Genomic DNA, 54,912 nt, shown 5'->3' with positions numbered 1-54,912 from the left:
CGCGGTCGAGATCGTCGCCGTCGACGACGGCAGCACGGACGGCAGCGGGGAGTTCCTGGACACGTGGGCGGCCTCGTACCCCGGGGTCGTGAAGGTCGTGCACCAGGAGGCGTCGGGCGGGCCCAGCAGGCCGCGGAACGTGGGACTCGACCACGCCACCGGCACGTACGTGTTCTTCCTGGACGGGGACGACTGCCTCGGGCCGCAGGCCCTGGAGCGGCTCGTCGCGATGGCCGAGAAGAACGGCTCCGACACCGTGCTCGCCAAGCTCGTCGGCGTCGGCCGGCTCATCCGCAAGGAGGTCCGGGAGGTCTTCGCGAAGAACGTGGACCACGCCGACCCGGCGGTCGTCTACTGGACGCTGATGCCCTTCAAGCTGTTCCGGCGCGCCATGCTGGAGGAGCACGGGCTGCGCTTCCCCGAGCACATGCGGATCAGCGAGGACCAGCACTTCGTCGCCCGTGCCTATCTGCACAGCTCGGTGATATCGATCCTGGCCGACTACGACTGCTACTACCTGGTCGGGCGCGCCGACAACGGCAACATCACCGCCGGTGGGCTCGACTACCCGACGATGGTGGCGCAGGCGGACGAGCTCGTCGGCATCGTCGAAGGGCTCACCGAGCCCGGCGACCTGCGCGACCGGATGATCACCCGGCACGCCAAGGTCGAGCTGCTGCGCCGCTTCGACCGACGCTACCTGAACGACACCGAGGCCGAGCGCAAGGCCGTCGTCGAGCTCGCCCGCCCGCACGCCGAGCGCTGGGTCACCCCCGGCGTGTTCTCCCGGCTCGACGTGGCCGAGCGACTGCGCGTGCACTGCATCAAGGAGGGACTCCTCGACGAGCTCGCGAGCGTCATCGAGTGGGACCTCGCCGGCCGGCCCGGCAAGACCGTCGTCCGTGACGGGCGGCTGTACGCCGCCGCGCCCTACCCGCCGGCCGACTCCGCCGCGTACGCCGAGCTGTGCGACGTCACCGACGCGGCCGTCGGCGTCAGCCCGCGCCGCCGGGTCGACGAGCTCAACTGGCAGGGCAGCGTGGTCGAGCTCGCCGGTTACGCCTACCTCGACCAGGTCGACACCGACGCGCTGACCACCGAGGTCGTGCTGCGGCACCGTGGCAGCAAGCGCGAGGTCGTGGTGCCGGTCACCCGCGAGACCTCCCCGCACCTCACGGTCAGCCGGGGCCGGGAGACGTACGACTACGGCCAGGCCGGCTTCCGCGTCGCCCTCGACCTCGCGGCCCTCGGCGACGGCGCTCCGCTCGAGGCCGGCACGTGGGAGATCAGCCTCCGCTGCTCGGCGCAGGGCCTGACGGCCCGGGGCGGGCTCGGCGGCGCCCTCGGCACGGGCATCCCGCGCCAGGCGGACCGCCGCACGCTCGCCCTGGTGCCCGGAGCCGGCCGCCCGTACACCGTCAGCGTCGCCCCCCAGGGCGGTCAGCTGACCGTCACCCTGAAGCCGCAGCCGGCCCCGCCCTCCACCTTCACCAGGGTCAAGCGCAAGCTCGCCCGCACGGTGCGGGTCCCCCGCCAGCGCAACGCCTGACGGGGGTCGCGGCCCTCCTCGTACCGTCCGGCACCGAGACACAGATCACTTCGGTGCCGGGGCAACCCGAGTGGCACCTGAGGAATCTGACTCTCCGGTGCCAGGGTGGTGCCCTATCACGCATGCCGTGACGGCCCCGGGTGCCCACCCGGGCCGTACGGGGAGAGACAGACAGGTGAATACAGTCACGACGCTGGAGCCGGCCGAGCCGGCTCCGGACCTCCGCCCCGCCGCCGGGCGAAGAACGCCCGCGGATCTCGCGCGGCGGACGGTGCGCCGCTGGGGCCCGGCGTCCGGCGAGGTCGCGGTGGCCCTTGCCACGGCCCTCTGCTTCACCGTCTGGGGGCTGTCCGTCGGCAACAGCCCGATCACCCGGGTGGGGCAGATCAGCGGCCTGTCGAACCTTCAGCTCCGGTTCGCCTTCCTGGTCCTGGTCGTCCTGGCCGTCGTGGGCTGGGCGACCGTCCGCGGCACCCCGCGCGTCCGCCGGCTGACCACGCGGCTCGCCGCCGCGGCCGTCGCCGGACTGACCACGGGCTTCCTCGGGGCGGGACAGGTCTTCGCGCTGCGCGGCACGCCGTGGCCGCTGAACGGCCCCTTCGGCGACAACAACCGCATCCTCGGCTGGGGCGAGGAGGTGCTGCACACCGGTGCGATGGACGGCTTCTACCCGCCTGCCGTGCCGTACCTGCTCGGTTACGCGGCGAAGCTCGGCTTCTTCGACGGCCAGCCCGCCTTCGCCTTCAAGTGGGTGTTCATCGCCTTCGTGGCGCTCACCGGACCCGCTGCCTACCTGTTCTGGCGGATGTGCCTGAAGCCGCTGCCGGCCCTCGCCGTGGGTCTGCTGCCCGCGCTGCAGCAGACGCTGCCGCACAAGCCGTACAGCCCCTTCGTCCTGGTCCTGCTGCTGCCGCTGATCGCGAAGCTGCTGATGTGGCTGCGCGCCTCGCCGCGGTTCACCGCGCGGGGCACCGTGCTGCGCGGCGCCTTCCTCGGCCTGCTCTTCGGCCTGCTCTTCCTCGTCTACTCCGGCTGGCACCTGTGGTCGCTGCCCGGAGTGCTCGTCGCCACCGTCTTCTTCTACCCCTGGCGCACCGGCCGGCTGCGCGGCCTGCTCTTCCTCGGCAGCTCGCTGCTCGGCTTCCTGCTGGTGGCGGGGGTGTACCTGCGGGTCCTGCTCGGCGCGACCAGCACCCGTGACCAGTGGTGCTCGGGCTACACGCTCACCGAGCCCGCCTACATCGGCACCACGCCGCTGACCGGTCTGGCCTGGGACCAGCCGGGCGAGTACCCGGGGGTCGGCGAGTTCTCCGGCCTGCACATGTACGCGGTGATCGTGCTGATCGGCCTCGGTTTCGCCGTGGCGCTCGGCCTGCGCAAGGCCGTGGTCGTCGCCCCGCTCGCCTGCTTCGGCAGCGCGTGGCTGATCCGCTTCTGGCTGGCCGGCCACATGGAGGCCGACCAGCAGGTGCAGCTCTTCCCCCGCACCATGATGCAGATCCAGGTGACGCTCACCGCGCTCACGGTCCTCGCCTGCGTGGTCGCCGCGCAGCGGCTCGTCCCGGTGGTCAAGCGGCTGCGGACGGGCGACCGGCCCGACGCCCGGCGCTTCACGGCCGTCGGGGTGCTGCTGGCCATGGCGCTCGCGGGCGGCATGGTCGGCTCGTTCTTCAGCAACCAGTACCTGCCGACCCACCCCGACGAGCAGCTGGCGGGGACGCTCGCCTGGCGCGCCCACCAGTTCCGCAAGCCGAACGGGGACTGCCCCAAGTTCGCCGACCAGGGGAAGTGCAAGGCGTTCCCCGCGCGCACCATAGTGGAGCAGCCGGTCGAGGTGGACCGGATGGTCTGCGAGTTCCCGTGGCGCAAGGCCCGGCGGGACGGCTCGATCGTCGTGAAGCTCCTCACCCGGCCCTGACGGACCCGGGACCCCCGCTAACGGCTCATCAGCTCCGACACCTTCACGAAGCGGTAGCCCTTCGCGCGCAGCTCCGGGACGATCCGGCGGACGGCCTGCTCGGTCACCGGGGCGGCGCTGCGGGTGCAGTGCATGACGACCAGGGAGCCGGGCTTCACCCCGGAGAGGACCTGGTCGGCGACGGCGTCGGCGTCCTTGGCGAAGGCGTCGCCGCTGACCACGTCCCACTGCACGGCGGTGACGCCGGCGGGGGCGAGGGCGCGGCGGGCCGCGTCGTCGTAGCAGCCGCCGGGGAAGCGGAAGTAGGGGACGACGTTGGTGGCCCCGGCGTCGCGGAAGGCGTCGAAGGCGCGCTGGACGTCGGCGGCCATGTCCGGCCGGGCGACGGTCGGGAGGCCGTAGCAGGGGCTCGCGAAGGCGTAGTGGCTGAACGAGTGGTTGGCGATCTCGAAGCGGGCGTCGTTGCCGATCGACCTGGCCTGGTCGGGGTACTCCTCGGCCCAGCGGCCCGTCATGAACACGGTCGCGTCGACCTTCAGCCGGCGCAGGGTCGCGATCAGCTGCGGGTTGTCGAAGTGCTCGCCGCCGGCCGCGCGCGGTCCCTGGTCGGCCGTCATGTCGGCGTCGAAGGTGAGCGCGACGACCTTCTCGGGGCTCTTCACCCGGTGGCTGTAGACCGGGGTCAGGCCGCCCGCCGCGAGCGCCGGCTTCGGTGGGACCTTCCGCGCGGGCGCCGCCTGATGGCCGGGGGCGGGCGGGGCCGCCGCCTTCGCCGTGGACGTCGCGGAGGAGGGCGTGGAGGGCGTCGTGCCGCTCTGCGGGAGCTGGTCGGCCGCGCCGCCGCCGCAGCCGACCAGTACGGCACCCAGGAGAGCGAGTGCCGACAGTTTTCGTACAGGAATGGTCACCCGGCGAAATTAGCCGATCGAACTTCGTCAGCGTTCGCGGCTCGACAGCAGCGGCGCCCGAGTCCACGCGGTGAGCTGACGCGCCATGGCCCGTGCGCGCTCAGGACTCCAGCAGTCGCGCCCGGCACTCCGCCACGTCGAAGTCGCCCTTCGGGTACTGCGGGTCCAGTTCCGCCAGGTGTTCGAGCAGCAGGGTGCTGATCGCCCAGTTGCGGTACCACTTGCGGTCGGCCGGGACCAGGTACCAGGGGGTGCGGTCGGTCGCGCAGCGCTCCAGGGCGAGTGCGTACGCCTTCTGGTAGGCGGGCCACAGGGCGCGTTCCGCGATGTCGCCCGGGTTGAACTTCCAGTGCTTCTCGGGATTGTCCAGGCGCTCCAGGAGCCGCTTGCGCTGCTCCTCGTACGAGATGTGGAGGAAGACCTTGACGACCGTGACGCCGTTGTCCGCGAGGGACTTCTCGAATCCCGCGATCTCGCCGTAGCGGTCCTCGATCTCGTCCCGCGGGACCAGCTCGCGGACGCGCGCGATCAGGACGTCCTCGTAGTGCGACCGGTCGAAGATGCCGATCTCGCCCGCCTGCGGGAGGGCGTTCGTGACGCGCCACAGGAAGGGGTGCCCGCTCTCCTCCTCGGTCGGGGCCTTGAAGGCGCGGATGCGGCAGCCCGAGGGGTTGAAGTGGCCGATCACGTGTTTGACCGTCCCGCCCTTGCCGCTGGTGTCCATGCCCTGGAGCACGAGGAGCAGCCGGCGCCGGTCGCCCGCCGTGCTCGCCGCGTACAGGCGCTCCTGCAGATCGGCGAGGAGGGGGCCCAGCTCGGCGGTGGCGGCCAGACCGGCCGCCTTGCCCTCCGGGCCGCCCGGGGTCGCCGAGGCGTCGTACGAGGCGAGGTTGACGGGTTCGCCGACCGGGAGCCTCAGCAACTCCCGCAGGGACTGGTCCGGCTGCTTCTTCTTCGGCATCTCGCGCCCTTCCCGTACGGCGGCCTCTTACCGATCCTGCGCGTCGAGCGCCGGGCGCACCACCGCGAAGGCCCGGTCGAGGAGCAGCAGCGGGTCCTCCGCCGCCTCGCTGTCCGCCCACCGCTGGAGCGCCGTGTGGAAGGCGACCAGCGCGGTCCCCGCCGCCAGCCGCGGGTACAGGTCGACGGCCGGGTCCTGGCCCTGGCGGCGGGCCAGCTCGCCCGCGAGCGTCTCGCGCCACTCGGCCTGCCGTTCCAGCAGGCGCCCGAGGAGTGCCGGGGTGCGCAGGATCAGCTGGACCACGCGCAGCGCGCGGGCCGCGTGGTCGGGCCGGTCCAGGGTGCAGGCGGCCAGCGGTACGGCGACGGCGTGCCGCAGCGACGCCGACGGCGGCTCGCCGGCCGGGCGCTCCGCGAGCGCCGCGTGGATCTCGGCGCCCATGCCGGAGAGGAACTGGACGACCACGTCCTCCTTGGAGGCGAAGTAGCGGAAGAAGGTCCGCTTCGACACCCCGGCCTCGGCCACGATCTCGTCCACCGTGACGGCGTCGAAGCCGCGCCGGGCGAGGAGCTGGAGTGCCGCCTCGGTCAGTTCGGTCGCGACGAGGAGGCGTTTGCGCTCGGCCAGCGTGAGGTTGTCGGACGTCATGCGCCGATCCTAGCCCGGCCCGCTGTCACTCGGGGAAGCTCTTGACACCAAGTGTCACGAGCGGCAGCGTGTGTCACATGACCCATGCGACAGAGCAGTGGAACGCCGACCGCATCCCCGACCTCACCGGGCGGATCTTCGTCGTCACCGGGGCCAACAGCGGCCTCGGCCTCGCCACCACCCGTGAGCTCGCCCGCCACGGCGGGCACGTCGTCCTCGCCGTCCGCGACGAGGGGAAGGGCAGCGCCGCCGCGCAGCGCATCACCGCCCAGGTCCCGGGCGCCCGGCTCGACGTCCGGCGGGTCGACCTCGCCGACCTCGACTCCGTACGGGACTTCGCCGGCGCGCTGCGCGCCGAGCACCCGCGCCTCGACGTGCTCGTCAACAACGCCGGCGTGATGGCACCGCCGCGCACCCTCAGCGCCCAGGGCCACGAGCTCCAGTTCGCCGCCAACCACCTCGGCCACTTCGCTCTCACCGGGCTGCTGCTCGACCGCCTCGCCGCCGGGCGCGACCCGAGGGTCGTCACCGTCAGCAGCCTCCAGCACCGCAAGGGGCGCATCGACTTCGACGACATCCACGGTTCCCGCCGCTACTCGCCCATGGGCCACTACAACCAGGCCAAGCTCGCCAACACCGTCTTCGGCCACGAGCTGCACCAGCGCCTCACCGCCGCCGGCAGTCCGGTGCGCAGCGTCCTCGCCCACCCCGGGTACACGGCCACCAACCTCCAGAACGACACCCCCGTCGCCCTGGTGCGGTGGGTGTTCGGGCGGATCCTCGGCCCACTGGTCGCCCAGGCCCCGGAGGTCGGCGCCCTGCCGCAGCTGTACGCGGCGACCGCGCCGCACGTCGAGGGCGGCGCGTTCCTCGGGCCGGACGGGCCCGGCGAACTGCGCGGCGCGCCCAGGCCGGTCGGCTACGCGCCGGCGGCGACCGATCCGGAGACCGGCCGCCGCCTGTGGGAGCTGTCCGAGCGGCTCACCGAGGTGCGGTACGCGCTCGGCTGATCAGCACCAGGGGCCCGTCACCGCGAACGTCGTCCCCGGCGTGTAGCAGTTCACGTACATCGTCGAGCCGTCCGGCGAGAACGTGACGCCCGCGAACTCGCCCCACTCCGGGGCGTCCGGGGTCCCGATGTTCTGCGCGCCGCGGGCCACCGGGTACACCTCGCCCTTCCGGCTCACGCCGAAGACGTGCTGCGCGCCGTCCCCGTCCTCGCAGACCATCAGACCGCCGGTCGGGGCGAGGCAGATGTTGTCCGGGGACTCGCCCGGCAGCCGCACGTCCGTGTCCGGGCCGAAGACGACGACGAGGGTGAGCCGGCGCCGGTGCGGTTCGTACTTCCACACCTGCCCGAAGTGGGTGCCCGCGGAGCCGTCCTTGGCGCGGGCGAACGACGACACGAAGTACACCGCCCCCGGACCGCCGCCGTTCCCGCCCCAGTAGCAGCCCTCCAGCTTCTGCGCGTGCGTGATGCCCTTCGGGCCGAAGTCCTGGAGCCTCACCGGGGTCCCGGCGGCCAGGGGATCCGGTACGGGCACCCACTCGACGCCCTCGAAGCGGGCACCCGTCTCCTGGACCGCCGACAGGTCCGGCACGCCCGGCACCCGCATCGCCTCCAGGGCGCCGCCCGCGCGCAGCGAACCGGTACCGCCGAGAGGCCTGTGCGGCAGGAAGCGGTAGAAGAGGCCGAAGGGTGCCTGGAAGGCGTCCTCGGTCTCGTAGACGATCCCGCTCCGCGGGTCGATCGCGACGGCCTCGTGCTGGAAGCGGCCCATCGCGGTGAGCGGCACCGCGCCCGTGCGGCGCGGATCGGCGCCGTCGACCTCGAAGACGAAGCCGTGGTCCTTCGTGTACCCGTTGGTCCCTGCCCGGTCCTCGGTCTCCTCGCAGGTCAGCCAGGTGTTCCAAGGGGTGGGCCCGCCCGCGCAGTTGACGGCGGTGCCGGCGATGGCGACCCGTTCGCCGAGCACGTCGTTCCGGCCGTCGAGTTCGAGGGCCGTGCAGCCGCCCTTGGCGGCCGGGTCGTAGGTGAGGCCCTCGACGGTCGGCACGCCGATGCGTCCGGTGACCCGGTTCTCGTGGTTCCGCACGAGATGCACCCGGCCGCGGCGGCCGGCGAAGGCGCCCATGCCGTCGTGGTTGCTCGGGACGGGTCCTTCGCCGGAGCGGAGCGGATCGCCCTGCCGGGAGAGGACCTTGTAGTGGAAGCCGGCGGGGAGGTCGAGCAGTCCGGCCGGGTCGGGGACCAGCGGACCGTACCCGGCCTGGTGGCCGAGCGCGGAGGCCGCGGCGGTGCCGCCGGCGAAGAGTTCGGAGAGGGCGCCGGTGAAGACGATGCCGGCGGCGAGGATCTGACGTCGTGTTGCGGACATGAGGCAACCCACTTCCTGTTGGCGGACAGGTGTGTGACGCGTGACCCGCATGTGTGTACCACGCACAGTGGTGGCACGTGAACCATGTGGGTCACGCGTTGCCCCAGGGGGTGCTCAGGCCAGCTCGGCCGTCAGCGTGATCGTCGTCCCCGTCAGCGCCTGGCTGACCGGGCAGTTCTTCTTGGCGTCCTCGGCGAGCGCCTGGAACTGGTCGGCGTCCAGGCCGGGCACCTCGCCGCGCACGGTCAGGTGGCTGCCCGTGATGCCCTCGCCGGGCACGAAGGTGACGTCGGCCCTGGTCTCCAGGCGGGTCGGCGGGTTGCCGGCCTTGGCCAGGATGTTGGAGAACGCCATGTTGTAGCAGGAGGAGTGCGCGGCGGCGATCAGCTCCTCGGGGCTGGTCACGCCGTTCGGCTCCTCGGTACGGGCCGGCCAGGACACCGGGTACGAGCCGATGCCGGAGGAGTCGAGCGTCACGACGCCCTTGCCCTTGAGGAGGTCGCCCTCCCAGACGTTGTGGGCGGTACGCGTAGCGGCCATGGTGTATCCCTTTCGATCGGGTATGGCCCCCAAGCTACTGCGCGACCAGTCCCTTCGCGTCCCGTGCGAGCGCGGTGAGCCGGGAGATCGCCCGGAAGTACTTCTTCCGGTACCCGCCGTTCAGCATCTCCTCGCTGAACAGCTTGTCGAAGGGCAGCCCCGAGGCGAGCACGGGTATCTCACGGTCGTAGAGGCGGTCGGCGAGCACGACGAGGCGCAGCGCGGTCGACTGGTCCGGGATCGGCTGCACGTCGGTGAGGCAGACGGCGGTCAGGTTGTCGGTCAGCGCGCCGTACCGGCTCGGGTGCACCCTGGCCAGGTGGTCGAGCAGGTGCGGGAAGTCGTCGAGCGAGGCACCCGGGGTGGCGTACGCGGTCTTCGCGACGACCTCGTCGGCGTACGGGGCCGGAGCCTCGGGCAGGCCGCGGTGACGGTAGTCCTCGCCGTCGATCCGCAGCGGCCGGAAGTGCGCCGACAGGCCCTGGATCTCGCGCAGGAAGTCGGCGGCGGCGAAGCGGCCCTCGCCGAGCTTGCCGGGCAGCGTGTTGGAGGTGGCGGCGAGGGCGACGCCGGCGTCGACCAGCTTGCCGAGCAGGGTGGAGACGAGCACCGTGTCGCCCGGGTCGTCCAGCTCGAACTCGTCGATGCACAGCAGCCGGTGCCCACTGAGCGTCTGCACGGTCTGCTGGAAGCCGAGGGCGCCCACCAGGTTCGTGAGCTCCACGAAGGTGCCGAAGGCCTTGAGCGAGGGCTCGGCAGGGGTGGCGTGCCAGAGGGAGGCGAGCAGGTGGGTCTTGCCGACGCCGTACCCGCCGTCGAGGTAGACCCCGCGCGGGCCGGTGGCGGCGGGCTTCTTCGGGGCCTTGGAGAACCAGCGGCGCTTGCCCGCGCCGGAGGCGTGGGCGCCGCCGAGACCCTCGGCGAACCCGCTGAGGACCTTGACGGCCTCGATCTGGCTGGGCTGGTTCGGGTCCGGGATGTACGTGTCGAAGCGCACGGCGTCGAAGCGGGGCGGCGGCACCATCTCCGCCACGAGGCGGTCGGCGGGGACATGCGGCTCTCGGGAGCAGAGCGAGAGCGGGGCCGCTTCGGTGGAAGCCGCTTCGGTTATGGCACGGGTCGACACAGTTCCCCACTGTAAGCGCCATGTCAGACTGCGGGGATGCGACGCCTGTTCCCTGTGACGGACATGACAGCCACCGACCATGCCGCGGGCACGGCGGACGCCTCGGACAGGGAGTGGTCCCTCGACGAGCTCGCCGACGCCTACACGTACCCGGCGGAGGCCGCCGGCACGCGCTGGCTGCGCGCCAACATGGTCTCCTCGCTCGACGGGGCCGGCCAGCACGAGGGCCGTTCCCAGCCGCTGTCCTCCGAGGCCGACATGCGGATCTTCGGCACCCTGCGGGGTCTGGCCGACGTGGTCGTGGTCGGCGCCGAGACCGTACGGAGCGAGGGCTACCGTCCGGCCCGGGCGCGGGACGCCTTCGCCGCCCGCCGGGCGGCGGCGGGGCAGGGGCCGGCGCCGGTGATCGCCGTCGTGACGGCCTCGCTGGACCTGGACTTCTCGCTTCCGCTTTTCGCCGAGCCGCTGGTGCCGACGCTGGTCCTGACGGGCGCCGCGTCCTCCCCGGAGCGTCGGGCGGAGGCCGAGCGGGCGGGTGCCGAGGTGCTGATCGTCGGCGACGGTCCCGGGGTCGAGCCGGAGCGGGCCGTGGCGGCTCTCGCGGAGCGTGGTCTGCGCCGCCAGCTGACCGAGGGCGGGCCCCGCCTGCTGGGCCAGTTCGTGGCCGCGGGGGTGCTCGACGAACTGTGCCTGACCGTCTCGCCGACCATGACCGCGGGCACCGCGCAGCGGATCGCCGGAGGCCCTGCCGTGGCGGTTCCGCAACGCTTCGCCGTGGCGTCGGTGCTGGAGCAGGACGGCTTCCTCTTCACCCGCTACCGTCGGATCTGACAATCGGCGGAATTTGTCGTTCCGCTTAGCGTCCGCTGGGCACACTTACTCTCGCAGTCCCCGTGCGGGCACGGGGAAGGATGGTTTCCGCAGAAGGGCTCCTGAGGTGTTCACAAGCGTTCTGATGATCGAGAAGCCCCTGACGGCCGTCGACGTGGACTTCGTCACCACCCTGCACGGCGACGAGGGTGTGTCCTTCATCGTTCTGATGCAGCCGCGCGGTGACCAGGCCGATGTACTGCTGCGCGCCATCGACGACGTGGCCATGGGCGAACTGAAGGAAGCGACCCGCGAGGGGGAGGAGCCCGAGGGCAAGGAGGCCAGGCCGCTCGCCGAGCAGGCCCTGGAGGTCTCCCTCCAGGCGCTGAGAAAGGCGGGCTGCGAGGCCGTGGGGCAGGTGGTCGAGGACCACCCCCTGGACAAGATGAAGTCCGTCGTGGAGGAGACGAACGCCGACGAGGTGATCGTGCTGACCGCGCCGCACTACGTGGAGGAGTTCTTCCACCGCGACTGGGCGTCCCGGGCGCGCCACAAGGTCGGGGTGCCGGTCCTGAAGCTGTTCGCGCACAGCGAGTGAGCGCGTAGGCGAGCCGGCGAGCGGGCTGCGGCAACGGCCGCCGGGGGTCCGAGGGCGTGCCGCCCGGGGCCCCCGGCGCCAGCCACTAGGCTGGAGGCTCGACATCCACACGCACCCCCGGGGAGAGAACCGCATGGCACCCGCCATCCCTGCCGCCATGGAACGGCCGCACTTCATCGGCATCGGCGGTGCCGGAATGTCGGGCATCGCGAAGATCCTCGCCCAGCGCGGCGCCAAGGTCGCGGGCAGCGACGCCAAGGAGTCCGCGACCGCCGAGTCGCTGCGCGCCCTGGGCGCCACCGTGCACATCGGCCACGCCGCCGAGCACCTGGCCGACGACGCCTCCGCCGTCGTCGTCTCCAGCGCCATCCGCGCCGACAACCCGGAGCTGGCCCGCGCCGCCGAGCTCGGCATCCCCGTCGTCCACCGCTCCGACGCGCTGGCCTCCCTCATGGACGGCCTGAGCGCGATCGCCGTCGCCGGCACGCACGGCAAGACGACGACCACGTCGATGCTGGCCGTCGCCCTCACCGAGCTCGGCCTCGACCCCTCGTACGCGATCGGCGGCGACCTCGCGGGCCCGGGCACGAACGCCCGGCACGGCGACGGCCGGGTCTTCGTCGCGGAGGCGGATGAAAGCGACCGCAGCTTCCAGAAGTACGACCCCGAGGTCGCCATCGTCCTCAACGTCGAGCTGGACCACCACGCGAACTACGCGTCGATGGACGAGATCTACGAGTCCTTCGAGGCCTTCGCCGCCAAGATCCGCCCCGGCGGCACCCTCGTCGTCGGCGAGCACGCGGGCGCCCGTGAGCTCGCCCGCCGGGTGGCGGGCCGCGAGGGTCTGACGGTGCTGACCGTCGGCGAGTCCGAGGACTCCGACGCCCGCATCCTGAAGATCGTGCCGAACGGCATGAAGAGCGAGGTCACCGTCGCCCTCGACGGCACCGAGCACACCTTCACGGTGTCCGTCCCCGGCCGCCACTACGCCCACAACGCCGCGGCCGCGCTCGTCGCCGGCTCCCGCGTGGGCATCGACCCGGCCGAGCTCGCCCAGGCGCTCACCGCCTACACCGGCGTCGGCCGCCGCCTCCAGCTCAAGGGCGAGGCCGCGGGCGTCCAGGTCATCGACTCGTACGCGCACCACCCGACCGAGATGACCGCCGACCTGGAGGCCATGCGCGGTGCCGCCGGAGCCTCCCGGCTGCTCGTCGTCTTCCAGCCGCACCTCTTCTCCCGTACCCAGGAGCTGGGCCGCGAGATGGGCGAGGCCCTCGGGCTCGCCGACGCGTCCGTGGTCCTGGACATCTACCCGGCCCGCGAGGACCCGATCCCGGGCGTCACCAGCGAGCTGATCGTCGCCGCGGCCCGTACGGCCGGGGCCGACGTCACGCCCGTCCACGACAAGGCCGCCGTCCCCGAGGTCGTCGCGGGAATGGCGAAGCCCGGCGACCTGGTTCTGACCATGGGGGCGGGCGACGTCACGGACCTGGGTCCGAAGATCCTCGCCCACCTGTCGAGCTGACGAAGAGCCGACCAGAGCTGACCAGCCGCTGAGGGAGCGAACGATGGCCTACGAGGTCGAGAAGACCGACGAGGAATGGCAGGCCGAGCTGACGCCGTCGGAGTACCAGGTGCTCCGGCTGGCCGGCACGGAGCCCGCCTTCCGCGGTGAGTACACGGACACGAAGACCAAGGGCGTCTACTCCTGCCGGGCGTGCGGCGCCGAGCTCTTCACGTCGAACGAGAAGTTCGAGTCGCACTGCGGCTGGCCGTCCTTCTTCGACCCGAAGGACAGCTCCGCCGTCGAGCTGCTCGCGGACACCTCCCACGGCATGATCCGCACCGAGGTGCGCTGCGCCCGCTGCGGCTCCCACCTCGGGCACGTCTTCGAGGGCGAGGGCTACCCGACCCCGACCGACCAGCGGTACTGCATCAACTCGATCTCGCTGCGGCTGGAGCCGGACGAGAGCTGAGCGGTACGGACCATGGACACCCACCTGAGCCGATCGGCGCCACGCGCGCCGGTCGGCTCAGCTGTTCTCGGCCACCGCTCCGGTGGCTCCGCACGCCGGACAGACCCCCCGGTACGTGACCTCCACGCCCGTCACCGTGAAGCCGTAGCGTTCCGCCTCCGGAAGTCCGTCCAGCGGATCGCCCACCGGGTGGACGTCGCGGACCGTGCCGCAGCCCGCGCAGACCAGGTGCTGGTGGGCCTGGTGGGCGTTCGGGTCGTAGCGCTTGGCGCGGCCCACGCTGGACACCTCGATCACCTCGCCGAGCGAGACGAGCTCGCCCAGCGTGTTGTACACCGTGGCGCGCGAGATCTCCGGCAGTCTCGCCGTGGCAAGGACGAGCACCTCGTCCGCGGTCAGGTGGATGTGCTCGCCGTCGAGGACCTCGGCGACCACGCGTCGCTGGGCGGTCATCCGCCAGCCACGTCGGCGAAGCCGTTCCAGCAGATTGCTCATGGTCACCAGCCTTGCTGTGCGAGTAATCCGTATGAGTCCGGCTGTCGTATTGACTTGGACTGGGTCCACCATAGGATCGACTCCAGTAGTAGCCAAGAGGGTGTGCGCCGGTCACACCGACGCCGTCACCCCGACGCCTCAGCAGTTCCCGAGCTCCGCGATCCGAATGGTTCGGAAGGAAAGACCGATGTCTGAGCAGAAGCACGATCCACTTGTCACCGAGAACGAGGCGGCGGCGGAAGGCACCGGCGGCTGCCCGGTCGCGCACGGCCGTGCCGCGCACCCCACCCAGGGCGGCGGCAACCGCCAGTGGTGGCCGGAGCGGCTCAACCTGAAGATCCTCGCCAAGAACCCCGCCGTGGCGAACCCCCTCGGTGAGGAGTTCGACTACGCGGAGGCCTTCAAGGCCCTCGACCTCGCCGCCGTGAAGCAGGACATCGCCGAGGTGCTCACCACCTCGCAGGACTGGTGGCCCGCCGACTTCGGCAACTACGGCCCGCTCATGATCCGGATGGCCTGGCACAGCGCCGGCACCTACCGCATCAGCGACGGCCGCGGCGGCGCCGGCGGCGGTCAGCAGCGCTTCGCCCCGCTGAACAGCTGGCCGGACAACGCGAGCCTCGACAAGGCCCGCCGCCTGCTCTGGCCGGTCAAGAAGAAGTACGGCAAGGCCATCTCCTGGGCCGACCTGATGATCCTCACCGGAAACGTGGCCCTCGAGACGATGGGCTTCGAGACCTTCGGCTTCGGCGGCGGCCGCGTCGACGAGTGGGAGCCGGACGAGGACGTCTACTGGGGCCCCGAGACCGAGTGGCTCGCCGACGAGCGCTACTCCGGCGACCGCGAGCTGGAGAACCCGCTCGCCGCCGTCCAGATGGGCCTCATCTACGTCAACCCCGAGGGTCCCAACGGCAACCCGGACCCGATCGCCGCCGCCCGCGACATCCGCGAGACCTTCGGGCGCATGGCGATGAACGACGAGGAGACCGTCGCGCTCATCGCCGGTGGCCACACCTTCGGCAAGACGCACGGCGCCGGCCCGGCCGACCACGTGGGCGACGACCCGGAGGCCGCGCCGATCGAGCAGCTCGGCCTCGGCTGGAAGAGCTCCTACGGCACGGGCGTGGGCAAGGACGCGATCACGTCCGGCCTGGAGGTCACCTGGACCGAGACGCCCACCCAGTGGGGCAACGGCTTCTTCAAGAACCTCTTCGAGTACGAGTACGAGCTCACCGAGAGCCCGGCCGGCGCGCACCAGTGGGTGGCGAAGAACGCCGAGGCGGTCATCCCGGACGCCTACGACGCGTCGAAGAAGCACCTGCCGACGATGCTCACCACCGACCTGTCGCTCAGGTTCGACCCGATCTACGAGCCGATCTCGCGCCGCTTCTACGAGAACCCGGACCAGTTCGCGGACGCCTTCGCCCGCGCCTGGTACAAGCTCACCCACCGCGACATGGGCCCGGTCGTGCGCTACCTCGGCCCCGAGGTCCCGAGCGAGGAGCTGCTCTGGCAGGACCCGCTGCCGGCGCGCCAGGGCGAGCCGATCGACGCCGCCGACATCGCCTCCCTCAAGGAGAAGATCCTCGGCTCCGACCTGTCGGTGACCCAGCTGGTCTCCGCCGCCTGGGCCGCCGCCTCCTCCTTCCGCGGCAGCGACAAGCGCGGCGGCGCCAACGGCGGTCGCATCCGCCTGGAGCCGCAGCGCAACTGGCAGGCCAACAACCCGGACGAGCTCGCCCAGGTGCTGCGCGTCCTGGAGGGCGTCCAGGAGTCCTTCAACGCGGCCGGCGGCAAGCAGGTCTCGATCGCCGACCTCGTCGTCCTCGCGGGCAGCGCGGCCGTCGAGAAGGCCGCCAAGGACGCCGGCTTCGACGTCGAGGTCCCGTTCTCCGCGGGCCGCGTCGACGCCTCCCAGGAGCAGACGGACGTCGAGTCCTTCGCCGCCCTGGAGCCGAGCGCGGACGGCTTCCGCAACTACCTGGGCAAGGGCCACCGCCTCCCCGCCGAGTACCTGCTCGTCGACAAGGCGAACCTGCTCACCCTGTCCGCCCCGGAGCTGACGGTCCTCGTCGGCGGTCTGCGCGTCCTGGGCGTCACCCAGCCGCAGTCCTCCCTCGGTGTCCTCACCGAGACCCCGGGCAAGCTGACGAACGACTTCTTCGTCAACCTGCTCGACCTGGACACCGTCTGGAAGTCCACCTCCGACGACCAGACCACGTTCGAGGCCCACGACGCCTCCGGCAAGGTCAAGTGGACCGGTACCCGTGCGGACCTGGTCTTCGGCGCCAACGCCGAGCTGCGCGCCGTCGCCGAGGTGTACGCCTCCGACGACGCCAAGGCGAAGTTCGTGACGGACTTCGTCGCGGCCTGGGCCAAGGTCATGGACCTGGACCGGTTCGACCTGCGCTGATCCCGGCGGGCGCCGGGGCCGACCCCAGGCGCTGACACGACGGAGCCCCGGGCGGGGAACCGCCCGGGGCTCCGCGCCGTCCCGGGGCGTCCGGGGACCCCTTCCCGGCGCCCTGCCGCGGCGCCGCCCTTCGACGGCTAGCCGAAGTCGGGGATGGGACGGGCCGGCGTCAGGGCGGCGGCGATGCGCTGCGCGACGGTGTGGGCCGTGTGCCCGCCCGCGGCCTTCGGCCCCAGCGTGGTCGACACGGCGATGGCCACGCGCTCGGCGGGCAGGTAGGCCATCGAGGCGGAGTAGCCGAAGAACAGCGGGTGCTGGGAGATCCAGTCGCCCAGGACCAGCACGCCCATGCCGTCGTGGGTGGCCTCGGTCTGCTCCCGGCAGACCTTCGCCGGACACTTCTCCGTGGCGTGGCCGAGGCCGACCGTCCCCGGGTTCAGCAGCTCCCGGTAGGACGCCGGGGAGAGCAGCTCGCCCGAGCCGATGGCGACGGCCGAGCGTTCCAGGTCGCAGATGTCCGTGGTCTGCACCGCGCCGGGCGCCGTGGTCCAGGACGGGTTCCAGAAGGTGGACTCCTCGTACGTCCCGCGGTCGGCGTCGAACGCGTGCAGGACGGGACTCGGGATCTCGGGCGTGAAGCCGTTGCGGGTCTCGCGCAGCCCGAGCGGCCCCGTGATCTCCCGCCGCAGCAGCACGTCGAGACGGGTCCCGGTGATCTTCTCCAGGGCCTCGCCGAGGAGCAGGAAGTTGGCGTGCGAGTAGCTCCAGTTGGTCCCCGGTTCGTACCACCGGGGCTTGCCGGCCGCGAGGGCCACCAGCTCCTTCGCCGTCCAGTGGCGGAACGGGTCGGCGGTGACGGCCTGCTGGAACTCGGGCAGGGGGACGTAGTCGACGAGACCGGTGGTCGACGCGCCCAGCATCCGCAGGGTGATCCGCTCACCGTCCTTCAGGTCGGGCAGCCAGCGCGCGACCGGGTCGTCGAGACGGACCTTGCCCTGGTCGACCAGCCGCAGCAGTGCCGTGCCCATGTAGCTGATGGCGATGTTGCCGTTCCGGAAGTGCATGGCGGGCTCGGCCGGGACCCCCGTCATCGACTCGCCGAGCGCCGACGTGAGGAGCTCGCGCCCGTCGACGGTGACCCGCACGATGACGGACTTGAGCCCCATCTCCGCCTTGGCCCGCTCGGCGACCCGCAGGACCTCCCGCGCCGGGCCACCGGCCGGCCGGGGCGAGCTGTCGCACTCCCCGCGGTGGTGGTGGCCGTCACCCCCGGCGCCGCCGGCGGCCGAGACCGGGGAGCCGAGGGCGAGGAGGACGCTGAGTGCGGTGAACGCGGTCGCGGCGGCGAGGCGCGGCCGCGACGGCAGGCGGGCTGGGCTCATGGCCGGAGTATCGAGCGCATGCGCGCGTCCGCCCGCCCGAGGTCGCCCGACGCGCAGGAACATCACCCGGACGTCCTGCCAGAATGACGCCCACAGAGATGGATCAAGGGGAGGGAAGACCGGGCATGACCGTCAGCAGGAGACTTTTCATGGGTGGGTTCACGGCCGGAGCCGTGACCGTGGCCGTCGGGGCGACGGCGGGGGAGGCCGGCGCCGCCGAGGCGGCCGGGCCGGTGGAGGCCTTCGCCGGAGAGGTGCAGGCCGAGCGCTTCACGACGAACTCGGGCGTCAACTCGGCCTTCCTCAAGACGACGTCCACCAGCGAGCACACCGCCACGTTCTACCAGGCCGCCACGAGCGGTTCCGGCGTCGCGCTCAACGTGGTCTCCGACAACCCCGGCACGTCGGCGATGTACCTGTCCGGTACGGAGACGGGCCGCGGCACCCTGAAGATCGCGCACCGCGGCTACACCGACGCCTCCGACGCCAACGCCGCCGCGCTCTCCATCGACCTCCAGACCCCCGGCGCGACCGACCCGGAGAAGCCCGGCACCGCCGCACAGGGCATCTACGTCACCGCCACCCACGGCCCCACCAGCGGCGCCCTGCTCGTGCTGCGCAACAACGCGGGTCTGGACGACCTCACCGTCAAGGGCACCGGCCTCATCGGCATCGGCATCGACCGCGGCGCCACCCCGCGCGCCCAGGTCCACATCGTGCAGCGCACCGGCAAGCCGGGCCTGCTCGTCGACGGCACCGTCGAGGTCGGCAACACCGCGACCCCGCCCACCGGCACCGTCTCGGCGGCCGGCGGCGGCACCCTCTACGCCCAGAACGGCGAACTGTGGTGGCGGGGTTCGGCCGGCACCCGTACCCGCATAGCCCCTGCATAAGGAAGAGAGAAGAACCTATGGTGCAGCTGACCCCCGACGAGTTGATCGCCGAGTTCCAGGACGCGGTCGTCGAGCTCTACTTCGCGCGCAAGCGCATCGTGGCCCTGGAGGCCGAGAACGCCGGCCTCAAGGCGCGGCTGTCCGCGCCCGTACCCGCGCAGGAAATGCCCGCCCCGCAGGAGGTGGCGCCCGCCGACGCGGCCCCCGAGGCCGCCCGCGACGCCGCAGTCGAGGCCGGCGGCGTCGGCGAGCAGTGGTTCTCGGCCGGGCCGGGGGAGCCGGGGGCGTAGCCCGCCGGCCCGTCCCCTCTCAGTGGACGGACAGGCCGCCGTCCACGAAGACCGCCTGCCCCGTCACGTACGCGGAGGCCCGGCTCGCCAGGAACACGGCGGCCCCCTCGAAGTCCTCGGCGAGCCCGTTGCGCCCGACCATCGTGCGCGCGGCGAGCTCGGCGACCCTCGCCGGGTCGGACGAGAGCCGCTCGTTGAGCGGGGTCATCACGAAGCCCGGCACGAGGGTGTTGACGGTGACCCCGTACGGCGACCAGGCCTCGGCCTGCGACCGCGCGAGCGACTCCAGCGCGCCCTTCGACACCCCGTACGCGCCCGACTGGACGAACGCCCGGTGCGCCTGCTGCGAGGTCACGTGGATGATCCGCCCGAATCCGCGCTCGGCCATACCGGGCCCGAAGCGCTGCCCGAGCAGGAACGGGGCCTCCAGGTTCACGGCCATCGTCCGGTCCCAGACCTCGTCGGAGAGGTCGGACATCGGCGGACGCAGGTTGATCCCGGCGGAGTTGACGAGGATGTCCGGCTCGCCGTGGACGGCGGCGGCCTGCTCGGCGGCCGCCCGGATGCCCTCCCGGGTCCCGAGGTCGCCACTCACCCAGGCCGCCGTCGCGCCGAGCTCGGTCAGCTCGTCGACGGCGGCCTTCAGCTCGGCCTCGCGCCGCGCGACGATCACGACCTTCGCCCCGGCCCGGGCCAGGGCCCGGGCGATGGCCTTGCCGATCCCCGAACTGCCGCCGGTGACGAGGGCGGTGCGGCCGGAGAGGGAGAACAGGTCGTCCAGGTAGGCCATTACAGCCGCTCGCACGTCGCGACGAACGCGCCCCAGACGGCGGGCGCGAGCGCCAGCTGCGCGTCCTCGGGGCGCTTGGAGTCGCGGACGTGGACGGTGGTGGGGCAGGAGGCGACCTCGACGCAGTCGTCGCCGGATCCGCCGCTGTAGCTCGACTTGCGCCAGGAGAGGGCCACTTCGACGCAGTCGCCGTCGCCGCCGCTGCTGTAGCTGCTCTTGAACCAGGCCAGGTCAGTGGTGCTCATGTCGCTCCTCGCATCTGCCGCAACAGGCTCTGGGAGTCTTCCAGGGTAAGAGCCTGTGAGCGCATCCTGGCATACCGCATCTGGAGCATGCCGACGACTTTGGCGTCGGCGATCAGCAGCCCGCTCTCCTGCCCCTCGCAGTACCCGTACCAGCGGTTCTCCGGCGTCTCCAGCAAGCGCATCGGCCCATCCAGCCCCGCGTGATGCCCCCGCCCCTGCTCCATCACCTGGATCTCGATGTTGCGCCGCTCGGACATCTTGAGGATGTGGTCGATCTGCGCGCGGTGCACCTCGGGCCCGCCCGTCCTCCTGCGGAGCACGTGCTCCTCGACGATGAAGCTGTAGGCGGTGTTGGGGCGTTCGCTGAGCAGTTGGTGACGTCCCATGCGGGCGCTGAGCTTCTCCTCGACCTCCCCGTCCCCGAGCGGCGGCAACTGATGCTCGAACAAGGTCCTGGCGTACTGCTCGACCTGTAACAGCCCCGGCACCAGCCGGTTCTCGTACGTGTACAGGCACAGCGCCGTGGCCTCCAGGCGGGCCCAGCGCTGGAACCAACTGGCGAGCCCCGGTTGCCGCGACAGGTGCTTCGCCGCCGCCCGCACCACCCCGAACGCGTCCAGCAGCGACTCCGCCCGGTCCACGAACGTCGGCGACGGGAATCGCCGCCCCTGCTCGACCGAGGCGATCGTCTCCCTCGAATACCGCACCTGCGCGGCGAACTCCTCCTGGGTGAGCCCCGCCCGCTTGCGGAACGCCTTGACCACCTCCCCGAAGGCCTTGAGGCTGTCCGAGGTCTCGGGTTCCGCGATTCCGTCCGTCGTCATCACGCGCACCTCCCACCCCGCATGGTCACGCGCCGTGATGAGTACTGTCCACCCTCCGCACTCGTACGCTCACGCAGCGTACGAGTTTCTGACCTGGGAACCCGCCCCCGGCGCCGCCACATTGGCCCCATGACCACCCAGCAGACCCGGCCAGAGCCGGTCACCGTACGTGTGTTCACCCAGCGCTTCAGCTCGACCCCGCGCGGCGCCCGGCTCGCCCGGCGGCTGGCCCTCCACCAGCTCGACCGGTGGGGCGTCCCGCACGGCGGGGCCGTGTCCGACGCCGCCGCGCAGATCGTCGCGGAGCTCGCCGCGAACGCCGCCACCCATGGTCGCGTCCCCGGCCGGGACTTCGAGCTGACCCTCTCGTACCGACCGGAACGGAACCTGCGCATCGACGTCTCCGACACGCGTACGGAACGCCGCCCCGGCCTCGTCCGGCCGGCGGCCCCGCTCGCCGACACCGGGCGGGGCCTCCTCCTCGTCGACGCGCTCGCGGCCCGCTGGGAGATCCTCGACCGCCTTCCCGTCGGGAAGACGGTGCGGGCCGAACTCGACCTCTAGGAAGGCGGGTCAGGGCCGGGCGGCCAGGGCCTCGACCTCGAACAGCATGTCGGGCGTCGCCAGGCTCGCGACGCCGACGAGGGTCTGCGTGGGCGGTCGCGTACCCCAGATCTCCCGTACCGCCCCGGCGATCGGCCCGAGTTTGGCTCCGTCGTGGTTCACCACGTACGTCCTGAGCCGGACGACGTGGCCGAGGTCGAGACCGTGGGCGGCGAGGGCCACGCCGATGTTGTGGAAGGTCCGCTTCACCTGCTCGGCGAAGTCGGCCGAGACGACCGCGCCGTCCGGGTCCGACCCGTACTGACCCGAGACGAGCACGAGTTCCGTGCCTGCGGGGACGGCGGCGGTGTGGCTGTAGCCGAACGGGACCGGGTCGTGCAGACCTTCCGGATTGACCAGGGTGTGTGCCATGCGGGTCACCTCTCGTGTGCGACGTGCTGCGTGGTGCCGTGTCGTGCTGAAGCCTCGCAACGCATCACGACAACCTGTGTCATGTATTCCGGTAGCGTTCCGGCGTGCGTGCCGATCGACTGGTCTCCCTGGTGCTGCTGCTGCGGCAGCACGGCAGGCTGTCCGCGGCGGCCCTGGCCCGCGAACTCGAGGTGTCCACCCGCACCGTGCTGCGCGACATCGACGCGCTGTCGTCCGCCGGTGTCCCGGTCTACGCCGAACGCGGTCGGCACGGCGGGTTCGCGCTGCTGCCCGGCTTCCGGACCGAGCTCACCGGACTGAACCACGACGAGGCACTGGCCCTCCTGGTCGCCGGGTCGCGGCGCGGGGCGCAGGCGTTCGGCCTCGGTTCGGCGCTCGCCTCGGCGATGCTCAAGGTGGTCGACGCGCTGCCCGAGAGCTATCGGGACACCGCCGCCGGCGCGGCCCAGCGCCTGCTCATCGAACCGGAGACCGACCTCCTCTCGCGCCGCCTGGTCACCGAGGAGGTGCCTGACGCCGTCGTGGCCGAGGTGCTGCGCGCGGTGTTCGCCGGACACAAGCTGCGGATCCACTACGCGGCGGTGGACCAGGGCCCGAAGTGGCGCACCGTGGACCCGATCGGCCTGGTCACCGTGCGGGACCAGGGCTACCTGCTGGCCACGAGGTCCGGCGCGGACCGCACGTACCGGATCTCGCGCATCCTCGCCGCCGAGGAACTCGACGAACCGGCCGAGCGCCCGGAGCGGGTCGACCTGGACCGGGCCTGGCAGGAGCGCGGCACACGGTTCCGCACCGGCGGCGACGACCAGGTCACCGTGCTGGTGCGGCTGGACCCGGAGCGGCGGGAGGAGCTGGTGGGCACCGCGGTGGCCGTCCTCACGGAGGAGGCCGACCCCGACGGCCGACTGCGGCTGGAGGTGACCTTCCAGGACCGGCGGCACGCCGAATGGGCGCTGTGGCGGCTCGCCACGGGCGCGGAGGCCCTGGCCCCGCCGTGGTTGCGCGACTCCCTGCGCAACCGCGCCACGGCGACGGCCCGTTGCTACGGGGCGTCGTCCTGAGCGGTGCCGCCGGCCACGCGGCCGTACGCACCCGGAATCGCCCGCTCCCTGTCCCCCGTCGGTAACAGAACGACACGGCGCGCATGGTGGGGCCGACGGCAGGTACAGACTTTCTCCGAAGGCGGCGGGCGAGAGTGGCGAGCGGCCGCCTGCGGTCGACCACGGGGGATACGACATGAAGAGTCACTGGAAGTCCTGTGCCATGGGCGCCGCGGTGGTCGCCGCGCTGCTCGGGGCCACGGCGTGCGAGCCCAGCGCGTCCGACGGTTCGGGGGAGGGCTCGCCCTCGGCCCGGCCGAGCGCGACCGGCACGCCGAGCGCGACCGGCACGCCGAGCGCGACGGGCCCGGCGAAGCCGAGCACCTCGGCCGACCCCGGCGCGAACGGGGGGACCGGCGGAAGCGGCGCCAGTGGCGGCGCCGTCGCCGCCTGCACCGCCGAAGACCTCGGGGTCTCGGCCGTGAAGGAGCCCGCGAACAGCAAGGAGGCCAGGCACCTCCTCATCACCGTCCAGAACGCCGGCAGCAAGAAGTGCGACCTCTACCGCTTCCCGTACGTGCGTCTCGGTGCGGACGCACGGACCACGGTCCCCGTCATCGAGGCCAGCGATCCGGACCCGGGGAGGCCCGTCACCCTCGCTCCGGGCGAGGAGGCCCACGCCGCACTGCTCGTCGCCGGCGGCGCCAGGGACGAGTACGAGGCGAAGAGCATCACCCTCACCCTCCAGGGCAGGAAGGCCGGCACCAAGGCGAGCAAGCCGATCGACGTCCCGATGCCCGTCGCCACGCTGTACGCGGACGACGGTCAGCTGGTCACCTACTGGACCACCGCCGAGGGCATGGCCCTGGACTTCGTCATGTCGAAGTGAGGGGCCGAAAACGGCGTGCGGTGCGTGAACCGCCTGTGGAGACTGGCCGGATGCTGATCGACCACTGGCCCCTGTTCGGCCTGCGCGTGAAGACACCCCGGCTGGAGATGCGGCTTCCGTCCGAGGAGGAGCTCGCGGCCGTGGCCGACGTCGCGGCCGGCGGTGTCCACGAGCCCGGTGCCCGGCCGTTCCTGACGCCGTGGACCGACCTTCCGCCCGCCGAGCGCGCCCGACACGTGATCCAACTGCACTGGAGCCGGCTCGGCCGGTGGACGCCCGAGGACTGGGCGCTGAACCTCGTGGTCTTCCACGAGGGCCGGCCGATCGGCATCCAGGACATGCGGGCCCAGGAGTTCCGCGTACGGCGCGAGATCGTCTCGGGCTCCTGGCTCGGGGTCGCGCACCACGGCCGCGGTCTCGGCACCGAGATGCGGGCCGCGATGCTGCACCTGGCCTTCGCCGAACTCGGCGCGGTCTCGGCGACGTCGCTGTCCTTCACCGACAACCCCTCGTCGATGAGCGTGTCGCGACGACTCGGCTACCGCCCCGACGGCATCACCCGTGACGTGCTGCACGGCGAGGTCGTCGAGTCGCAGCGCTTCCGGCTCTCCCGGGAGGACTGGGAGCGGGTGCGGCGGCCCGAGGTCGCCGTGAGCGGGCTCGCGGGGTGCGGGGAACTCTTCGGCGCGTGACGCCGCGGCCGGGGTGCGGATGCCGGTGAAGCGGGACAAGCTGGTCCTCGCGGGGCGACGGTCCGCCCCGATGTCACATTCCCGCGCGCTCGCCGGTCCTGGCCGGTGACGGGCGCTCCACCCGGGGCCCCGCGTACCGAAAGGACACGACCGCGATGACCACGATCCTGGTGACCGGCGGCACCGGCACCCTCGGCCGGCTCGTCACGGCGCGGCTGCGCGCGGACGGGCACGACGTGCGCGTGCTGAGCCGGCACGCCCAGCCGTACGCCGTCGACCTGCGCGAGGGAGGGCCGGGCCTCGACGCGGCCCTGGACGGCGTGGACACCGTCGTGCACTGCGCCAGCACCCCGCGCGGCGGCGACGAGCGGGCGGCCCGGCACCTGGTCGAGGCGGCCCGCCGCGCGGGCGTGGGGCACCTGGTGTACATCTCCATCGTCGGTGTCGACCGGGTGCCCTTCGGCTACTACAAGGCCAAGCTGGCCGTCGAGCGGATCATCGAGGAGTCGGGGCTCGGCTGGACGGTCCTGCGCACGACCCAGTTCCACGACCTCGTCCTGCAGGTGATGGAGTACGCGGCGAAGCTCCCCGTCATGCCGCTCCCCGCGGGCGTCTGCGACCAGCCGATCGACGTCGGCGAGGTCGCCGACCGGTTGTGCGCCCTCGCCGCCGGGGACCCGGCGGGGCGCGTCGCCGACATGGGCGGTCCCGAGGTCCGCACCTTTCCCGATCTGGCCCGCGCCTACCTCCGTGCGAGCGGCCGCCGCCGCGGCCTGCTGAACGTGCCCCTGGCGGGGCGGGCCTACCGGGCCTTCCGCGAGGGCGGCCACCTGACGCCGGAGCGGGCGGAGGGCCGGATCACCTTCGAGGAGTACCTGTCGAGCCGGCCGGGGGCGCGGGTCTGAGGCGTCGGCGGCAGCGGCAGCCCCCGGGGGTTCAGGCGCGGCCGCCCTCCATGCCGATCACCACCTTTCCGAACGAGGCTCCGGAGGCGTAGTGCCGGAACGCCTCGGGGGCTTCGTCGAACGGGAAGGTCCGGTCCAGGACCGGGCGGATCCGGTCCCGCTCGACGACCTTGTTCATCGCCAGGAACTGCGCGCGACTGCCGACGGCCAGCGCGCGCACGGTGGCCCCGGAGCCGAACAGGACGCGCGGGTCGAGCGGCGGCGCCGCGTCGGAGACGAACCCGACGCAGGCGACGTGGCCCGCCACCCGTACCGCCCTGAGCGAGGCGTCGAGCGAACCGGCGACATCGACGACGCGGTCGGCGCCCTGGCCGTCCGTCAGTTCCCTGACGACGTCGTGCCAGTCGGGCGTCGCCCGGTAGTCGATCACCTCGTCCGCGCCGAGTTCGGTCAGGCGCTCGGCCTTGGCCGGGCTGCTGGTGGTGGCGATCACGCGGGCCCCGAGGGCCTTGCCGAACTGGAGGGCGAACAGGGACACGCCGCCGGAGCCGAGGGTGACGAGCGTCTGCCCGGGGCGCAGCCCGCCCCCTCCGCCCTCCCCGTCGCCCGTCAGGGCGTTCCAGGCGGTGACGGCGGCGACGGGGAGCGTGGCGGCCTCCTCGTACGACAGGTGCCCGGGGACCGGGACCAGGGCGGTCTCGTGGAGCAGGGCGAACTCGGTGAGCATGCCGTCCAGCGAGCCGCCGAGCTGAGCCAGGTGCCGGAGCCCGAAGGGGCCGTCCTGCCAGCTCGGGAACACCGAGGCCGCCACGCGCTCCCCGACCCGTACCGAGGAGACGCCGGGGCCGACCGCGACCACCTCTCCGGCGCCGTCCGCCAGCGGGACGACGTCGGGCTTCACGGGGAGGACGTAGGTGCCGCGGAGGACCAGCAGGTCGCGGTAGCTCAACGAGGCCGCGCGCACGGCCACCAGGACCTGGCCGGGGCCGGGGGAGGGGACGGCCGGGTGCTCGCGGAGCGCGAGGCCGCCGATGCCGGCGCCGCTGTCGACGTGGTAGCTGCGCATGGATCAGGCTCCGTTCGAGGCGGTGCCGGCGTGGGCGCGGGCGTCGGTGGAGGTTCCGCTGCCGGCGTCGGCGTCGGTGGCCAGGGGGACCTCGCCGCCCGTCTTGCTGTAGCCGAGGGCCTCGACGATGAGGCCGTTCTCGTCGAGCCGCATGAGGTTGACGCCGAGCACGTGGTCGAGGGGGCCGGGGCCGAAGGTGTAGCGCCAGAAGATCGTCGCGCGGTCGCCCGCGACGACGACCTCGTCGGGCCGGAACCGGGAGCTCGGGTCGGACGCGAGCGTGCGCCAGAAGGCGAGGCAGTCCTCGCGTCCCTCGACGCGCTCGCCCTCGGGCGCGGGGCGGGCCGCCACCATGACGCAGTCCTCGGCGACGAGGTCGTCGAGGAGGGTGGGGTCGTGGTCGACGAAGGCCCGGTTGAAACGGTCCATGACGGCGGCGGTGACGGTGTCGATGGTGGTGGCGGCGCTGCCGGTGGTGGCGGTGACGAACGATGTCACGATCCTGCTCCTATGAGATAGAACGGTCGGTCTACTCGTTGCGATGCCTGGAATATATAGACCGGTTGATCTACTCGTCAACGGTTGGCAGACTGACGCCATGAGCACCCGCACCGGACCAGGCCCGCGCGACCGACTGCTCGACGCGGCGCAGCGGCTGACGTACCAACAGGGCGTCGGCGTGGGCGTCGACACGCTCCTGAAGGAGGCGAACGTCGCCCGCCGGTCCCTGTACGAGCACTTCGGGGGCAAGGACGGCCTGATCGCGGAGGTGCTGCGGCGCAGCGCCGACGAGGACGGGGCAGCGTACGTACGGACCATGGGCGCGGCGGGCGACGACCCGCGGCGGCGGCTGCTGGCGGTCTTCGACGAGCTGGGGCGCATCGTCGCCGCCCCGGGCTTCCGGGGCTGCCGCTACCTCGCCGCGGACCTGGCCCTCGCGGACCCGGACCACCCCGGGCACGCGGTCACCCGGGCGTACCGCGAGCACGTGACCGGCCTCTTCGAGGCCGAGCTCGTCCGCCTCGGCCACCCCCGGCCGGCCCGCGCCGCCACCCAGCTCCTCGTGCTCGTCGACGGCGCCCTGGCGGTCGGCGCCACCCGCCCGGACGCGGACCCGGTCGACGGTGCACGGGAACTTGCGGAGAAGATCCTGGCGGAGGCCTGACGCAGTGACACCGGCCGCCGGGCCTGACGCCGTGCCGGGCCTGACGCCGCGCTGGGCTGACGACGTCGCCCGTCGGCCTGTCGGGCCGGCTGTCGTCGGCCCGGCGGCTCAGTGGAACTCGTGGACGACCTCGATCGTGCCCACGACGTGCGCGTTGAACTCGTCGAGTTCCTCGGCCGGCACCCACAGCTCCAGGATCGTCCGGCCGCCGGCCTGCCGGACGGGGTACCGCCCCAGGAATCCGGTCTCGACCTCGAAGCGCGTCACGAAGCCGACCCCGCTGTGCGGGACGTTCCACTCGCGCGCGATCCGGATCGCGTAGTCCTCGTCGAGCACCGGATAGAAGATCGGCTGCTCGGGCATCCGCGCCGGCCACGCCCGCCACTCCGCCGCCCGCACGAGCTCCAACTCCTCGGGCCCGGTGGGGCGCCAGAGGGTGGTCGTCGCAGGTCGGCCGGTCATGGCTGCGCTCTTTCTCGCGGGGTGCGGGGTGCGGGGTGCGGGGTTCGGGCGGCGACCTTACGCGGCCACGCGGCGCGGGGCGAGGCCTTTTCGCCCTCGGACGGCCCGGGCCCGCACGTGCCGTGCGTCGACCTCGCCGTCCGCGCCCGGCCCGGCGTGACGAGCTCGCCGAGCGCGGGACCGGTGACCGGCCTCGGCGGCGCGTCAGCTCGAGAGGCGGGCTTCGATGCCGTCGAGCAGGAACTCGAGGCCCGTCCGGAAGGTGTGGTCGGCGTCCAGGTGGGCGGAGTCGCGTAAGGGGCCGACGGGAAGCCCGTGGTCGTGGTGCTCGGCGTGGTCGGGAGCGCGGTCGTCTCGTGGCGACCGGCGCGGTCGCGGTCAGGCGTCGGCGGGTTGGAGGAGGTCCCAGCGGTTGCCGTAGAGGTCCTCGAAGACGACGACCGAGCCGTAAGGCTCATGTCGCGGCTCCTCCAGGAACGTGACCCCGGCGGCGGTCATGCGGGCGTGGTCGCGGGCGAAGTCGTCGGTGTACAGGAAGAAGCCGACCCGGCCGCCCGTCTGGGCGCCGACGGCCGCGGTCTGCGCCTCGCCCTTCGCCCGGGCGAGCAGCAGCCCGGTGCCCTGACCGCCGCGCGGGCGCACGACGACCCAGCGGCTGCCGTCGCCGCGGTCGGTGTCCTCGACGAGCTCGAAGCCGAGGGCGCGGGTGTAGAAGTCGATCGCCTCGTCGTAGTCACGGACGACGAGGGTGACCAGGGCGAGGACGGGGAGCTTCTTCGGGGTGCCGGGCATGAGGGCAAGGTAATACGTATGACGGGTGCCGTGCCAGCGGACGCGCGGGCGCGGGATCGCCCGGCCGTACCCCCGGTCGCGGAGCTGGCCCTCCGCCCCTTCCCTCAGCGCAGGTCCAGCCGCATGAGGATCCGCGGATGCCCCGCCAGCACCGACGTCGTGTCCGCCGCGTGCACGAAGCCCGCGCGTTCGAAGTTCTTGCGGAGGCCCGCGTACGCCATCGTCAGGTCGACCTTCGCGTCCCCGTTGTCCAGCGGGTACGCCTCGACGGCCGGGGCGCCGTGGGTGCGGGCGAAGTCGACGGCGCCGGCGATCAGGGCGTGGGAGATGCCCTGCTTCCGGTGGCCGGGGCGGACGCGGATGCACCACAGGGACCAGACCGGCAGGTCGTCGACGTGGGGGATCTTGCGGTTGCGGGCGAAGGACGTGTCCGCGCGGGGCGCCACGGCCGCCCAGCCGACCGGCTCGTCGCCGTCGTAGGCGAGCACCCCGGGCGGGGGGTCCGCGCGGCACAGCTCGGCGACGTACTCGCCTCGGGCCGGTCCGACGAGGGACCTGTTGAGCTTGGACGGGATCCGGTAGCTCAGGCAGAAACAGACGCTCGCCGTGGGCGACTTCGGGCCGATGGCGGCGCGGACGTCCTCGAAGACCGAGGCCGGGCGGACTTCGATGCTCATGCCCCCACGATGTCACGACCGGCCTGCCGCGTGCCCGTGGTATCCGGATGCCAGGGCCGCTCGGTGCCCGGGCGTCGGCGCGGTCGGGCTGCTCGCGTTTCCCGTGCCCGCCCCGCCGGCGTGCCCCCATCGTGCGACGGCCGGTCCGCGTGCTGGTGTCGTGCGCACGGCCGGTCCGCGTGCTGGTGTCGTGCGCACGGCCGATCCGAATGCTGGTGTCGTGCGCACGGCCGGTCCACGTGCCCCCATCGTGCGACGGCCGGTCCGCTCGTCACCACCCCCCGGTGTTCACCGGGAAGTACTGCCCCCGCGCCCCTCCCGTTCACCTGCCCCGGTGGGACAATGCCCCCCATGGACGCGCGGGAACTGGATCTCCTCGCCGAGCGGGCGCGTGCGCTCGTCGCCGACGGGGAGGGGGACGGGGGCGTGGCCGGCGTGGCCGGCGGGCGGCGTCGGGTGCTCGGGATCGCCGGGCCGCCCGGGGCCGGGAAGTCCACGCTCGCCGCCCGGCTCACCGCCCGCCTGGACGGCCTCGCCGTGCTCGTACCGATGGACGGTTTCCATCTGGCCCAGGCCGAGCTGGAGCGGCTCGGCCGCGCCGGGCGCAAGGGCGCGCCCGACACCTTCGACGCGGCCGGCTACACCGCCCTCCTCGTCCGGCTGCGCGCCGCCGAGCCGGGCGTCACCGTCTACGCGCCCGCTTTCGACCGCGCCCTGGAGGAGCCCGTCGCCGGAGCGATACCCGTGCCGCCCGGCGTCCCGCTCGTCATCACCGAGGGGAACTACCTGCTGCACGAGGAGGGCGCCTGGGCCGGCGTGCTTCCCCTGCTCGACGAGGCCTGGTACCTCGACCTCGACGACCGCCGCCGGGTCCCCCGGCTCGTCGCCCGGCACGTGCGCTTCGGCAAGGACCCGGCGCACGCGGCGCGCTGGGTCGCCGACTCCGACGAGGCCAACGCCCGTCTGGTGGCGCGGAGTCGGGACCGCGCGCACCTCGTCGTGCGGATGAGCTGAAGCCGCCTGCGGAGGGGCCGGAGCCGCTAGCGTGCGCTCATGACCCACGCCCCGGCGCTCCTCGTCATCGACATGCAGAACGCCCTCGCCGCGATCGCCCACCGCTCCGCCGAGACCGTCGCCGTGATCGCCGGCCTCCGCTCCCGGGCCCGCGCCGCCGGCGTCCCCGTCATCACCGTCCAGCACCATGGCGGCGGCCTCGAATCCGGCACCGACGCCTGGCGGATCGTGCCCGAACTCGCCCCGGCGGAGGGCGAGCCGGTCGTCGGCAAGACCAGCGCCGACAGCTTCCTCGACACCGAACTGGCCGCCACCCTCGACGCGCTGGGCACCACCGAGCTCCTCGTCACCGGCTTCGCCACCGAGATCTGCGTCGACACCACCGCCCGCCAGGCGCTCAGCCGCCGCTACGACCTCGTGCTCGTCGCCGACGGGCACACCACCTCCGTACGGGAGGAGCCGGGCGGCCCCTACGCCGAGCCCGACGCGTCCGTCGCCCACCACAACGAGATCTTCCGTCACCTGGACTTCCCTGGCCGCAGCATCCGCGTCCTGTCCGCCGCCGACGTGGACTTCGGCCCGCCGGCGGGGGTCACGCCGGTGTGAGCACCTCGGGCGCGAGAGCGGCCTGCGCGGCCGCCGCCCGCGCCAGCGCCCGGACGACCGGGTGGGGGCGGGTGCCGTCGCCCGCCAGCTCCGGCTGGAAGAGGGTCGCCATGAAGAAGGGGTGCCCGGGGAGCTCCAGGACGCGGATCTGGCCGTCCTCGTCCGCGCCCGTGAACCGCATCCCGTGCGCCCGCAGCGTGTCCAGATGGCGGCTGTCGGGGCCGTAGTTGCAGTGGTAGCGCTCGGTCGTCCGCTCGGCGCCCAGGACCGACTCCGCGAGCGAGCCGGGCGTCACCCGCACCGCGCCCTCGTGGCCGACGAGCGAGCAGGCGAGCGGGGCGATGAGCAGGTCGCCGGCGTCGGCCGCCGGGTCGTTCTCGGCGTGCGCGGCGCGGGTCAGGCCGCAGACGCCCCGCGCGTACTCGATCATGGCGTGCTGGAAGCCCGCGCAGGTCCCGAGGAACGGGATCCCGTCCTCGCGGGCCGTGCGGACCGCGGCCAGCGCGCCCGCCTCGCTCGCGTACGGACTGCCCGGGATCAGCCACACCGCGTCGAAGCCCTTGACGGCGCCCGGCTGCTCCGCGTCGTCGCTCGGGATCCAGTACGCGTCGAGGACGAGCCCGTCCCGCTCGGCCAGCGCGTCGAGCAGCAGCGGGATCCGGACATGGGACTTCACGTGCGGGGAGCGGTCGCCGACCAGGGCGATCCGGGGGACGCGGGCCGCGGTGCGGGCGGTCGTACCGGTCGCAGGAGCGGGCGTCGTACGGGAGGCGGGGTGCGTGTTCATGGCGACCATCCTTCGCGGACCCGCCCGTTCACGTCCAACGATGATCCCTGCACTCTCCATCACCAACGCTTATCCCGATCTCGATAGGCTGCCGCCATGACCTCCAGCGAATCCCCCGACTGGGAGCAGCACCTCGCCGCCGCCTGGGCCGACCTCGACACCTACGAGGACCCCGCCGCGTTCCGCGCCCGCATCGCCGAACTCGCCGCCGAGCGGCCCGCCGACGACCCCGTCGGCCTCTTCGAGCTGGGCGCCGCCCACGACTCCACCGGCGAGCCCGAGCAGGCCGTCCGCCTCTACCGGCGGGCCCTCGACGGCGGCCTCACCGGGCTGCGCCGCCGGCGCGCCGTCATCCAGCTCGCCAGCAGCCTGCGCAACCTCGGCCGCCCCGACCAGAGCGTCGAACTCCTCACCGAGGAGCGGGCGATCCCCGCCGAGCGGCTCGACGCCGACGAGACCGCCCTGACGGCCGCCGTCGACGCCTTCCTCGCGCTCGCCCTCGCCGACACCGGCCGCGACCGGGAGGCCCTCGCGCTGGCGCTCGGCGCCCTCTCCCCGCTGCTGCCCCGCTACAACCGGTCCCTCGCCCACTACGCCAAGGACCTCCTGAAGACCCCGCAGGGCTCCTGAGCCGGTGGACCCGCACCTGCTCCGCACGTACGTCGCCGTCGCCCGGCTCGCCTCCTTCTCGGAGGCGGCCCGCGACCTCGGCTACACGCAGTCCGCCGTCTCCCAGCACATCGCCGCCCTGGAGGCCGACCTCGGCCTGCCGCTGCTCTCCCGCAGACCCGTCGCCCCCACCCCGGCCGGGGAGCGGCTGCTCGAACACGCCGGTTCGCTGCTGCTGCGGCTCGACGCGGCCCGCGCCGACCTCGCCCGGTTCGCCTCCGCGCCCCGGGACACCCTCACCCTCGCCGCCGCCCCGCTCGCCCTCCACCCCGAGGTCCTCGCCGCGCTGCCCGCCGCCGGCGTCACGCTGCGCACCCTGCACCGCGACGAGATCCCCACGGCCGTCGCCGTCGGCGAGGCCGACCTCGGGCTCGTCGACGGCGTCACGGCGCCCAGCGACCCGCTGCGGCTCCCCGACGTCGCGCCGCTCACCGCCCGGCCGGTCGCCGAGGAACCCCTCGCCGTCGTCCTGCCGGTCGGCCACCCCCTCGCCGGGCGCACCGGTCTCGACCTCGCCGACCTCGTGGACGCCCGCTGGCTCGACGCCCCGGGCGCCGGCCTCCCGCTCGACCGGCTGCGCGCCGTCCACGGCGGCCCGGCCGGGAACGGCTTCCGCGCCGCCCTGCGCTACGAGGGCACCGACGCCCGTGTCCTCGCCACGCTGGCCGCCGCGGGACACGGCCTCGCCCTGCTGCCGGCCTTCGCCGTCGCGGGCGTCCCCGGCGCGGTGCCCGTCCCGCTGGCCGCTCCCCGGCTCGTGCACCGCACCGAGCTCCTCCACACCGGCGCCGAACCGGCCGGGCCGGCGGCCGAGTTCACCCGCCGACTGGCCACCCGCCCGACGGCCGGTCGCTAACCTGGCCCACGCGGGGGAACGACGGCGGGAACGGCGACGAAAGGCGGGACGACGTGGGGTGGTTCCGGCGAGGGCCCAGGCGGGACGACGAGGACGCGCCGCGGGACCCGGCGTTCACGTACTTCTCGGAGCGCGAGGCCGCCCTCTTCCGCGGCCGGGTCCGCGCGGCCTTCGCGGAACAGGGCCTCGAAGTCACCGTCTACGCCGACTCCGTGACCGACGACTCCGCACGTCGCTTCGGCCTCGGCAACCTGGCCGCCGTCTGCCACCAGGACCCGCGCGGCACCCGCATCTGGCCCCAGCTGATCTCCCGCCACGTGCGACTCGTGGTCCGCGCCCTCGACGGGCCCTCCGCCCTCGACACCCTCCCGCCCGAGCAGATCCGCGCCCAGCTCTATCCGCGGGTCGTCAGCGGCGAGGGCATCGACCCCGGCACCTTCGCCTACGCGCGCACCGTCGCACCCGGGCTCTACGAGGTCCTCGCCCTCGACCTGCCGGAGAGCGTCATGACGCTCACCGACGACGCCCTGGAACGGCTCGGCGACCCGGTCCGGCTGCGCGAGCGCGCCCTGCACAACCTGCGCGACCTGCCCGTCGAGGGGCACGAGACCGTCAAGGACGCCGACGGCATGCGCTTCGAGGTCATCCTCGGCGACTCCTTCTACACCGCGAGCCGGGTCCTCGACCTCGACGCCGTCGTCCGCCGCGTCACCGGCCGGCCGCTCACCGAGGACGGCGCCCTCGTCGCCATGCCGTTCCGGCACCAGCTCGCCTTCCACCCGATCCGCGACACCACCATCGTGCCCGCGCTCGGCGCGATGGCCTCCTTCGCCGCCTCCGGCTACGAGGACACGCCCGGCGCCATCAGCCCGTACGTCTTCTGGTGGCGGGCCGGCACGCTCACCCAGCTCAGTGAGCACGGCGAGGAGGACGGACAGCTGCGGATCGTCGTCGGCGACGAGTTCCAGGACCTCCTGGAACGGCTCATCGTGCGGCACCCCGACGGCCGCGACTGACGGGTCGCGCCCCCGGCGGGCGCCGGGCAGGATGGCGTACGTCGAGGAGGAGACCCCCATGCCCGAGAGCACCGCACCCGCCCCCTTCACCGCCGAGGACTACCGGGCCCGGATGGCCCGCGCCGCCGACTCCGCCGCCGCGGCGGGCCTCGCCGGCGTCCTCGTCGCGCCCGGCCCCGACCTGGTCTATCTCACCGGCTACCAGCCCACCGCGATCACCGAGCGGCTGACCGTCCTCGTCGTCGCCCCCGGGCGGGACCCCGTCCTCGTCGTGCCCACGCTGGAGGCCCCGGACGCCGAGAGGGCCGCGGGCGCCGCCGCGCTCAGCCTGCGCGACTGGACCGACGGCAAGGACCCGTACGCGGTGACGGCCCCGCTGCTCGACGCCGCGGGGCGCTTCGGTGTCAGCGACAACGCCTGGGCCATGCACCTGCTCGGTCTCCAGCAGGCCCTGCCGAACTCCTCGTACGTCTCGCTCACCGAGGCCCTGCCGATGCTCCGCGCCGTCAAGGACGCGCACGAGCTCGCCCGGATCGCCGCCGCGGGCGCCGCTGCCGACCAGGCGTACGCCGAGATCTTGAAGGTCCGCTTCGCCGGCCGCAAGGAGACCGACGTGGCCGCCGACCTGGCCACGCTGCTCCTGGACTTCGGCCACTCCCAGGTCGACTTCACCGTCGTCGGCTCCGGCCCCAACGGCGCCAACCCGCACCACGAGGCCGGCGACCGGGTCATCGAGCACGGCGACATGGTCGTCCTCGACTTCGGCGGCCTCAAGCACGGCTACGGCTCCGACACCACGCGCACGGTGCACGTGGGTCAGCCGACGGACGAGGAGCGGCGCGTCCACGAGCTCGTGCGGGAGGCGCAGCAGGCCGGCTTCGAGGCGGTACGGGACGGGGCCGCCTGCCAGGACGTGGACCGCGCGGCCCGCAAGGTCATCACGGACGCGGGTTACGGCGAGTACTTCATCCACCGCACCGGCCACGGCATCGGCGTCACCACCCACGAGCCCCCGTACATGATCGAGGGGGAGCGGCGCCCGATCGTGCCCGGCATGTGCTTCTCCATCGAACCGGGCGTCTACCTGCCCGGCCGCTTCGGCGTCCGCATCGAGGACATCGTGACGCTGACCGAGGACGGCACCGGCCGGCGCTTCAACAACACCTCGCGGGAGATGGCGATCGTCGAGTAGCCGCCCCGGTCCGTCCGCGCGGGGCTCGTCCGTCCGCACGGGGCTCGTCCGTCCGCGCGGGGCTCGTCCGTCCGCGCGGCCGGGCCGGGGGCCTCTCCTGCGCCCAGGGGGGCTCTCTGTCGTCCCGCGGCCCTTCCTCCGTCCTGCGGGTTCGCGGCTCGCTCGCCGGCCCCTGCTCCGTGCGGCGGCCCTCAGCCGTCCGTCAGGACGACCGCCGACTCCGCGGGCAGCCGCAGCAGACCGTCCCGGCCGGGCGCCTCCGTCGGCTCCCACGCGGCGAGCACCCGGTCGCGCCCGTTGGAGCCGAGCGCGATGTCGGCCGGCTCCTTGCCCAGGTTCACCGCGACGCGGATGTAACCGCGCCGGAACACCAGCCAGCGGGCCTCCTCGTCGTACGCCACCTTCACCCCGGCCAGATCCGGGTCGGTGAGGTCCGGCTGGGTGCGGCGCAGCGCGATCAGCTCCCGGTGCCAGGCGAGCAGGCGCTTGTGCGGGTCGCGTTCGCGTTCGCTGCGGTCCAGGACCGACCGGTCCCGGGTGGCCTGTTCCTGTGGGTCGGGCACGTCCTCCTCGGCCCAGCCGTGGGCGGCGAACTCCCGGCGCCGGCCGCGGCGTACCGCCTCGGCGAGCTCCGGGTCGGTGTGGTCGGTGAAGTACATCCAGGGCGTGCGCGCCCCCCACTCCTCGCCCATGAACAGCATCGGCACCGAGGGCCCGGTCAGGACCAGGGCCGCCGCGCAGGCGAGGAGACCGGGGGAGAGGGTGGCCGAAAGACGGTCGCCCGTCGCCCGGTTGCCGATCTGGTCGTGGGTCTGCGCGTAGCCGAGGAAGCGGTGCGCGGGGGTGCGCTCGCGGTCCACCGGGCGCCCGTGGCGCCGGCCGCGGAAGCTGGACCAGGTGCCGTCGTGGAAGAAGACCCGGGTGAGGGTCTTGGCGAGCGCGGCCATCGGCGCGCGTGCGAAGTCCGCGTAGTAGCCCTGGGACTCGCCGGTCAGCGCGGTGTGCAGCGCGTGGTGGAAGTCGTCGTTCCACTGGGCGTGGACGCCGAGCCCGCCCACCGCGCGCGGGGTGGTGGTGCGCGGGTCGCCGAGATCGGACTCGGCGATCAGGAAGTGCTGCCGGCCCTGCTCCCGGGCCAGCGCGTCGACGGCCGCCGACAGCTCCTCCAGGAAGGTCAACGCCCGGGTGTCGGCGAGCGCGTGCACCGCGTCCAGCCGCAGCCCGTCGACCCGGTAGTCCCGCAGCCAGGCCAGGGCGCTGCCCAGGAAGTACGCCCGGACCTCGTCCGAGCCGGGCGCGTCCAGGTTCACCGCCGCGCCCCACGGCGTGTGATGGGTCTCGGTGAAGTACGGCCCGAAGACCGGCAGATGGTTGCCGTCCGGACCGAGGTGGTTGTGCACCACGTCGAGGACCACGCCCAGACCGAGCCCGTGCGCCGTGTCCACGAACCGCTTGAGCGCCTCGGGTCCCCCGTACGGCTCGTGCACCGCCCAGGGCGCGACGCCGTCGTAGCCCCAGCCGTTCACGCCGGGGAACGGGCACAGCGGCATCAGCTCCACATGGGTGATGCCGAGGCCCGCGAGCTCGCCGAGCCGCTTCGCCGCCGCGTCGAGGGTGCCCTCGGGGGTGAAGGTCCCCACGTGCAGCTCGTACAGGACGCCGCTGCGCAGCCGCAGCCGAGGGGTCTCGTGGCGCCAGGCGTACGCGTCCTGGTCGACGACCGCGGCGAGGCCGTCGGGGCCGTCCGGGAGCCGGCGGGCGCGGGGATCGGGCAGCAGGGGCCCGTCGTCGAGGGCGAAGCCGTAGCGGTCGCCGTCGGCGGCGGGGACGACGCCCGCCCACCAGCCGGGACGCTGGGCGTCCCGCTCCAGCGGATGCCGGACGCCGTTCAGCTCCAGCGTCACGCGGTCACGGGCGTGCGGCGCCCATACCTCGAACAGCACGCGAAGTCCCCTCGTCGAGGGCGCGTGGACATCGGATCCAGCTCCTGGACCCGATGCCCGTGCGCCTGGACACGGCTACGGGACCATCCTGGCAGTCAGTCGCCCGGCGTGCCCGGCGCGTCCCACACGAAGTTGATCGCCCGCTCGAAGTCGACGTAACCGGCCCGGGCGAAGGATTTCGCCATCGGCACGTTCCCGACGTCGGTCGCCGCCCGGATCCGCTGCACGTCCTGGCCGGCGAGCACCCGGGTGCCCTCGGCCAGGATGTCGTCGATGTAGCCGTGGCCGCGGTGGGCGGGCAGCACGCCGATGTACGCGATGATCGGGTGGTAGTTGTTGCGTGCGGGGACGACGAAGCCGACCGGCTCCCCGGTCTCCGGCAGCTCGGCGATCCGCCACCACTCACGCGGCGTGCGGTAGTGCGCGAGCTCCTCGTCGTAGTGCTGCTCGGCCGCCTCGCGCGGCGAGAGCCCGGAGGCCAGATCGGCCTGCCCGTGGGCGTCGAGGGTGCCCTCCATCACCGGGGTCATCAGCGCGAGCAGGTCCTCGCGGTCCCGGACCGGCCGGAAGGCCAGGCGGTCGCCCGGCGGGGCGACCGGGGTGCCCGGTCGCCACTCCAGGCGCAGCCGCTCGACCAGCGGGCGGGCGCCCGAGGCCTCCAGGACCCCGAAGAGCGTCTCCAGACGGGCGCGGGTCGCCGGCACCTCGCGCCAGTCCGCCGGCATGAAGCGCCCGAACTCGGGGCGCGCGCCGTCCCCGAGGACCGCGGCGGACGCGGTCTCCAGGAGGTGGAGGCCGGTCCGCGCGGCCTCCTCGGCGGCCAGTTCCGGATCCAGGTCGAAGAAGTCCAGGGCCTGCGGCTCGGCACCGGCCCGGGAGGTCCACCAGGAGACCCGGCCGAGGAGCCGGTCGCCGCGCAGCGCCACCCACATCCACTCCGGGCGGCGGCGGCCGGTGGCGAGGTCGTCCTCGAGCTCGTGATCGAGGACGTAGTCGAGACGGTTGAACAGATCGAGCTCCTGCGGTCCGGTGAGCGGCCGGACGACGAGCGCAGGTTCAGCGGTCATATAAGGGTTCCCCCAGGTAGTCGAAGGGGCAGACCGTAGCAATGATCACGCCAGAGGGCACCCGAGTTGTCGGGGCCCTTCTGGACACCCCGGCCCTTTCCGGCCGACAATCACCGATGTGACGACCCCTTACGAGCTCCCGGCCAACCCGCCGGACTCCCCTCGGCTGACCGACGCCGAGCGGGAGCGCGCGCTCGCGGTCCTCCGCGAGGGCGCGGCCCAGGGACGTCTGTCGCACGACACCTTCCTCTTCCGGATGGAGCGCGCGCTCGTCGCCCGCCGCTCCGACGAACTCGCCCTGCTCACCGCCGATCTCGCGACCGAGTCGACGTGGACGCGGAAGGTGGTGAGCGCGGTCGAGAAGATGTCCGCGTTCACGGCCAAGCTGGGCCGGGCCTGGCAGGCCGAACGGCTGCCGAAGCTGCTGCTCCCGCAGCCGGGCCCGTACCCGCTGCGGATCGGGCGCGATCCGGTGAACGGGCTGCGGCTCAGCCACGAGACGGTCTCCCGGCTGCACGCGGAGCTGTCCCAGCAGGGCGGTCTCTGGGTGCTGCGCGACCTCGGGTCCACCAACGGCACGACGGTGAACGGGCGCCGGGTCACGGGCGCGGTGGTCGTACGGGCGGGGGACGCGGTGTCCTTCGGCCAGATGGCGTTCCGGCTCTCCCTCAACTGACCCGGGTCCGACGGGTGAGGGCCCCGCACGGCGAAACCTCCCGGACCGCGCGGTCCTGCGGTCCTGCACCCTCGGGTCCTGCACTCTTGCGTCCTGCACCCTTGGGTCCTGCACCGTTCGGTCCTGCCATTCGGTCCGTCCCTGCGCCCGGCGCCCTGAGGGCCCGCAGTCCTGCACCCTGCGCCCCGGCGCCCCGGCGCAGTGAGGGCCCGCAGTCCTGCACCCTGCGGTCCTGCACCCTGAGGTCCAGCGGTCTTCGCCCGGCGCCGGCGGCCCGGCCCGTCCGGAGTGGCGCACCTTCGCCTCCTGGAATCACCCGTTCGGCGGTATACCTGCTGCGACCGGTTCCTTCCGGTGGTGGGCTGAGGAGACGCGCGCCGCTGACCGACGAGGGGGCGAGATGAGCGACGAGCAGAATCAGACGCCGCGCCACGCACCGGGGCGGGACCCCTGGGCCACGCTGCCCACCATGGCACCGGCCTGGAGCCGGGCGGCGACCGCCGCCGCGGACCGCACGGTGCGCCGGATCGCGCCCAGCCCGCTGGAGCCGGGCGCCACCCGTGATCCGTACGGCACCTACCGGGTGCTGCGGGAGGAGTTCCCGCTCACCCACGACCCGCTGCTCCGGGCCTGGGTGCTCAGCCGTTACGCGGACGTGGCGGGCGCCCTCACCGACGCCCGGTTCACCCACGGCCACCGGCCCGGCGACCCGCCGTGCGCCCAGATCCACTCCGACTTCGACGACGCCGACGAGGCCGAACTGCGGGCCGTCGCCGAACGCACCGCGTTCGTCCTCGCCCGCCGGCTCGCCGACCGTCCACGGGCCGACCTGGTCGCCGACTTCTGCCACTGGCTGCCCGCCGGCACCGTCGCCGCCGCCGTCGGCGTCCCCTACCGGGACATGATGCGCCTGGTACGCGGCCGGGCCGCCTCTGCGCTCGCCGGGCAGTGCACGGCCCAGATCGCCGTACGCGAGAAGGCCCTGGCCGGCTTCCTCGCCGATGTCCTCGCCGACCCCGACCAGGTCGCCGCCCTCCGTAACGCGCCCTCCGGTCTCGTCGCCCGCGCCTGGGCGGAGTCCCTGCGCCGCGAGCCCCCGGTCCAGATCGTCATGCGCCGCACCCGCGGCGAGATCAGGGTCTCCGGCGGCACCGTCCCCGCGGGCGCCCCGGTGGCCCTGCTCATCGGCGCCGCGGGCCGGGACCCCGAACGCTTCCGCGACCCGGACCGCTACGACCCGCTGCGCGACGACCTCGACCAGCTCACCTACGGCACCGGCCCCTGCCCTGCCGTCACCCTCGCGGGCCTGGAGGCCGAGTACGCCCTGCGCGCCCTCTTCCAGGCCATGCCCCGCCTCCGCCTCGCCGACGGCTTCCTCCCGGAGCGCACGGGCGTGATCACCCGCGCACCCCGCAGCCTGCTCGTCCGACCGGGCGGATAGGGCCCGCCCGACGGCTCACGCCCCGACGCCCCTAGTCCTCCGGCAACCCCGGTGCGACCCCCGGACCTATGTGCGCGGCCTCGGCGGCCCAGTCGATCCGCGTCGCCTCCGTCCCGGACGGCACCGCGTGCAAGGTCGCCGACAGCCAGCTGCGCAGCGCGGTCCGGTCCACGTCGACGAGGACCGGAACCCCCGTGCCGCCGAGGCGTATCCGCAGTCGGCCCTTGCGGCCGCCGACCCGCAGGGGCCACAGCTGCACGTCGCCCTCCCCGCACGGGGTCCGGGTCCCGGCGTGCAGCAGCTCACGGGAGAGCGTCCAGTCGACCGTCCCGCCGACCTGCCCGAAGGAGACCAGGACGGCCCAGGGATCGTCGGGGTCGTAGGAGAACGTCACCTCGATCGGGAACTCCAGGTCCGCGTACACCCGCCGCCCCGTCGTCCGCCAGGGGCCGACCAGGGGTGCCGCCGTGCCTCCGGCGCGGTCGTCACGTCGCCGCGGTTCGGACATGTCGCTCTCCCTTCTCCGCCTGCACTCGCCTCCTGAGCGCGTAACCGCTGTCGCCGGACCTATGCGTGCCCGACCGGCGACGGCCGAAATGCGTGTGCGGCGGGGCGCGGGCGCCTGCGAGCATGCCCGCATGCGCGACATTCTCGAACGCCTGGTCGTCCGGCACACCCTTCGCGTCCCCGCGCCCGACGGCGACCGGGCCGACGGTGAAGGAGCCGCAGCGGCGCGGCAGTTCGACGTCGCCCTGATGTCCGAGGGGTTCAAGCTCTCGGCCGGGCTGCTCGTCGGCCTGGCCGCGCGGGACGAGAAGACCGTCCTGGAGATCGCCGCCCGGACCCTGGAGGCGGTCCGCGAGCTCGTCGGCGACCACGTACGGCACAACCCGTACTTCGTCGGCTTCCCCGCCGGCGTGCCCGACACCGCCGCCTTCTGGACCGAGTGCGTCGCCCGGGCCCTCGCGGACCGGACGGTGCGGCCCGGGCTGCTCGACCGGCTGCGCGAGGGCCGGATCGACCTGCTGACCCTGCCGACGTACGGCCGCTACCAGCACACGTACGAGGACATGGCCGCCGTCCACGACGAGTTGGCCGCGTCCGCGCGCGACCGCGTGACCGTGCTGCATCCCGGCGGGCCCCTCGACGAGGAGGCCACGGCGCTCTACCTGTCCCTGGCCGGCAGCCGCACGCCGCTCGGCGAGGAGCACCTGCGCGACCTGGCCGTGCTCGCTGGGCACCACGCGGACGGCCCGCAACCGGCCGCGATCCCGGTCCGGGAGAACCGCGCGGTCGTCAACCGGGCCCGCCTCGACGCCGGCGCCTGCCTCCTGCTCGACACCGTCACCGACGTCCTCCGCCTGGCCTGCGCCCTCTCGGACGGCGACGTGACCCTGCGCGAGCCCACCCGCTTCCGCGCGCCGTCCCGGCCGCACCGCCGCGCCCTGCTCGCCGCCCTCGACGCCCTCGTCGGCGCGGACCCGGCGAAGCTCGCCGACGTACCCGCGCGCCGGGAGGCGTGGAAGCGGCTCGGGGAACGGCTGCACCCGCACGAGTACCCGCAGTGGCCGCACGCGGCCGAGGTGTTCGCCGTGGCCCGCGGCGAGCGGCCGGCGCCGTCGCTCGCCCGTCGCCTGGAGCGGCTGCTCGGCGAAGGCGACGTCACGGGGGCCGCCGACCTGCTCGCCGCCGCCGCGCCCGGCAGCCTCTTCCGCTCGCTCGACCGGCTGCTGCGCACGGCCGACGAGGGCGAGCCTCGGGAGGCCGTCCTGGACGCCGCCGAGCGGGCCGCGCCCCGCGTGTCCGGACGGGTCGTGCTCTCCCTGCGGGAGCACGTGCAGAACCGCACGGGGGAGGGCGAGCCGCGCCGGGTCTTCGTCAACCGGAGCGGCGGCGCCTGGGTCACGGAGGACACCCGGCGGCCGCTGCCGCCCGCCGTCCGCGAGCGGCTCCTCGCGGTCCTCGACGCCGAGACACGGCGCCGGCTCACGGTCCCGGAGCGGCTGCTCGTCGACCCCGATGTCCTGGACGTGGCGCTCCCGTTGAGCGGCCGGGCGGCCGCGGCGGGACTCGGCACGCTGCCCCGCGGTTCCGTCGCGCCGGTCGAGGGCGACCTGCTGCGGTTCTTCACGTACTGGAAGCAGGCGCGCCGCGACACCGACCACGACCTGTCCGCGCTGGTGCTGGACGCCGACTACGACGTCGTCACCTGGCTGTCGTACACCTCCCTCACGTCGGTCGAGGGCACCCACTCCGGCGATGTCACCGAAGCCCCGCACGGGGCTTCGGAGTTCATCGACCTGCGGCTCGGCGCCGTGCGCGGCAGCTTCCTCGTCCCGCAGGTGCACGTCTACGACGGCGAGGGCTTCGACAGCGTCGAGGAGTCGTTCTTCGGCTTCATGCTGCGCGACGCCGACCAGGCGGGGAGGCCCTTCGAACCGCGCACCGTGCGCATGAAGTCGGACCTGCGCGGCCCCGGCAGGATCGCGCTGCCGCTCGCCTTCCGGCGTGACGCCGAGGGTCGGTGGCAGGCCCGCTGGCTGCACCTGTACCTCAAGGGCGAGCCCAGGGAGAACCGCGTCGAGGAGAACGTGGTCACCTTCGCCGTGCTGGTGCGCGGACTGGTCGAACGGACCCCGCTGACCGTCCGGCACCTCACGGACCTCATGGCCGGGGCGGGCGCGCGCACCACACTGTGGGACGGCGGGACCCTGCCGGAAGAACCCGTCACCTTCATCGGGCTCGCGCGCCCCGACGGCCTCGCCCCGGGCTCGCGGGTGATCACACCGGAGAATCTGCGCGACCTGATCCCCGCCTGAGTGTTACGGTCCTTCCGGGGCGAGGCCATGAACGGGCTTCCTTCTCACGAAACCCTATTCGTCCGTAGTCCGTTCGCTCTCCTCGCCCCTTCTCACGCTCACGGTCGGTTCCCCGTCAGGGCGCCTCGGACGGGCGCACGAGCAGTGCCACCGGTCGCGCCTCGAACAGCTCCGCCAGTTTCACCGGCGTGTCCGGACCGCCGGTGAACTCCCGGACCCCGTCCAGGGCGTCGAGCCAGCGGCCCTCCGGCAGCGCGAGCGACGTGTCCTGCCAGCCGCCCGCCTCCGCGAGCCGCAGCGAGAGCCGGGTCACCGCCGTCAGGACCCGGTCCGCGCGGCCGAAGGCCAGACAGTGCGGGGCCGCCGGGCCGGAGGCGGACAGCGGGGCGTACGTGCCCATGGGGCCGAAGTGCTCAGGGTGGTCGCGGCGCAGCCGCAGGGCCGCGCGGACCAGGGCCGTCTTGTCGTCGTCCGCGCCGACCGCGAACGGCGCCCGGTTGTCCGGGTCGACCAGGGCCCGGTACTCCCGCTCGGTGCCCTGGTAGAGCTCCGGCACGCCCGGCATCGTCAGGTGGACGAGGGCGGCCCCGAGGATCTGCGCCCGGATGTGGGGTTCCAGGGCGAACGCCGCCTCCGAGGCGGTGCGCAGCGGGATCCGGCCCGGTCCGGCAGCCACGAAGTCGCCCACCGCCCGCTCGTACCCGGCGTCCGGCTCGGTCCAGCTGGTGTGCAGCCCGGCCTCCCGTACGGACTTGAGGATCGAGGGCCCGAGCCGTGCCGCGTCCGGGCCGCCGAAGCCGAAGGCGGTCTGCCAGGCCGTCCAGGCCAGGTGCGGGTCGGGCGCGGGCACCCCCGAGACCTCTTCCAGGAGCGCCGCCCAGCGTTGCGGGCACTGGGCGAGGACCGCGATCCCGGCCCGTACGTCGGCGCTGCGCTTGGTGTCGTGCGTGGTCAGCACGGTCCCGGTGGCCGGCCAGTCCCGGGCCAGTCGCGCGCAGTAGGCGTGGAACTCGTCGGGGGCGACCGCCGGACGGCCCGGATCGCCGCCCACCTCGTTGGCCGAGAGCAGCGGGGTGTAGCGGTAGAAGGCGGTGTCCTCCACGGACTTGGCCCGCAGCGCCGACGAGGTCTGCGCGAACCGGTGGCGGAACGCACGGTGTTCGGGACCGTCCCCGCGGGAGCCGAGCGCCAGGTCGCGCACCACGTCGACCGCCGTCGCCTCCTCCGGCACCGCGAACGCGGCCTTCGCGCCGCGCGCCGCCTCCGGGGTGAGCACCTGTTCCCCGCCCGTGCGGTACGGCCGGTAGACCGGCATCCGGACGAGGAGCTCCCGGATCGCGGTGTGCAGCGCCCAGGGAGCGTGGTCACGGAGCTGGGGGTCGGCGGCGCAGATCCGGCCCGCGATCCGGGTCAGCGCGGCGGTCTCGGCCGCCAGTTCGTGCGTCACCACCTTGTACGCGGCGCGCCGTGCGGTCGCCTCCCAGTAGCCGCCCCGGTCGCCGGCGCGGCCGACGAACTCACGGTAGACGTCGGCGAGTTCGTCGGCACCCGTCGGGTCGGTGAAGACCCCGTCGATCTGACGCAGGGCGTCGTATCCGGTGGTGCCGGCCACCGGCCAGGACGCCGGGAGCGGCTCGGTGCCGGTGAGGATCTTCTCCACCACCGTCCAGCACCGCCCGCCCGTGGCCTCCTCCAGGCGCTCCAGATAGCCCTCGGGGTCGGCGAGCCCGTCCGGGTGGTCGATCCTCAGGCCTTCGACGACCCCGTCCGCCACCAGGTCCAGGACCTTCCCGTGGGTCGCGGCGAAGACCTCCGGGTCCTCGACCCTGACCCCGATGAGATCCGAGATGGTGAAGAACCGGCGGTAGTTGAGTTCGGTGCGGGCCAGCCGCCACCAGCCGAGCCGGTACCACTGGGCGTCGAGCAGCTCGTCGAGGGGCAGCCGCTCGGTGCCTTCGCGCAGCGGGAACTCCTGCCCGTCGAGGGCGAGGACCCCGTCCGCGACCCGCATCCGGTCGCGCACCTCGGAGAGGCGGCCCGGCAGCACCGGAAGCAGCATCCGCCCGTCGCCCGCCGCCCAGTCGACGTCGAACCAGCGTGCGTACGGCGAGTCAGGGCCCTCGCGCAGCACCGCGCGCAGGGCGTGGTTGTGCCGGGGTGAGGCCGCCATGTGGTTGGGCACCAGGTCGAGGACCAGGCCGAGCCCGTGCGCCCGGGCCGTGCCGGCGAGCGCGCGGAGCCCGCTCTCGCCGCCCAGCTCGGCCCGTACGGAACGGTGGTCGGTCACGTCGTAGCCGTGGGAGGAGCCGGGCACCGCTTCCAGCACCGGGGACAGGTGGAGGTGCGAGACCCCGAGCTCCGCGAGGTACGGCACCGCCCGTTCGGCGGCGGCGAACGGGAACTCCGGCCGGAGCTGGAGCCGGTAGGTGGCGGTGGGCAGCGCCCGTTCCGAGGAGGACGTCATGCGAACGTACGTACCCCGCGCGGAGAGGTCTGTGTCATCGCCTCCCGCGTCCGTTCGTGTGGCGCGCGTTACGTCCGCGTGCGCCCCCACGTCGGCCCGGGCGGCGGCGGGCACAGGTTCACCCGTACGGGTTACCGCCGAACGGACGTGCCCGCCCCCCGGCGGTCGGCTGTCCGCCGCTGCCCGCATGCGCCGCGCCCGCACCGTGCCGCCGCCCGCATGCGCCGCCACCCGCCCCCGCCGCCCGGCTGCGGCTCAGGCCGGCCGGCGCAGCACTGTCAGCGTGAGCGGGGCGAGCGTCACCCGCTCGCCCGCACCCACCTCCGGGCCCTGCTGCGGCGGCATGCCCTCCGGATGGGAGGTGTCCACGACCACCTTCCAGCACTCGCCGTGACTGTCCGGCACCTCGAACTCCAGCTCCTCCGATGAGGCGTTGAACATCAGCAGGAAGGAGTCGTCGGTGATCCGCTCGCCCTGCGGGCCCGGCTCGGAGATCGCGTTGCCGTTGAGGAAGACCGTCAGCGCCCCCGCGTGCGCCGCCTGCCAGTCGCGGGCCGTCATCTCCTCGCCCTGCGGCGTGAACCAGGCGATGTCGGTGAGCTCGTCGTGGGTCCCCTCGACCGGGCGCCCGTGGAAGAAGCGACGCCGCCGGAACACCGGATGCTCGCGGCGCAGCCGCACCATCGCCCGGGTGAACTCCAGGAGCGTGGCCTCCGGCTCGCTGCCGGCCTTGGGCCAGCGCACCCACGCGATCTCGCTGTCCTGGCAGTAGGCGTTGTTGTTGCCGCCCTGGGTGCGCCCGAACTCGTCGCCGTGGGCGAGCATCGGCACCCCCTGCGACAGCATCAGCGTGGCGAGGAAGTTGCGCATCTGGCGGGCCCTCAGCTCACGGATGCCGATGTCGTCCGTGTCGCCCTCGGCGCCGCAGTTCCACGACCGGTTGTAGCTCTCGCCGTCCCGGTTGCCCTCGCCGTTGGCCTCGTTGTGCTTCTCGTTGTACGAGACCAGGTCGCGCAGTGTGAAGCCGTCGTGGCAGGTGACGAAGTTGACCGAGGCGAGCGGACGGCGCCCGTCGTCCTGGTAGAGGTCCGACGAGCCGGTGAGCCGGGAGGCGAACTCGGCGAGCGTGCGCGGCTCGCCGCGCCACAGGTCCCGGACGCAGTCGCGGTACTTGCCGTTCCACTCGGCCCACTGGGGCGGGAAGTTGCCCACCTGGTAGCCGCCCTCGCCCAGGTCCCACGGCTCGGCGATCAGCTTGACCTGGCTGACCACCGGGTCCTGCTGCACGAGGTCGAAGAACGAGGACAGCCGGTCCACCTCGTGGAACTGGCGGGCCAGGGTGGCCGCCAGGTCGAACCGGAAGCCGTCCACGTGCATCTCGGTGACCCAGTACCGCAGACTGTCCATGATCATCTGCAGCACGTGCGGGGACCGCATCAGCAGCGAGTTCCCCGTGCCGGTGGTGTCCGTGTAATAGCGGGGGTCGTCCGCGAGGCGGTAGTACGAGGGGTTGTCCAGCCCCCGGAAGGAGAGCGTCGGGCCCAGGTGGTTGCCTTCGGCGGTGTGGTTGTAGACCACGTCGAGGATCACCTCGATGCCGGCCTGGTGCAGCGCCCGCACCGCGGACTTGAACTCCAGGACCTGCTGTCCGCGGTCGCCCCACGAGGCGTAGGTGTTGTGCGGGGCGAAGAAGCCGATGGTGTTGTAGCCCCAGTAGTTGGCGAGCCCCGCGTCCACCAGCCGGTGGTCGTTCACGAACTGGTGGACGGGCATCAACTCCAGCGCTGTGACGCCCAGTTCCTTCAGATGGCCGATCACCGCCGGGTGCGCGAGCCCCGCGTAGGTGCCGCGCAGCTCCTCCGGGAGGTCCGGATGGAGCATCGTCAGGCCCTTCACGTGGGCCTCGTAGATCACCGTGTGGTGGTACTCCGTGCGCGGGCGCCGGTCGTCGCCCCAGTCGAAGTACGGGTTGACCACGACCGAGCTCATCGTGTGCGGGCCCGAGTCGAGGTCGTTGCGCGCGTCCGGCCGCCCGAAGGGGTAGCCGTACACCGCCTCGCCCCACTTCACGCGGCCCGAGATCGCGCGCGCGTACGGGTCCAGGAGCAGCTTCGCGGGGTTGCAGCGCTGCCCCTGCTCCGGTGCGTACGGGCCGTGCACCCGGAACCCGTACCGCTGACCGGGCATCACGCCCGGCAGGTAGGCGTGCCGCACGAACGCGTCGGTCTCGCGCAGCTCCACCGCCGTCTCCGAGCCGTCGTCGTGGAGCAGACACAGCTCGATCCTGTGGGCGGCCTCCGAGAAGACCGCGAAATTGGTACCGGCGCCGTCGTAGGTGGCGCCCAAGGGATACGCCTGTCCCGGCCAGACCTGCATAGGCGAAACTCTTCCACTTCTGATCCGGGGGCAAGGGGGGTACTTCGGCCAGATCCTGCCCGAAACCAGGGCAACCTCCTAGGACTTCGACCCGTCCTACCGGGTGACCACCCACCTCAATAGGGGGAAAATTGAACAGTCGGGGGGAAATGTGTACGAAATAGTACGCCGTCATCTGGGCAAGGTGGTGGCGGGCACGGCCATGGCGATCACCGGAACCGCCGTCGCGGTCGCGGTCGCCCTGCCCGGCAGCGCCGGGGCCGACGAGGTGCCCCGTGGCGCCGCCGCCGACGGCAAGACCCCCGGGGCCCCGGGCGCGCCGCGCACCGAAGGGCCCGAGCCCGGCCCCGCGACCCTCGCCTCCGCGCCGCCCGAGGGCGCGAAGGGCGTCGGCACCGACCCGCTCACCGACGACGAGCTGAAGCGGGCCGAGGCCCTGGCGCTGACCCCGCCGGCCGCCTCCGCCCAGGGGGTACCGCCGGCCGGGGCGTGGGGGAGGAACGCCGAGGGCGGGCGGGGCCCCCAGCACCTGGGCACCGAACTCGCCGACCCCCGCCCCGGCGACCTGGCCGGCGGCCCCCGCCGCGCCCTCGTCCGCTTCTACGACTACGGGCGCGACGAACTCGTCACCCGCACCGTCGACCTCGACACCGGAAAGGTCGAGCAGTCCCGCGCCCAGCGCGGTGTGCAGCCCTCCGCCCACCCCGAGGAGCTGCGCGCGGCGCTGGAGCTCGTCCTCGCGGACCCGCTCGGCAAGGGCGTCAAGGAGGACTACAAGGACGCCACCGGCAAGGAGCTCACTTCCACCGAGCAGCTCTGGTTCAACGGCGACGTCTACCGCACCTACCGCGAGGCGAAGGTGCCCGCGCCGCTGAAGAAGTGCGGCGAGCACCGGTGCGTCCGGCTCGTCACCAAGATCCTCAACGGCTCCTGGATCGACACCCGCGACCTCGTCGTCGACCTCAGCGCCAGGAGCGTCACCCGCGTCGGCTGACCACCGACCCGGTTCCACCCCGCACGTCCGTACCGAGGGAGTACGTTCGCCATGACCTCTTCGCGACTCCGGCAAGCCCGCACCGCGGGCACCGTCCTCGCCGCAGGCGCCCTGTTCGGTGCCGTCGCCACCACGAGCGGCGCCACGCCCGTGAGCGCCGCTCCGGCCACCCCCGCCGCCCCGACGGCCCCCGCGCCGGCCGACTGCTCGGCCGCCTACCGCATCGAGCAGAAGCTCGACGGCGGCACCGTGTGGCGCATGTGCTGGCGCTACTCCACCGACTCCGGGCTGATCCTGGACAAGGTGACCTACCAGCCGCCCGGCGAGCCCGCCCCCATCCGGGTCCTCAACAGCGCCAAACTCGCCCAGATCCACGTCCCGTACGACGACGGCAACGCCGAGTACGACGACCTCACCGGCGCCGGCTTCGGCTGGGGCCTGCAGAACCTCAAGCCGGGCGAGTGCCCCGGCGGCACCATCACCACCGTGAAGGTGCCCGACTCCGGCCAGGTCAAGGGCCTGTGCACGACCACCCGGGCCCGCGGCCACGCCTACCGCATGGCCAACGACGAGGGCACCAAGGTCTGGCAGGCCCAGGGCAAGGACCTGCTCGTCTACACCGTCAACAAGGTCGCCTGGTACGAGTACATCACCGAGTGGCGGTTCTCCTCCGACGGCACCATCGCCGCCAACGTCGGCGCCACCGGAAGCCTCTCGCCCGGCGACTACGACGCCACCGACGGACGCGGCTGGCCCATCGGTCAGGGCGCCCGCGACTACGCCACCAGCCACGCCCACAACGTGTTCTGGAAGCTGGACTTCGGCCTCGACGGCAGCGACAAGGGCCGCATCGAGCAGTACGACTCCACGGTCACCCCGCCGGCTCGCGACGGTAGCCCCACCGTCCGGACCAAGCGCACCCCGGTCACCAAGGAGCTCGCCGGGGACGCCAGGAACATGCGCTGGTGGCGGGTGGTGAGCGCGACCGGCAAGAACAAGGACGGCCACGCACGCTCGTACGAGATCGTGCCCGGCCACACCAACACCTACGCCGGCCGCGGCTTCACCAAGCACGACCTCTACTTCACCCAGGCCCGCGCCTGTGAGCAGTTCGCCAGCAACAACATCCTCGACTGCGGCCGCAACGCCCCCGACAGCGTGGACAAGTGGGTCAACGGGGAGACGCTGACCAACCCGGCCGTGTGGGTCAACATCGGGTTCCACCACGTCGCCCGCGACGAGGACCAGCAGCCGATGCCCGTCCACTGGCAGGGATTCCAGCTCGCACCCAGGGACGTAACCGCTATGAATCCGCTCACTCCGGCCGATCTCGCCGGCCAGAACGGCGCGCCGCGTCAGGGGAGTTGAGCAAAGGGCCGGTCGATCCTGCTGCACCGCCTCCCGCTACCGGAGTACCCTTCCTTGATCGTTGCCGATCGTTGTCAGATGGTGTTCCAGTCGGCCGGACCGGATGTCCGGGAGCAGAAGGCGGTGCGCGGGTGAGCTCGGGAGGTCTGGAGCTGCCCCCAGGCGAGGCGGGTCACGACGGAGGGCCGGCCGACCCCGCGGAGGGGCCGCCCGGTGCGGTCTCCGTCGCACGGCCGGTGGAGATCGGGGCCGAGCTGGAGTGGGGCGCGGAGGCGTGGAGCGAGGTGCGCACCCGGGCCCAGCGGGCCGGTCGCGCCTACATCTGGCTGAATCTCGTCGAGCAGCGCCTGCGGGCCGTCGTCGCTGCGGTGCTGCGGCCGGTCTACGAGCCGGTGCACGGTGAGGAATGGGTCGTGGCGGCGGCCGGACCGGCCGGCCAGGAGTGGGTCCAGAGGGCGGTGGCCGTCCGTGAGGTCTCGCGCCGCAAGGGCTACCTCCTCGACCCGGCCGACGACAACGTGCTCAGCTTCCTCACGCTCCCGCAGCTGCGGGAGCTGATGGTCCAGCACTGGCCGTGCTTCGAGCCCTACTTCGACGACCGGCGCGAGGTCGAGCTCGCCCTGGACGAGCTGGAGGTGACCCGCAACGTCGTCTCCCGCAACCGGGCGCTGTCGCTGACGGTGCTCGCCCAGTCCGAACGGGCCTCCGCCCGGCTCCTGGAGATCCTCGGGAGCGGGGCGGGGGTGCCCTCGGCCGACCGGCTGCCGGTCGACGCCGTCGAGGACCTGGTGGGCGACCGGTACGCGGACGTGGTCTCGGTCCATCCCGACCGGGTCCGGCTCCAGCGGCAGCTGCCGGCCGAGGACCTGTTCGGCGGGGCCCGCCGGCTCGACGCCACGGGCATAGGTCTCAATCTGCTCGTGCAGAACTTCTCCGGGCGGCGCATGGTCCGGCTCGCCGAGTCGGGCTGCCGCACGAGGCTGCTCTTCCTCAATCCGGCCAGCAGCGCGGTGAAGCGGCGCGAGCGGGAACTCGGCCTGAAGAAGGGCGAGCTCAGCCGCGCGGTCGAGATGAACATCCTGCACATGCGCCGGGTGCGCTCCAGTCTGCGCGACCCGGGTGCCTTCCAGATCCACGTCTTCGACGAGACCCCGCGCTTCACCGCGTACCTGGTCGACGGCGATGGGCCGGACGGGGTCGCGGTCGTCCAGTCCTACCTGCGCAAGGCGCGGGGCATGGAGGCGCCGGTCCTGGTGCTGCGGGGCGGCGGACGGAACGTGGTGCGGGCCGGGCAGGGCTTCGACCGGAACGGTGATATCGGACTTTTCGCAACATATAGGGAGGAGTTCGAGTCGGTGTGGCTCGACTCCCGGCCGGTCTCCTGACGCCCCCGACCGGATTGTCAGTGCGGCGTGCGAGGGTGTGCATCACCACGGGGGAGATCACGTAAGGAGGACCCGATGGCTTGGCATGGGGAACCGCTGGTCGGCTTCGACCTGGAGACGACCGGCACCGACCCGCTGGAGGCCCGTATCGTCACGGCCTCGATCGTCGGCGTCCACGGCGACCGGGTCGTCCGGCAGCGCGACTGGCTCGCCGACCCCGGCATCCGCATCCCCGCGCAGGCGTCCGCGATCCACGGCATCAGCAACGAGCGCGCCGCGGCCGAGGGCCGCCCGGTGCGCGAGGTGGCCGACGAGATCGCCGAGACCCTGACCGGCTACTGGACCCAGGGCGTCCCGGTCGTGGCGTACAACGCCTCGTTCGACCTGACCCTGCTCGCCGCCGAGCTGCGGCGGCACGGACTGCCCTCGCTCGACGAGCGGCTCGGCGGCACGGGCACGGGCCCGGTCGTCGACCCGTACACGATCGACCGGGCCGTCGACCGCTACCGGCGCGGCAAGCGCACCCTGGAAGCGGTCTGCGCGGAGTACGGGGTGGAGCTCACCGCCGCCCACCAGGCGGCGGCCGACGCGCTCGCCGCCGTCCGGGTCGCGATCGCGATAGCCGAGCGGCACGCCTCGGTCGCCGCTCTCGACCCGGCCGAGCTGCACGAGCGCCAGATCGGCTGGTACCGGGAATGGGCCGAGGACTTCCAGTCCTTCCTGCGCCGCAAGGGCGAGGCGGACGCGGTCGTCGACCCGGTCTGGCCGGTGCGCGAGCCGGCGCCGGTGGCCTCCTAGCCGTCCCCGTCAGCCGTTCTCCTTCAAGAAGGAGAGCAGCAGATCGTTCACCTTCTCCGGCTGGTCCAGCTGGAGCCAGTGACCGGCGTCCTCCACGCGCTCGTAGCGCCAGCGTCCGGCGACGTGCTCGGCGGTGTCCGCCATCGACCGCTCGGTGAGGAAACGGTCGCCGGTGGACCACAGGCCCATGACGGGGACCTGCTCGGGCAGCGGCGGCAGCGGCAGCGCGGGCGCGAACTGGACCTCGGCCGGCAGCCCCGCCCGGTAGATGTTGAGCGCCGCGGTGAGCCCGCCCGGTGCCGTCAGCGGTGCGAGGACGGCGTCCCGGTCCGGGTGCTCGCCCAGCATCTCGCGCAGGTGGGCGTGGTCGTCGTGCGCGAGCCAGGCCTCCGCCACCTCCGGCAGCTGGAACAGCAGCATGTACCAGGACCGCTGCTTCTGCTCCCAGCCGGCGTTCCGGATCGCGGCGAAGTGCCCCACCGACAGGATGCTCAGGCTCTGCACCCGGTCCGGCAGCACCTGAGCGAAGCCCTGGACGATGCCGGAACCCCAGTCGTGGCCGACCAGATGGGCGCGGTCGATCTCCAGGTGGTCGAGCAGCTGCACCAGGTCGCCCACGTGCTTCGCCGGGTGGTACGCCTCCGGGCCGCCCGCCGGCCGGTCCGAGCCGCCGAAGCCGCGCAGGGTCGGCGCGACGGTCGTGAAGCCGGCCGCGTTGAGCACCGGGATCTGGTGGCGCCACAGCTCGTGCGAGTCCGGGAAGCCGTGCACCAGCAGTACGGCCGGTCCCTCACCGCTGACCTCGACGTCGAGCGTGACGTCCGACAGTTCGATGCGCATCCTCAACACCCCGTTCGTTACCGGTCGGTTCGACGGGCCCATCATGTCAGGACGCGTGCGAGGGCCGATGTCAGAACGGGTACCAGCGCACCTCGGGGTCGCCGTCCCGCAGCGAGGCCACCCGCCGCTCGAACTCGGCGAGCGCCTTCGGGTTCGCCGGCGCGTGCTGGGCCACCCAGGCGCAGCTCGCGGTCTCCCGCGCCCCGCGCAGCACGGCGCAGCCCTCCCACTCCCGGACGTCCCAGCCGTAGGCCTCGGTGAAGGCGTCGTAGGCGGCCGGGTCCAGCCCGTAGCGGTCCCGGGACAGCGCGAGCACCACGAGGTCGTGTTCGCGCAGATCGGACGAGAAGGTCTCCAGGTCCACCAGGACCGGCCCGTCGGGGCCGACGTGGACGTTGCGGGGGAGCGCGTCGCCGTGGATCGGGCCCGGTGTGAGGTGCGGGGTGAGCGCGGCTGCCGCCGGGGCGAAGGAGTCGCGGCGCTCGCGCAGGAAGGCCGCGTCGGCCGGGTCGATCGCGTCGCCCGCCAACCGCAGCCAGCGTTCCACCCCGCCGAGCAGTTCGCGGCGCGGCAGGGCGAGGCCGGCCGGCTCGGGCAGGGCGTGGACCACGCGCAGCAGCGGGGCCAGGTCCCGGGGCTCGGCGGGCCGGACGGCCTCGGGCAGCCGGTGCCACAGCGTGACCGGGTGCCCCTCGGCCACCAGCGGCTCGGCCTCCACGGCCCGGACCGCCGGGACTCCGGCCGACTCCAGCCAGCCGGCCAGGGCCAGTTCGCGCTCGGCACGCGGCAGCAGTTCGGCGTCACGGCCGACCTTCACCACCAGGTCGCCGAGCGCGAAGACCGCGTTCTCCCCCAGGGCGAGCAGTCGCGCGTCGGCCGCCCGCAGTCCCGCGGCGGCCAGGATCTCCCGGGCCCGGGCCTCGTCCATCGTTCTCTCCCCACAGCAGGTGCGCACAGCAGCGCGATTCCGCCAAAGTCTCGCATCCGCGCAGGTCACCTTGACGAACCGACGGCCCGTCAGGACGATGACCGGGTCCCAGGCAGGGCCTGATCCGGAGGACAGGCCCCAGGGGGTGTGGCGGCGGGGGGCGGGGGCGGGCCTGCGCCCACCCCCGCCCACCACGACCCCCCCCAGCCCGGCCACCCAGCCGCGGGGGGCGGCGTGCGCGGAGT

Annotated in this window: 54 protein-coding genes (1 of these 54 only partly in view); 29 read left to right on the top strand and 25 right to left on the bottom strand. The window is 73.3% G+C overall.

Annotated elements, in window-relative coordinates; all coding sequences use genetic code 11:
- Both AB0M16_RS08820 and AB0M16_RS08815 read left to right on the top strand, forming a co-directional pair.
- Positions 1-1,549, top strand: the 3' portion of a protein-coding gene (locus AB0M16_RS08820) for a glycosyltransferase family A protein (protein WP_365340363.1). It extends 110 nt beyond the left edge of the window; 1,549 of the gene's 1,659 nt are visible here — the last part of the coding sequence; its start codon lies off the left edge, out of view; its stop codon occupies positions 1,547-1,549.
- Between the two features lie 175 nt (positions 1,550-1,724).
- On the top strand, positions 1,725-3,467 hold the full coding sequence (locus AB0M16_RS08815) for a hypothetical protein (protein WP_365340361.1): 1,743 nt from the start codon (positions 1,725-1,727) through the stop codon (positions 3,465-3,467).
- Between the two features lie 17 nt (positions 3,468-3,484).
- Here the strand turns inward: AB0M16_RS08815 and AB0M16_RS08810 are convergent, their stop codons facing one another.
- From AB0M16_RS08810 to AB0M16_RS08800, 3 genes are all read right to left on the bottom strand, one after another.
- Positions 3,485-4,354, bottom strand: coding sequence for a polysaccharide deacetylase family protein (locus tag AB0M16_RS08810; protein ID WP_365340751.1), 870 nt, complete (start codon positions 4,352-4,354; stop codon positions 3,485-3,487).
- 121 nt (positions 4,355-4,475) lie between these two features.
- Positions 4,476-5,336 carry a polyphosphate kinase 2 family protein gene (locus AB0M16_RS08805; protein WP_365340359.1) on the bottom strand — a complete coding sequence of 287 codons (861 nt, stop codon included), beginning with the start codon at positions 5,334-5,336 and terminating at the stop codon, positions 4,476-4,478.
- Between the two features lie 27 nt (positions 5,337-5,363).
- The gene (locus AB0M16_RS08800; protein WP_365340357.1) at positions 5,364-5,984 is read right to left on the bottom strand and encodes a TetR family transcriptional regulator; all 621 of its coding nucleotides are present in this window, start codon (positions 5,982-5,984) and stop codon (positions 5,364-5,366) included.
- A gap of 77 nt (positions 5,985-6,061) precedes the next feature.
- On the opposite strand from AB0M16_RS08800, the gene AB0M16_RS08795 reads away from it, so the two are divergent.
- Complete coding sequence (locus AB0M16_RS08795) at positions 6,062-6,994, top strand: oxidoreductase (protein ID WP_365340355.1); 933 nt, start codon at positions 6,062-6,064, stop codon at positions 6,992-6,994.
- Here AB0M16_RS08795 and AB0M16_RS08790 read toward each other — a convergent pair whose 3' ends face one another.
- The 3 genes from AB0M16_RS08790 to zapE all read right to left on the bottom strand — a co-directional run bounded on the left by AB0M16_RS08790 (position 6,995) and on the right by zapE (position 10,028).
- Positions 6,995-8,362: an alkaline phosphatase PhoX gene (locus tag AB0M16_RS08790; RefSeq protein WP_365340353.1), complete on the bottom strand. Its 1,368-nt coding sequence runs from the start codon at positions 8,360-8,362 to the stop codon at positions 6,995-6,997.
- A gap of 114 nt (positions 8,363-8,476) precedes the next feature.
- Positions 8,477-8,902: an OsmC family protein gene (locus AB0M16_RS08785; protein ID WP_365340351.1), complete on the bottom strand. Its 426-nt coding sequence runs from the start codon at positions 8,900-8,902 to the stop codon at positions 8,477-8,479.
- 34 nt (positions 8,903-8,936) lie between these two features.
- Positions 8,937-10,028: a cell division protein ZapE gene (gene zapE / locus AB0M16_RS08780; protein ID WP_365340349.1), complete on the bottom strand. Its 1,092-nt coding sequence runs from the start codon at positions 10,026-10,028 to the stop codon at positions 8,937-8,939.
- Between the two features lie 36 nt (positions 10,029-10,064).
- Between zapE and AB0M16_RS08775 the strand changes: the two genes are divergently transcribed.
- From AB0M16_RS08775 to msrB, 4 genes are all read left to right on the top strand, one after another.
- Positions 10,065-10,859: a pyrimidine reductase family protein gene (locus tag AB0M16_RS08775; RefSeq protein ID WP_365340347.1), complete on the top strand. Its 795-nt coding sequence runs from the start codon at positions 10,065-10,067 to the stop codon at positions 10,857-10,859.
- Between the two features lie 106 nt (positions 10,860-10,965).
- Positions 10,966-11,436, top strand: a complete 471-nt coding sequence (locus AB0M16_RS08770; protein ID WP_365340345.1) for an indole-3-glycerol phosphate synthase — start codon at positions 10,966-10,968, stop codon at positions 11,434-11,436.
- A 133-nt stretch (positions 11,437-11,569) separates the two neighbouring features.
- Entirely contained in the window at positions 11,570-12,961 is a 1,392-nt protein-coding gene (gene murC / locus AB0M16_RS08765) for a UDP-N-acetylmuramate--L-alanine ligase (protein ID WP_365340343.1), read from the top strand.
- A gap of 43 nt (positions 12,962-13,004) precedes the next feature.
- Positions 13,005-13,412 carry a peptide-methionine (R)-S-oxide reductase MsrB gene (gene msrB / locus AB0M16_RS08760; protein ID WP_365340341.1) on the top strand — a complete coding sequence of 136 codons (408 nt, stop codon included), beginning with the start codon at positions 13,005-13,007 and terminating at the stop codon, positions 13,410-13,412.
- A gap of 57 nt (positions 13,413-13,469) precedes the next feature.
- On the opposite strand, the gene AB0M16_RS08755 is transcribed toward msrB, so the two are convergent.
- Complete coding sequence (locus AB0M16_RS08755; protein ID WP_365340339.1) at positions 13,470-13,907, bottom strand: Fur family transcriptional regulator; 438 nt, start codon at positions 13,905-13,907, stop codon at positions 13,470-13,472.
- A 187-nt stretch (positions 13,908-14,094) separates the two neighbouring features.
- Between AB0M16_RS08755 and katG the strand changes: the two genes are divergently transcribed.
- Entirely contained in the window at positions 14,095-16,320 is a 2,226-nt protein-coding gene (gene katG, locus AB0M16_RS08750) for a catalase/peroxidase HPI (protein ID WP_365340337.1), read from the top strand.
- Between the two features lie 137 nt (positions 16,321-16,457).
- Here katG and AB0M16_RS08745 read toward each other — a convergent pair whose 3' ends face one another.
- The gene (locus tag AB0M16_RS08745) at positions 16,458-17,702 is read right to left on the bottom strand and encodes a serine hydrolase domain-containing protein (RefSeq protein ID WP_365340335.1); all 1,245 of its coding nucleotides are present in this window, start codon (positions 17,700-17,702) and stop codon (positions 16,458-16,460) included.
- A gap of 149 nt (positions 17,703-17,851) precedes the next feature.
- Between AB0M16_RS08745 and AB0M16_RS08740 the strand changes: the two genes are divergently transcribed.
- Both AB0M16_RS08740 and AB0M16_RS08735 read left to right on the top strand, forming a co-directional pair.
- Positions 17,852-18,595, top strand: coding sequence for a hyaluronoglucosaminidase (locus AB0M16_RS08740; RefSeq protein ID WP_365340333.1), 744 nt, complete (start codon positions 17,852-17,854; stop codon positions 18,593-18,595).
- 17 nt (positions 18,596-18,612) lie between these two features.
- Positions 18,613-18,885, top strand: coding sequence for a hypothetical protein (locus AB0M16_RS08735; protein WP_365340331.1), 273 nt, complete (start codon positions 18,613-18,615; stop codon positions 18,883-18,885).
- A 19-nt stretch (positions 18,886-18,904) separates the two neighbouring features.
- Here the strand turns inward: AB0M16_RS08735 and AB0M16_RS08730 are convergent, their stop codons facing one another.
- Genes AB0M16_RS08730 through AB0M16_RS08720 form a run of 3 tightly spaced genes read right to left on the bottom strand, consistent with a single transcriptional unit; the run spans position 18,905 to position 20,744 of the window.
- Positions 18,905-19,675 carry an SDR family oxidoreductase gene (locus tag AB0M16_RS08730; RefSeq protein WP_365340749.1) on the bottom strand — a complete coding sequence of 257 codons (771 nt, stop codon included), beginning with the start codon at positions 19,673-19,675 and terminating at the stop codon, positions 18,905-18,907.
- A complete protein-coding gene (locus AB0M16_RS08725; RefSeq protein ID WP_365340329.1) occupies positions 19,675-19,920 on the bottom strand; it encodes a DUF397 domain-containing protein in 246 nt (81 codons plus the stop codon). The genes AB0M16_RS08730 and AB0M16_RS08725 overlap by 1 nt, the downstream gene beginning before the upstream one ends.
- Positions 19,917-20,744, bottom strand: coding sequence for a helix-turn-helix transcriptional regulator (locus AB0M16_RS08720; RefSeq protein ID WP_365340747.1), 828 nt, complete (start codon positions 20,742-20,744; stop codon positions 19,917-19,919). Before AB0M16_RS08720 ends, AB0M16_RS08725 begins: the two co-directional genes overlap by 4 nt.
- Positions 20,745-20,873: 129 nt before the next feature.
- Here AB0M16_RS08720 and AB0M16_RS08715 point away from each other — a divergent pair, with 129 nt between their 5' ends.
- Positions 20,874-21,308 (top strand): ATP-binding protein, encoded by a 435-nt coding sequence (locus AB0M16_RS08715; protein ID WP_365340327.1) that lies wholly within the window; start codon positions 20,874-20,876, stop codon positions 21,306-21,308.
- 9 nt (positions 21,309-21,317) lie between these two features.
- On the opposite strand, the gene AB0M16_RS08710 is transcribed toward AB0M16_RS08715, so the two are convergent.
- The gene (locus AB0M16_RS08710) at positions 21,318-21,719 is read right to left on the bottom strand and encodes a Rid family hydrolase (RefSeq protein WP_365340325.1); all 402 of its coding nucleotides are present in this window, start codon (positions 21,717-21,719) and stop codon (positions 21,318-21,320) included.
- A 104-nt stretch (positions 21,720-21,823) separates the two neighbouring features.
- Between AB0M16_RS08710 and AB0M16_RS08705 the strand changes: the two genes are divergently transcribed.
- The 4 genes from AB0M16_RS08705 to AB0M16_RS08690 all read left to right on the top strand — a co-directional run bounded on the left by AB0M16_RS08705 (position 21,824) and on the right by AB0M16_RS08690 (position 25,266).
- The gene (locus AB0M16_RS08705) at positions 21,824-22,801 is read left to right on the top strand and encodes a WYL domain-containing protein (RefSeq protein WP_365340323.1); all 978 of its coding nucleotides are present in this window, start codon (positions 21,824-21,826) and stop codon (positions 22,799-22,801) included.
- Between the two features lie 175 nt (positions 22,802-22,976).
- Positions 22,977-23,669 carry a DUF4232 domain-containing protein gene (locus AB0M16_RS08700; protein WP_365340321.1) on the top strand — a complete coding sequence of 231 codons (693 nt, stop codon included), beginning with the start codon at positions 22,977-22,979 and terminating at the stop codon, positions 23,667-23,669.
- Between the two features lie 50 nt (positions 23,670-23,719).
- Positions 23,720-24,361, top strand: a complete 642-nt coding sequence (locus AB0M16_RS08695; RefSeq protein WP_365340319.1) for a GNAT family protein — start codon at positions 23,720-23,722, stop codon at positions 24,359-24,361.
- A 155-nt stretch (positions 24,362-24,516) separates the two neighbouring features.
- Entirely contained in the window at positions 24,517-25,266 is a 750-nt protein-coding gene (locus AB0M16_RS08690; protein ID WP_365340317.1) for an NAD(P)H-binding protein, read from the top strand.
- Positions 25,267-25,297: 31 nt separating this feature from the next.
- Here the strand turns inward: AB0M16_RS08690 and AB0M16_RS08685 are convergent, their stop codons facing one another.
- Both AB0M16_RS08685 and AB0M16_RS08680 read right to left on the bottom strand, forming a co-directional pair.
- Positions 25,298-26,332, bottom strand: a complete 1,035-nt coding sequence (locus tag AB0M16_RS08685; RefSeq protein ID WP_365340314.1) for an NAD(P)-dependent alcohol dehydrogenase — start codon at positions 26,330-26,332, stop codon at positions 25,298-25,300.
- Positions 26,333-26,335: 3 nt separating this feature from the next.
- Positions 26,336-26,830 carry a nuclear transport factor 2 family protein gene (locus AB0M16_RS08680; protein ID WP_365340312.1) on the bottom strand — a complete coding sequence of 165 codons (495 nt, stop codon included), beginning with the start codon at positions 26,828-26,830 and terminating at the stop codon, positions 26,336-26,338.
- A 100-nt stretch (positions 26,831-26,930) separates the two neighbouring features.
- Between AB0M16_RS08680 and AB0M16_RS08675 the strand changes: the two genes are divergently transcribed.
- Complete coding sequence (locus AB0M16_RS08675) at positions 26,931-27,497, top strand: TetR/AcrR family transcriptional regulator (RefSeq protein WP_365340310.1); 567 nt, start codon at positions 26,931-26,933, stop codon at positions 27,495-27,497.
- Positions 27,498-27,605: 108 nt separating this feature from the next.
- Here the strand turns inward: AB0M16_RS08675 and AB0M16_RS08670 are convergent, their stop codons facing one another.
- The 3 genes from AB0M16_RS08670 to AB0M16_RS08660 form a co-directional block, all read right to left on the bottom strand.
- Positions 27,606-27,959 carry a hypothetical protein gene (locus AB0M16_RS08670; RefSeq protein ID WP_365340308.1) on the bottom strand — a complete coding sequence of 118 codons (354 nt, stop codon included), beginning with the start codon at positions 27,957-27,959 and terminating at the stop codon, positions 27,606-27,608.
- A 378-nt stretch (positions 27,960-28,337) separates the two neighbouring features.
- Entirely contained in the window at positions 28,338-28,751 is a 414-nt protein-coding gene (locus AB0M16_RS08665) for a VOC family protein (RefSeq protein WP_365340306.1), read from the bottom strand.
- A 104-nt stretch (positions 28,752-28,855) separates the two neighbouring features.
- On the bottom strand, positions 28,856-29,428 hold the full coding sequence (locus tag AB0M16_RS08660; RefSeq protein ID WP_365340304.1) for a GNAT family N-acetyltransferase: 573 nt from the start codon (positions 29,426-29,428) through the stop codon (positions 28,856-28,858).
- A 351-nt stretch (positions 29,429-29,779) separates the two neighbouring features.
- On the opposite strand from AB0M16_RS08660, the gene AB0M16_RS08655 reads away from it, so the two are divergent.
- Complete coding sequence (locus AB0M16_RS08655; RefSeq protein ID WP_365340302.1) at positions 29,780-30,442, top strand: nucleoside/nucleotide kinase family protein; 663 nt, start codon at positions 29,780-29,782, stop codon at positions 30,440-30,442.
- Between the two features lie 39 nt (positions 30,443-30,481).
- Positions 30,482-31,048 (top strand): isochorismatase family protein, encoded by a 567-nt coding sequence (locus tag AB0M16_RS08650; protein ID WP_365340300.1) that lies wholly within the window; start codon positions 30,482-30,484, stop codon positions 31,046-31,048.
- Here AB0M16_RS08650 and AB0M16_RS08645 read toward each other — a convergent pair.
- On the bottom strand, positions 31,035-31,844 hold the full coding sequence (locus tag AB0M16_RS08645) for a hypothetical protein (protein ID WP_365340298.1): 810 nt from the start codon (positions 31,842-31,844) through the stop codon (positions 31,035-31,037). The two genes, AB0M16_RS08650 and AB0M16_RS08645, sit on opposite strands and share 14 nt — an antisense overlap.
- Positions 31,845-31,931: 87 nt before the next feature.
- Between AB0M16_RS08645 and AB0M16_RS08640 the strand changes: the two genes are divergently transcribed.
- From AB0M16_RS08640 to AB0M16_RS08625, 4 genes are read left to right on the top strand one after another with little or no spacing between them, the layout of a single operon-like run.
- The gene (locus tag AB0M16_RS08640) at positions 31,932-32,465 is read left to right on the top strand and encodes a tetratricopeptide repeat protein (protein ID WP_365340296.1); all 534 of its coding nucleotides are present in this window, start codon (positions 31,932-31,934) and stop codon (positions 32,463-32,465) included.
- A gap of 4 nt (positions 32,466-32,469) precedes the next feature.
- Positions 32,470-33,360, top strand: coding sequence for a LysR family transcriptional regulator (locus AB0M16_RS08635; protein WP_365340295.1), 891 nt, complete (start codon positions 32,470-32,472; stop codon positions 33,358-33,360).
- Between the two features lie 53 nt (positions 33,361-33,413).
- On the top strand, positions 33,414-34,376 hold the full coding sequence (locus tag AB0M16_RS08630) for a hypothetical protein (protein WP_365340293.1): 963 nt from the start codon (positions 33,414-33,416) through the stop codon (positions 34,374-34,376).
- A gap of 58 nt (positions 34,377-34,434) precedes the next feature.
- Positions 34,435-35,568 (top strand): aminopeptidase P family protein, encoded by a 1,134-nt coding sequence (locus AB0M16_RS08625; protein WP_365340291.1) that lies wholly within the window; start codon positions 34,435-34,437, stop codon positions 35,566-35,568.
- Positions 35,569-35,759: 191 nt separating this feature from the next.
- Here AB0M16_RS08625 and treZ read toward each other — a convergent pair whose 3' ends face one another.
- A complete protein-coding gene (gene treZ / locus AB0M16_RS08620; RefSeq protein WP_365340289.1) occupies positions 35,760-37,511 on the bottom strand; it encodes a malto-oligosyltrehalose trehalohydrolase in 1,752 nt (583 codons plus the stop codon).
- Positions 37,512-37,606: 95 nt separating this feature from the next.
- Positions 37,607-38,578: a GNAT family N-acetyltransferase gene (locus AB0M16_RS08615; protein WP_365340287.1), complete on the bottom strand. Its 972-nt coding sequence runs from the start codon at positions 38,576-38,578 to the stop codon at positions 37,607-37,609.
- Positions 38,579-38,696: 118 nt separating this feature from the next.
- Between AB0M16_RS08615 and AB0M16_RS08610 the strand changes: the two genes are divergently transcribed.
- Positions 38,697-39,254, top strand: coding sequence for a DUF1707 and FHA domain-containing protein (locus AB0M16_RS08610; protein ID WP_365340285.1), 558 nt, complete (start codon positions 38,697-38,699; stop codon positions 39,252-39,254).
- Positions 39,255-39,654: 400 nt separating this feature from the next.
- Positions 39,655-40,695 (top strand): cytochrome P450, encoded by a 1,041-nt coding sequence (locus AB0M16_RS08605; RefSeq protein ID WP_365340283.1) that lies wholly within the window; start codon positions 39,655-39,657, stop codon positions 40,693-40,695.
- A 31-nt stretch (positions 40,696-40,726) separates the two neighbouring features.
- Here AB0M16_RS08605 and AB0M16_RS08600 read toward each other — a convergent pair whose 3' ends face one another.
- Positions 40,727-41,203, bottom strand: coding sequence for an SsgA family sporulation/cell division regulator (locus tag AB0M16_RS08600; RefSeq protein WP_365340281.1), 477 nt, complete (start codon positions 41,201-41,203; stop codon positions 40,727-40,729).
- Between the two features lie 130 nt (positions 41,204-41,333).
- Between AB0M16_RS08600 and AB0M16_RS08595 the strand changes: the two genes are divergently transcribed.
- The gene (locus tag AB0M16_RS08595; RefSeq protein WP_365340279.1) at positions 41,334-43,514 is read left to right on the top strand and encodes a hypothetical protein; all 2,181 of its coding nucleotides are present in this window, start codon (positions 41,334-41,336) and stop codon (positions 43,512-43,514) included.
- Positions 43,515-43,629: 115 nt separating this feature from the next.
- Here the strand turns inward: AB0M16_RS08595 and treY are convergent, their stop codons facing one another.
- Both treY and glgX read right to left on the bottom strand, forming a co-directional pair.
- Positions 43,630-45,978, bottom strand: a complete 2,349-nt coding sequence (treY, locus tag AB0M16_RS08590) for a malto-oligosyltrehalose synthase (RefSeq protein ID WP_365340277.1) — start codon at positions 45,976-45,978, stop codon at positions 43,630-43,632.
- A 255-nt stretch (positions 45,979-46,233) separates the two neighbouring features.
- Complete coding sequence (gene glgX, locus AB0M16_RS08585) at positions 46,234-48,354, bottom strand: glycogen debranching protein GlgX (protein ID WP_365340275.1); 2,121 nt, start codon at positions 48,352-48,354, stop codon at positions 46,234-46,236.
- 151 nt (positions 48,355-48,505) lie between these two features.
- Between glgX and AB0M16_RS08580 the strand changes: the two genes are divergently transcribed.
- The 4 genes from AB0M16_RS08580 to AB0M16_RS08565 all read left to right on the top strand — a co-directional run bounded on the left by AB0M16_RS08580 (position 48,506) and on the right by AB0M16_RS08565 (position 52,899).
- Positions 48,506-49,348: a Tat pathway signal sequence domain protein gene (locus tag AB0M16_RS08580; protein ID WP_365340273.1), complete on the top strand. Its 843-nt coding sequence runs from the start codon at positions 48,506-48,508 to the stop codon at positions 49,346-49,348.
- Positions 49,349-49,399: 51 nt separating this feature from the next.
- Positions 49,400-50,716 carry a copper amine oxidase gene (locus AB0M16_RS08575; RefSeq protein ID WP_365340271.1) on the top strand — a complete coding sequence of 439 codons (1,317 nt, stop codon included), beginning with the start codon at positions 49,400-49,402 and terminating at the stop codon, positions 50,714-50,716.
- Between the two features lie 131 nt (positions 50,717-50,847).
- On the top strand, positions 50,848-52,101 hold the full coding sequence (locus AB0M16_RS08570) for an SAV2148 family HEPN domain-containing protein (protein WP_365340268.1): 1,254 nt from the start codon (positions 50,848-50,850) through the stop codon (positions 52,099-52,101).
- Between the two features lie 75 nt (positions 52,102-52,176).
- The gene (locus AB0M16_RS08565) at positions 52,177-52,899 is read left to right on the top strand and encodes a 3'-5' exonuclease (RefSeq protein ID WP_365340266.1); all 723 of its coding nucleotides are present in this window, start codon (positions 52,177-52,179) and stop codon (positions 52,897-52,899) included.
- A 9-nt stretch (positions 52,900-52,908) separates the two neighbouring features.
- Here the strand turns inward: AB0M16_RS08565 and AB0M16_RS08560 are convergent, their stop codons facing one another.
- Complete coding sequence (locus AB0M16_RS08560) at positions 52,909-53,739, bottom strand: alpha/beta fold hydrolase (RefSeq protein WP_365340264.1); 831 nt, start codon at positions 53,737-53,739, stop codon at positions 52,909-52,911.
- A gap of 70 nt (positions 53,740-53,809) precedes the next feature.
- Positions 53,810-54,667, bottom strand: a complete 858-nt coding sequence (locus AB0M16_RS08555; protein ID WP_365340262.1) for an aminoglycoside phosphotransferase family protein — start codon at positions 54,665-54,667, stop codon at positions 53,810-53,812.
- Between the last annotated feature and the right edge of the window lie 245 nt (positions 54,668-54,912).

It is taken from the genome of Streptomyces sp. NPDC051921 (assembly GCF_040680975.1).
Lineage (GTDB): Bacteria > Actinomycetota > Actinomycetes > Streptomycetales > Streptomycetaceae > Streptomyces.
This window is presented reverse-complemented; position numbering and strand designations above follow the sequence as displayed.

What these genes read in the sequence shown, in the direction of transcription:
- AB0M16_RS08805 (WP_365340359.1), bottom strand. Translation starts at nt 5,336, where the DNA reads ATGCCGAAGAAGAAGCAGCCGGACCAGTCCCTGCGGGAGTTGCTGAGG.
- AB0M16_RS08800 (WP_365340357.1), bottom strand. Translation starts at nt 5,984, where the DNA reads ATGACGTCCGACAACCTCACGCTGGCCGAGCGCAAACGCCTCCTCGTC.
- AB0M16_RS08795 (WP_365340355.1), top strand. Translation starts at nt 6,062, where the DNA reads ATGACCCATGCGACAGAGCAGTGGAACGCCGACCGCATCCCCGACCTC.
- AB0M16_RS08790 (WP_365340353.1), bottom strand. Translation starts at nt 8,362, where the DNA reads ATGTCCGCAACACGACGTCAGATCCTCGCCGCCGGCATCGTCTTCACC.
- AB0M16_RS08785 (WP_365340351.1), bottom strand. Translation starts at nt 8,902, where the DNA reads ATGGCCGCTACGCGTACCGCCCACAACGTCTGGGAGGGCGACCTCCTC.
- AB0M16_RS08775 (WP_365340347.1), top strand. Translation starts at nt 10,065, where the DNA reads ATGCGACGCCTGTTCCCTGTGACGGACATGACAGCCACCGACCATGCC.
- murC (WP_365340343.1), top strand. Translation starts at nt 11,570, where the DNA reads ATGGCACCCGCCATCCCTGCCGCCATGGAACGGCCGCACTTCATCGGC.
- msrB (WP_365340341.1), top strand. Translation starts at nt 13,005, where the DNA reads ATGGCCTACGAGGTCGAGAAGACCGACGAGGAATGGCAGGCCGAGCTG.
- AB0M16_RS08755 (WP_365340339.1), bottom strand. Translation starts at nt 13,907, where the DNA reads ATGAGCAATCTGCTGGAACGGCTTCGCCGACGTGGCTGGCGGATGACC.
- katG (WP_365340337.1), top strand. Translation starts at nt 14,095, where the DNA reads ATGTCTGAGCAGAAGCACGATCCACTTGTCACCGAGAACGAGGCGGCG.
- AB0M16_RS08745 (WP_365340335.1), bottom strand. Translation starts at nt 17,702, where the DNA reads ATGAGCCCAGCCCGCCTGCCGTCGCGGCCGCGCCTCGCCGCCGCGACC.
- AB0M16_RS08740 (WP_365340333.1), top strand. Translation starts at nt 17,852, where the DNA reads ATGGGTGGGTTCACGGCCGGAGCCGTGACCGTGGCCGTCGGGGCGACG.
- AB0M16_RS08735 (WP_365340331.1), top strand. Translation starts at nt 18,613, where the DNA reads ATGGTGCAGCTGACCCCCGACGAGTTGATCGCCGAGTTCCAGGACGCG.
- AB0M16_RS08730 (WP_365340749.1), bottom strand. Translation starts at nt 19,675, where the DNA reads ATGGCCTACCTGGACGACCTGTTCTCCCTCTCCGGCCGCACCGCCCTC.
- AB0M16_RS08725 (WP_365340329.1), bottom strand. Translation starts at nt 19,920, where the DNA reads ATGAGCACCACTGACCTGGCCTGGTTCAAGAGCAGCTACAGCAGCGGC.
- AB0M16_RS08720 (WP_365340747.1), bottom strand. Translation starts at nt 20,744, where the DNA reads ATGACGACGGACGGAATCGCGGAACCCGAGACCTCGGACAGCCTCAAG.
- AB0M16_RS08715 (WP_365340327.1), top strand. Translation starts at nt 20,874, where the DNA reads ATGACCACCCAGCAGACCCGGCCAGAGCCGGTCACCGTACGTGTGTTC.
- AB0M16_RS08710 (WP_365340325.1), bottom strand. Translation starts at nt 21,719, where the DNA reads ATGGCACACACCCTGGTCAATCCGGAAGGTCTGCACGACCCGGTCCCG.
- AB0M16_RS08700 (WP_365340321.1), top strand. Translation starts at nt 22,977, where the DNA reads ATGAAGAGTCACTGGAAGTCCTGTGCCATGGGCGCCGCGGTGGTCGCC.
- AB0M16_RS08695 (WP_365340319.1), top strand. Translation starts at nt 23,720, where the DNA reads ATGCTGATCGACCACTGGCCCCTGTTCGGCCTGCGCGTGAAGACACCC.
- AB0M16_RS08690 (WP_365340317.1), top strand. Translation starts at nt 24,517, where the DNA reads ATGACCACGATCCTGGTGACCGGCGGCACCGGCACCCTCGGCCGGCTC.
- AB0M16_RS08685 (WP_365340314.1), bottom strand. Translation starts at nt 26,332, where the DNA reads ATGCGCAGCTACCACGTCGACAGCGGCGCCGGCATCGGCGGCCTCGCG.
- AB0M16_RS08675 (WP_365340310.1), top strand. Translation starts at nt 26,931, where the DNA reads ATGAGCACCCGCACCGGACCAGGCCCGCGCGACCGACTGCTCGACGCG.
- AB0M16_RS08670 (WP_365340308.1), bottom strand. Translation starts at nt 27,959, where the DNA reads ATGACCGGCCGACCTGCGACGACCACCCTCTGGCGCCCCACCGGGCCC.
- AB0M16_RS08665 (WP_365340306.1), bottom strand. Translation starts at nt 28,751, where the DNA reads ATGCCCGGCACCCCGAAGAAGCTCCCCGTCCTCGCCCTGGTCACCCTC.
- AB0M16_RS08660 (WP_365340304.1), bottom strand. Translation starts at nt 29,428, where the DNA reads ATGAGCATCGAAGTCCGCCCGGCCTCGGTCTTCGAGGACGTCCGCGCC.
- AB0M16_RS08655 (WP_365340302.1), top strand. Translation starts at nt 29,780, where the DNA reads ATGGACGCGCGGGAACTGGATCTCCTCGCCGAGCGGGCGCGTGCGCTC.
- AB0M16_RS08650 (WP_365340300.1), top strand. Translation starts at nt 30,482, where the DNA reads ATGACCCACGCCCCGGCGCTCCTCGTCATCGACATGCAGAACGCCCTC.
- AB0M16_RS08645 (WP_365340298.1), bottom strand. Translation starts at nt 31,844, where the DNA reads ATGGTCGCCATGAACACGCACCCCGCCTCCCGTACGACGCCCGCTCCT.
- AB0M16_RS08640 (WP_365340296.1), top strand. Translation starts at nt 31,932, where the DNA reads ATGACCTCCAGCGAATCCCCCGACTGGGAGCAGCACCTCGCCGCCGCC.
- AB0M16_RS08625 (WP_365340291.1), top strand. Translation starts at nt 34,435, where the DNA reads ATGCCCGAGAGCACCGCACCCGCCCCCTTCACCGCCGAGGACTACCGG.
- AB0M16_RS08615 (WP_365340287.1), bottom strand. Translation starts at nt 38,578, where the DNA reads ATGACCGCTGAACCTGCGCTCGTCGTCCGGCCGCTCACCGGACCGCAG.
- AB0M16_RS08605 (WP_365340283.1), top strand. Translation starts at nt 39,655, where the DNA reads ATGAGCGACGAGCAGAATCAGACGCCGCGCCACGCACCGGGGCGGGAC.
- AB0M16_RS08600 (WP_365340281.1), bottom strand. Translation starts at nt 41,203, where the DNA reads ATGTCCGAACCGCGGCGACGTGACGACCGCGCCGGAGGCACGGCGGCA.
- AB0M16_RS08595 (WP_365340279.1), top strand. Translation starts at nt 41,334, where the DNA reads ATGCGCGACATTCTCGAACGCCTGGTCGTCCGGCACACCCTTCGCGTC.
- treY (WP_365340277.1), bottom strand. Translation starts at nt 45,978, where the DNA reads ATGACGTCCTCCTCGGAACGGGCGCTGCCCACCGCCACCTACCGGCTC.
- glgX (WP_365340275.1), bottom strand. Translation starts at nt 48,354, where the DNA reads ATGCAGGTCTGGCCGGGACAGGCGTATCCCTTGGGCGCCACCTACGAC.
- AB0M16_RS08575 (WP_365340271.1), top strand. Translation starts at nt 49,400, where the DNA reads ATGACCTCTTCGCGACTCCGGCAAGCCCGCACCGCGGGCACCGTCCTC.
- AB0M16_RS08565 (WP_365340266.1), top strand. Translation starts at nt 52,177, where the DNA reads ATGGCTTGGCATGGGGAACCGCTGGTCGGCTTCGACCTGGAGACGACC.
- AB0M16_RS08560 (WP_365340264.1), bottom strand. Translation starts at nt 53,739, where the DNA reads ATGCGCATCGAACTGTCGGACGTCACGCTCGACGTCGAGGTCAGCGGT.
- AB0M16_RS08555 (WP_365340262.1), bottom strand. Translation starts at nt 54,667, where the DNA reads ATGGACGAGGCCCGGGCCCGGGAGATCCTGGCCGCCGCGGGACTGCGG.